The 57,671-nt window shown below is 73.3% G+C and carries 47 protein-coding genes and 1 tRNA gene (1 of these 48 cut by a window edge); 24 read left to right on the forward strand and 24 right to left on the reverse strand.

Going from position 1 to position 57,671, the window contains the following annotated elements:
• Nucleotides 1–115: 115 nt before the first annotated feature.
• The 5 genes from ACIQZO_RS12135 to ACIQZO_RS12155 form a co-directional block, all read right to left on the reverse strand.
• Entirely contained in the window at nucleotides 116–1,411 is a 1,296-nt protein-coding gene (locus ACIQZO_RS12135; RefSeq protein ID WP_403623970.1) for a hypothetical protein, read from the reverse strand.
• Between the two features lie 258 nt (nucleotides 1,412–1,669).
• Nucleotides 1,670–2,893 (reverse strand): S8 family peptidase, encoded by a 1,224-nt coding sequence (locus tag ACIQZO_RS12140; RefSeq protein ID WP_403623973.1) that lies wholly within the window; start codon nucleotides 2,891–2,893, stop codon nucleotides 1,670–1,672.
• 115 nt (nucleotides 2,894–3,008) lie between these two features.
• The gene (locus ACIQZO_RS12145) at nucleotides 3,009–3,899 is read right to left on the reverse strand and encodes a hypothetical protein (RefSeq protein ID WP_403623976.1); all 891 of its coding nucleotides are present in this window, start codon (nucleotides 3,897–3,899) and stop codon (nucleotides 3,009–3,011) included.
• 84 nt (nucleotides 3,900–3,983) lie between these two features.
• The gene (locus tag ACIQZO_RS12150) at nucleotides 3,984–4,328 is read right to left on the reverse strand and encodes a protein kinase (RefSeq protein ID WP_403623979.1); all 345 of its coding nucleotides are present in this window, start codon (nucleotides 4,326–4,328) and stop codon (nucleotides 3,984–3,986) included.
• Between the two features lie 86 nt (nucleotides 4,329–4,414).
• The gene (locus ACIQZO_RS12155) at nucleotides 4,415–4,864 is read right to left on the reverse strand and encodes a GNAT family N-acetyltransferase (protein WP_403624275.1); all 450 of its coding nucleotides are present in this window, start codon (nucleotides 4,862–4,864) and stop codon (nucleotides 4,415–4,417) included.
• Between the two features lie 98 nt (nucleotides 4,865–4,962).
• Here ACIQZO_RS12155 and ACIQZO_RS12160 point away from each other — a divergent pair, with 98 nt between their 5' ends.
• Nucleotides 4,963–5,733, forward strand: coding sequence for an alpha/beta fold hydrolase (locus ACIQZO_RS12160; RefSeq protein WP_403623981.1), 771 nt, complete (start codon nucleotides 4,963–4,965; stop codon nucleotides 5,731–5,733).
• 111 nt (nucleotides 5,734–5,844) lie between these two features.
• Here the strand turns inward: ACIQZO_RS12160 and ACIQZO_RS12165 are convergent, their stop codons facing one another.
• On the reverse strand, nucleotides 5,845–6,363 hold the full coding sequence (locus ACIQZO_RS12165) for a hypothetical protein (RefSeq protein ID WP_403623984.1): 519 nt from the start codon (nucleotides 6,361–6,363) through the stop codon (nucleotides 5,845–5,847).
• 192 nt (nucleotides 6,364–6,555) lie between these two features.
• Between ACIQZO_RS12165 and ACIQZO_RS12170 the strand changes: the two genes are divergently transcribed.
• The 11 genes from ACIQZO_RS12170 to ACIQZO_RS12220 all read left to right on the forward strand — a co-directional run bounded on the left by ACIQZO_RS12170 (nucleotide 6,556) and on the right by ACIQZO_RS12220 (nucleotide 21,278).
• Nucleotides 6,556–7,023, forward strand: a complete 468-nt coding sequence (locus tag ACIQZO_RS12170; protein WP_403623987.1) for a phospholipase — start codon at nucleotides 6,556–6,558, stop codon at nucleotides 7,021–7,023.
• A gap of 194 nt (nucleotides 7,024–7,217) precedes the next feature.
• Nucleotides 7,218–7,736 carry a hypothetical protein gene (locus ACIQZO_RS12175; RefSeq protein WP_403623990.1) on the forward strand — a complete coding sequence of 173 codons (519 nt, stop codon included), beginning with the start codon at nucleotides 7,218–7,220 and terminating at the stop codon, nucleotides 7,734–7,736.
• Nucleotides 7,733–8,770, forward strand: a complete 1,038-nt coding sequence (gene pstC, locus ACIQZO_RS12180) for a phosphate ABC transporter permease subunit PstC (protein ID WP_403623993.1) — start codon at nucleotides 7,733–7,735, stop codon at nucleotides 8,768–8,770. The genes ACIQZO_RS12175 and pstC overlap by 4 nt, the downstream gene beginning before the upstream one ends.
• The gene (gene pstA, locus ACIQZO_RS12185; protein WP_403623996.1) at nucleotides 8,767–10,113 is read left to right on the forward strand and encodes a phosphate ABC transporter permease PstA; all 1,347 of its coding nucleotides are present in this window, start codon (nucleotides 8,767–8,769) and stop codon (nucleotides 10,111–10,113) included. Before pstC ends, pstA begins: the two co-directional genes overlap by 4 nt.
• A 70-nt stretch (nucleotides 10,114–10,183) precedes the next feature.
• Nucleotides 10,184–11,908 (forward strand): phosphate ABC transporter substrate-binding protein PstS, encoded by a 1,725-nt coding sequence (gene pstS / locus ACIQZO_RS12190; RefSeq protein WP_403623999.1) that lies wholly within the window; start codon nucleotides 10,184–10,186, stop codon nucleotides 11,906–11,908.
• Entirely contained in the window at nucleotides 11,908–14,580 is a 2,673-nt protein-coding gene (locus ACIQZO_RS12195) for a hypothetical protein (protein ID WP_403624002.1), read from the forward strand. The genes pstS and ACIQZO_RS12195 overlap by 1 nt, the downstream gene beginning before the upstream one ends.
• Before the next feature lie 100 nt (nucleotides 14,581–14,680).
• Nucleotides 14,681–15,676 carry a hypothetical protein gene (locus tag ACIQZO_RS12200; RefSeq protein WP_403624005.1) on the forward strand — a complete coding sequence of 332 codons (996 nt, stop codon included), beginning with the start codon at nucleotides 14,681–14,683 and terminating at the stop codon, nucleotides 15,674–15,676.
• Between the two features lie 74 nt (nucleotides 15,677–15,750).
• The gene (locus ACIQZO_RS12205; RefSeq protein WP_403624008.1) at nucleotides 15,751–17,325 is read left to right on the forward strand and encodes an Ig-like domain repeat protein; all 1,575 of its coding nucleotides are present in this window, start codon (nucleotides 15,751–15,753) and stop codon (nucleotides 17,323–17,325) included.
• 118 nt (nucleotides 17,326–17,443) lie between these two features.
• On the forward strand, nucleotides 17,444–19,465 hold the full coding sequence (locus ACIQZO_RS12210; protein WP_403624011.1) for a WxL protein peptidoglycan domain-containing protein: 2,022 nt from the start codon (nucleotides 17,444–17,446) through the stop codon (nucleotides 19,463–19,465).
• Nucleotides 19,466–19,536: 71 nt separating this feature from the next.
• On the forward strand, nucleotides 19,537–20,448 hold the full coding sequence (locus ACIQZO_RS12215) for a sortase (RefSeq protein WP_403624014.1): 912 nt from the start codon (nucleotides 19,537–19,539) through the stop codon (nucleotides 20,446–20,448).
• An 11-nt stretch (nucleotides 20,449–20,459) separates the two neighbouring features.
• A complete protein-coding gene (locus tag ACIQZO_RS12220; RefSeq protein WP_403624017.1) occupies nucleotides 20,460–21,278 on the forward strand; it encodes a phosphate ABC transporter ATP-binding protein in 819 nt (272 codons plus the stop codon).
• Between the two features lie 13 nt (nucleotides 21,279–21,291).
• Here ACIQZO_RS12220 and ACIQZO_RS12225 read toward each other — a convergent pair whose 3' ends face one another.
• From ACIQZO_RS12225 to ACIQZO_RS12235, 3 genes are all read right to left on the reverse strand, one after another.
• Nucleotides 21,292–22,479 (reverse strand): sulfite oxidase, encoded by a 1,188-nt coding sequence (locus ACIQZO_RS12225; RefSeq protein ID WP_403624020.1) that lies wholly within the window; start codon nucleotides 22,477–22,479, stop codon nucleotides 21,292–21,294.
• A gap of 78 nt (nucleotides 22,480–22,557) precedes the next feature.
• Nucleotides 22,558–23,835, reverse strand: coding sequence for a phosphoribosyltransferase family protein (locus ACIQZO_RS12230; protein ID WP_403624023.1), 1,278 nt, complete (start codon nucleotides 23,833–23,835; stop codon nucleotides 22,558–22,560).
• Nucleotides 23,836–24,404: 569 nt separating this feature from the next.
• Nucleotides 24,405–24,480: transfer RNA gene (locus tag ACIQZO_RS12235), tRNA-Arg, on the reverse strand.
• 331 nt (nucleotides 24,481–24,811) lie between these two features.
• Between ACIQZO_RS12235 and ACIQZO_RS12240 the strand changes: the two genes are divergently transcribed.
• The 8 genes from ACIQZO_RS12240 (at nucleotide 24,812) to ACIQZO_RS12275 (ending at nucleotide 35,274) form a co-directional block, all read left to right on the forward strand.
• Complete coding sequence (locus ACIQZO_RS12240) at nucleotides 24,812–26,428, forward strand: dynamin family protein (protein ID WP_403624026.1); 1,617 nt, start codon at nucleotides 24,812–24,814, stop codon at nucleotides 26,426–26,428.
• 4 nt (nucleotides 26,429–26,432) lie between these two features.
• Nucleotides 26,433–28,271, forward strand: coding sequence for a GTPase (locus ACIQZO_RS12245; RefSeq protein ID WP_403624028.1), 1,839 nt, complete (start codon nucleotides 26,433–26,435; stop codon nucleotides 28,269–28,271).
• Nucleotides 28,272–28,394: 123 nt separating this feature from the next.
• Nucleotides 28,395–28,802, forward strand: a complete 408-nt coding sequence (locus ACIQZO_RS12250) for a single-stranded DNA-binding protein (RefSeq protein WP_403624031.1) — start codon at nucleotides 28,395–28,397, stop codon at nucleotides 28,800–28,802.
• 332 nt (nucleotides 28,803–29,134) lie between these two features.
• Nucleotides 29,135–30,187 carry a thioester domain-containing protein gene (locus tag ACIQZO_RS12255; protein WP_403624034.1) on the forward strand — a complete coding sequence of 351 codons (1,053 nt, stop codon included), beginning with the start codon at nucleotides 29,135–29,137 and terminating at the stop codon, nucleotides 30,185–30,187.
• Nucleotides 30,188–30,349: 162 nt separating this feature from the next.
• The gene (locus ACIQZO_RS12260; RefSeq protein WP_403624036.1) at nucleotides 30,350–31,825 is read left to right on the forward strand and encodes a bifunctional phosphatase PAP2/diacylglycerol kinase family protein; all 1,476 of its coding nucleotides are present in this window, start codon (nucleotides 30,350–30,352) and stop codon (nucleotides 31,823–31,825) included.
• Nucleotides 31,826–32,395: 570 nt separating this feature from the next.
• Entirely contained in the window at nucleotides 32,396–34,060 is a 1,665-nt protein-coding gene (gene ettA, locus ACIQZO_RS12265) for an energy-dependent translational throttle protein EttA (RefSeq protein WP_403624038.1), read from the forward strand.
• A gap of 18 nt (nucleotides 34,061–34,078) precedes the next feature.
• Nucleotides 34,079–34,540: an acyl-CoA thioesterase gene (locus ACIQZO_RS12270; RefSeq protein ID WP_403624041.1), complete on the forward strand. Its 462-nt coding sequence runs from the start codon at nucleotides 34,079–34,081 to the stop codon at nucleotides 34,538–34,540.
• A complete protein-coding gene (locus ACIQZO_RS12275) occupies nucleotides 34,537–35,274 on the forward strand; it encodes a hypothetical protein (RefSeq protein ID WP_403624044.1) in 738 nt (245 codons plus the stop codon). Before ACIQZO_RS12270 ends, ACIQZO_RS12275 begins: the two co-directional genes overlap by 4 nt.
• A gap of 39 nt (nucleotides 35,275–35,313) precedes the next feature.
• Here the strand turns inward: ACIQZO_RS12275 and ACIQZO_RS12280 are convergent, their stop codons facing one another.
• The gene (locus ACIQZO_RS12280) at nucleotides 35,314–35,718 is read right to left on the reverse strand and encodes a globin (protein WP_403624047.1); all 405 of its coding nucleotides are present in this window, start codon (nucleotides 35,716–35,718) and stop codon (nucleotides 35,314–35,316) included.
• A gap of 95 nt (nucleotides 35,719–35,813) precedes the next feature.
• Between ACIQZO_RS12280 and ACIQZO_RS12285 the strand changes: the two genes are divergently transcribed.
• The 4 genes from ACIQZO_RS12285 to ACIQZO_RS12300 all read left to right on the forward strand — a co-directional run bounded on the left by ACIQZO_RS12285 (nucleotide 35,814) and on the right by ACIQZO_RS12300 (nucleotide 39,804).
• A complete protein-coding gene (locus ACIQZO_RS12285; RefSeq protein WP_403624050.1) occupies nucleotides 35,814–36,830 on the forward strand; it encodes a methyltransferase domain-containing protein in 1,017 nt (338 codons plus the stop codon).
• 143 nt (nucleotides 36,831–36,973) lie between these two features.
• Nucleotides 36,974–37,597, forward strand: a complete 624-nt coding sequence (locus ACIQZO_RS12290; protein WP_403624053.1) for an AAA family ATPase — start codon at nucleotides 36,974–36,976, stop codon at nucleotides 37,595–37,597.
• Nucleotides 37,594–38,253 (forward strand): guanylate kinase, encoded by a 660-nt coding sequence (locus ACIQZO_RS12295; RefSeq protein ID WP_403624056.1) that lies wholly within the window; start codon nucleotides 37,594–37,596, stop codon nucleotides 38,251–38,253. The genes ACIQZO_RS12290 and ACIQZO_RS12295 overlap by 4 nt, the downstream gene beginning before the upstream one ends.
• Nucleotides 38,254–38,310: 57 nt before the next feature.
• Nucleotides 38,311–39,804 carry a hypothetical protein gene (locus tag ACIQZO_RS12300; RefSeq protein WP_403624059.1) on the forward strand — a complete coding sequence of 498 codons (1,494 nt, stop codon included), beginning with the start codon at nucleotides 38,311–38,313 and terminating at the stop codon, nucleotides 39,802–39,804.
• 28 nt (nucleotides 39,805–39,832) lie between these two features.
• Here ACIQZO_RS12300 and ACIQZO_RS12305 read toward each other — a convergent pair whose 3' ends face one another.
• From ACIQZO_RS12305 to ACIQZO_RS12370, 14 genes are all read right to left on the reverse strand, one after another.
• Nucleotides 39,833–40,684: a DUF1932 domain-containing protein gene (locus ACIQZO_RS12305; RefSeq protein ID WP_403624062.1), complete on the reverse strand. Its 852-nt coding sequence runs from the start codon at nucleotides 40,682–40,684 to the stop codon at nucleotides 39,833–39,835.
• Between the two features lie 13 nt (nucleotides 40,685–40,697).
• Nucleotides 40,698–41,348, reverse strand: coding sequence for an HAD family hydrolase (locus ACIQZO_RS12310; RefSeq protein WP_403624065.1), 651 nt, complete (start codon nucleotides 41,346–41,348; stop codon nucleotides 40,698–40,700).
• Between the two features lie 97 nt (nucleotides 41,349–41,445).
• Nucleotides 41,446–42,468: an FHA domain-containing protein gene (locus ACIQZO_RS12315; protein ID WP_403624278.1), complete on the reverse strand. Its 1,023-nt coding sequence runs from the start codon at nucleotides 42,466–42,468 to the stop codon at nucleotides 41,446–41,448.
• A 47-nt stretch (nucleotides 42,469–42,515) separates the two neighbouring features.
• The gene (locus tag ACIQZO_RS12320; protein WP_403624068.1) at nucleotides 42,516–43,841 is read right to left on the reverse strand and encodes a VWA domain-containing protein; all 1,326 of its coding nucleotides are present in this window, start codon (nucleotides 43,839–43,841) and stop codon (nucleotides 42,516–42,518) included.
• 60 nt (nucleotides 43,842–43,901) lie between these two features.
• Nucleotides 43,902–45,416 carry a protein phosphatase 2C domain-containing protein gene (locus ACIQZO_RS12325; RefSeq protein WP_403624071.1) on the reverse strand — a complete coding sequence of 505 codons (1,515 nt, stop codon included), beginning with the start codon at nucleotides 45,414–45,416 and terminating at the stop codon, nucleotides 43,902–43,904.
• 3 nt (nucleotides 45,417–45,419) lie between these two features.
• Complete coding sequence (locus ACIQZO_RS12330) at nucleotides 45,420–48,251, reverse strand: tetratricopeptide repeat protein (protein ID WP_403624074.1); 2,832 nt, start codon at nucleotides 48,249–48,251, stop codon at nucleotides 45,420–45,422.
• A complete protein-coding gene (locus ACIQZO_RS12335) occupies nucleotides 48,248–49,537 on the reverse strand; it encodes a hypothetical protein (protein ID WP_403624077.1) in 1,290 nt (429 codons plus the stop codon). Before ACIQZO_RS12335 ends, ACIQZO_RS12330 begins: the two co-directional genes overlap by 4 nt.
• Before the next feature lie 110 nt (nucleotides 49,538–49,647).
• Nucleotides 49,648–50,598, reverse strand: a complete 951-nt coding sequence (locus ACIQZO_RS12340) for a glutamate ABC transporter substrate-binding protein (protein ID WP_403624281.1) — start codon at nucleotides 50,596–50,598, stop codon at nucleotides 49,648–49,650.
• A 134-nt stretch (nucleotides 50,599–50,732) separates the two neighbouring features.
• A complete protein-coding gene (locus ACIQZO_RS12345; RefSeq protein ID WP_403624080.1) occupies nucleotides 50,733–52,142 on the reverse strand; it encodes a hypothetical protein in 1,410 nt (469 codons plus the stop codon).
• Nucleotides 52,143–52,349: 207 nt separating this feature from the next.
• Nucleotides 52,350–53,348 (reverse strand): N-acetylglucosamine kinase, encoded by a 999-nt coding sequence (locus ACIQZO_RS12350; RefSeq protein WP_403624083.1) that lies wholly within the window; start codon nucleotides 53,346–53,348, stop codon nucleotides 52,350–52,352.
• On the reverse strand, nucleotides 53,339–54,604 hold the full coding sequence (locus ACIQZO_RS12355; RefSeq protein WP_403624086.1) for a 6-phospho-beta-glucosidase: 1,266 nt from the start codon (nucleotides 54,602–54,604) through the stop codon (nucleotides 53,339–53,341). The genes ACIQZO_RS12350 and ACIQZO_RS12355 overlap by 10 nt, the downstream gene beginning before the upstream one ends.
• A 5-nt stretch (nucleotides 54,605–54,609) precedes the next feature.
• Nucleotides 54,610–55,527 carry a carbohydrate ABC transporter permease gene (locus tag ACIQZO_RS12360; protein ID WP_403624089.1) on the reverse strand — a complete coding sequence of 306 codons (918 nt, stop codon included), beginning with the start codon at nucleotides 55,525–55,527 and terminating at the stop codon, nucleotides 54,610–54,612.
• A complete protein-coding gene (locus ACIQZO_RS12365) occupies nucleotides 55,524–56,468 on the reverse strand; it encodes a carbohydrate ABC transporter permease (protein WP_403624092.1) in 945 nt (314 codons plus the stop codon). Before ACIQZO_RS12365 ends, ACIQZO_RS12360 begins: the two co-directional genes overlap by 4 nt.
• 4 nt (nucleotides 56,469–56,472) lie before the next feature.
• Nucleotides 56,473–57,671: the 3' portion of an ABC transporter substrate-binding protein gene (locus ACIQZO_RS12370; RefSeq protein WP_403624095.1), read on the reverse strand. 151 nt of this gene lie beyond the right edge of the window; the window shows 1,199 of its 1,350 coding nt (coding positions 152–1,350); the start codon falls outside the window, past its right edge; it ends in the stop codon at nucleotides 56,473–56,475.

The following is a 57,671-nucleotide window of genomic DNA, read 5'->3' on the forward strand; positions in this document are numbered from 1 at the left end:
GGGCGCGGGGGGGGGCGCGGGGGGGGGGGGGGGGGCCCCGCGGGGCGCGGGGGGGGGGGGGGGGGGGGGCCGGCCCCCCCCCCCCCCACCACCCTGGGTCGAGCGGCCGTACGGGTCAGGCGATCGAGAAGGTCACGACCGTCTGGTAGGTGTCCGCGAACATGAAGGGCGGGAGCTGGATCATTCCGGCGCCGCCGACGGCGAACTCACCACCGGTCAGCTCCTCCCCGCCGGCGGCCTGGGAGGCCACCTTCATGGGGACGTCGGAGATCGCGCCCGGGGTGCCCGCGGTGCAGGTGCTCGGGCTGTCCGGGTTGGTCACGGTGCAGGACGGCTGGATGCCGATCTGCGCCTTCGCCATCGAGTGGCCGGTGGTCTGGTTCAGGAACGGCGTACGCGTCGCCGTCACGTCCCAGCCGAGCGAGCCGCCGCGGAAGTCCTGGACGGTCGCGGCGTTGAAGACGCCGACCACCGACTGGGCCTTGCCGTTGATGGTGACCGCGCCGAAGCTGACGGCCGGCTGGCCGTCCTTCGGGCCGAGGGCCAGCGGCCCGGGCAGGACCTCGACGTCGACCGGGTTCTTCACACCGGCCTGCTCCTCCAGGAAGACGAAGGACTTGTACGGGGTGATCGAACCGTCGATCCGGATCGCGTCGGCCTTCTTGGTGACCGTGAGGTTGCAGGTGGCGGCGCCGCTCGCGTCCGCCGTGCCCGCACCGGTGTCACCGGTCGCCGTGCCCGCGAGCAGGGCGGAGCAGGTGACTGGGCCGGCCGGGAAGTTGGCGCCGGTCACGGCGACGGCGGTGCCCGCCGGGCCGCTGTTGGGCGTCAGCTTCGTGGTGACCGGGTCCTTGGGCAGGGCCTCGACCGCGACCGAGCCGAGCGAGGCGCTCGGGCGCGGGGCCGGGGTACAGGTGGTGGTGAAGACCGAACCGGAGAGGTCCGCGTCGGTCACCGCGAGGTCGAGGGCGACCTGGACGGTCGTGCCCTCGGTGCCGTCCGGGATCTTGATGGTTCCGGAGAACGCCTTGGGGTCGAGCGGCTGCCCGGCCACGACGGAGACGGTCTCCGGCGGGCTGGTGACCACCTGGGTGGTGGTCCCCACCTTGAGAGTGATCTTGGAGGTGTTCACCGTGGTGACGGAGAACGAGGGGATCAGGGGGCTCGCGCCCGGGTCGATCGTGATCGGCACGACGTCGCCGGCCTTGGCTCCGTCGGGCAGGGTGACCGTGTAGTTCTGGTTGCCCGAGCCGTCCGGCTGCGGCGCCGGGGCGTCGCAGTTCTCGAAAACGGCTGTGGTCTTGGTCGCGGCCTGCGCGGAACCCGTCAGGGCCACCACGCCGCCCGTCAGGGCCAGAGACAGGGCTCCCGCCCCGGCCAGCACTCTTCGTCGATAGGTTCTCGTACTCACTGGGTCGCGACTCCTTCGTCATGACGAACCCCTCCCCCCACCCGCTGTGTGGGGGAGGCCGAGCCGGTGCGGTGGCCGATATTGACGCGTCGCCGTGATGAGAAGTCAATGACTTGCTTTCGCCCGAAGCGCACAGAAATTGATGGGCCATCAGAGAGAGTCTGATGGCCCATCGGATACCGACTGGTCGGGGTGGGTGCCGGGGTGGGTGCCGGGGTGGATGTCCGGTGGATGCCGGGGTGGATACGGAAGGGACGTCTAGCGTCCGGTGGGGGTGTGGAGCAGCAGGTTCGGGGTGCCGGCCGGGAGACCGGAGATCCGGTCGGGCACGGCGCTGCGCAGCAGTTCCGCGGACACCTGAGCCGGGGTGCGCGCGATACCGCGCGCGAGGATGAGGGCGGCGACCCCGGCCACGTGCGGGGCGGCCATCGAGGTGCCGGAGGCGCGGGCCGTGGCGGTGGCGGTGCCCTTCCACGCCGAGGTGATGCCCACGCCGGGCGCCGAGAGGTCCACGCAGCGGCCGTGGTCGGAGAACGGCGCCCGCCGGTCCGCGGCGTCGGTCGCGCCGACCGTGAGGGCCTGGGGGACGGCGGCCGGGGATCCGGAGCAGGCGTTCGCGCCGTCGTTCCCGGCGGCCACGGTGACGGTGATCCCCCTGGCCACGGCCCGGGCCACCGCCGCGTCGAGCGCGTAGCTGCGGGTGCCGCCGATGCTCATGTTGGCCACGGCCGGGGTGGCGGGGGCCTTGGCGGCGTCCTTCACCACCCAGTCGAGACCTTTGATCAGGGCCGACAGGGCGGCGGAGCCACGGCAGTCGGCCACCTTCACGCCCACGAGCGAGACGCCCTTGGCGACCCCGTACGTCTGTCCGCCCACGGTCGCCGCGACGTGCGTGCCATGGCCGTTGCAGTCGCGGGAACTGCCGAGGAACACCGCGTTGTAGCCGTTGCGGGCGCGGCCGCCGAACTCCACGTGCCCGGTGTTGATACCGGTGTCCACGACGTAGACGGTGACGCCCGCGGCCCTGGTGGGGTACGTGTACGAGCCGTCGAGGGGGAGTTCGCGCTGGTCGATCCGGTCCAGGGACCACGGCGCGGGCGCCTGCGGCAGGGACTGGTGGGTGCCGGGCGTGCCGGGGGTGTCGGCGGCGCCCGTGGTGCCGGTAGTGCCGGGGGTGTCGCTGGTGTGGAACTCCGCGTCCGGCTCCACGGAGGCCACCCGGGGGTCGGCGGCCAGGGCGGCGGCCCGGGCGGCCGTGGTGCGGACGGCGAAGCCGTTCAGGGCGGCCCCGTAGACGGCCCCGACCTCGTCCCCGGCGTCCGCCGCCTCGGCGGCCACGGCGCGGGTCGGGGCGCGGGAGGTGGTGTCCTTGAGGACGACGACGTAAGGGGCGGCGGCACCGGAGCCGGGAGCCGGCGGGGAGCTTGTGACGGAAGCGGCGAGGAGGGCGGCGGCGGGGAGGAGCGCGGCGAATGCGGTCATGCGGCCGATGCTCTGCGAGCGGCGGCCCGGGCGCGCGGAGGGTGCGCCGAGTGGGCGCACGACACGCCGCCGCGCGGGCGTATCCGGGCCCGGGCCCGCGCGGTGCCCCGTTCCGTCAGGCGGCCCGCCAGACCGTCATGTCGGCCGACACCAGGGCCGGGAGGTCCGACAGCGTCCGGGTCGACTTGAGCGTGATCACGAACAGCGTGATGTCCCCCGACGGGTGCTTGACGCAGAACTCGCTGCCGGCCGCCGCCAGGTCCAGGGGCCGGCTCTTCTTGTTGGTGTTCTCGAGGGCCTTCCGGCACGAGTCGAGGGAGCCGTTCGGTCCGCCCGACAGCACGGTGATCACGCTGGTGCTGCTCTCCAGCGAGCAGTCGTACTCTCCGCACTTCAGACGGATGTCCCCCGCACGGTCGGCATGCTGGATCGGCTCCTTGATGCCGATCGAGTTGTCCTCGTCCAGGCACAGCTGGGGGTAGGGCATCGCCTTCGGCGGGCCGCTCGGGCTCGGGCTGGGGCTCGGGCTCTGCGTGGACGGGGTGGCCGCCGGGGCCGGTCCCCCGCTCGCCGAGCGGGCCGACCCCGCCGGTGTCCCCTCGGCCGCCGGGAACTGCGCGCGGTCGCGCAGCCCGGCCGCCGCGTTGTCGATGACCGACCATGCCGTGCCCAGTACGAGTGCGACGGCCACCACCGATGCGGCGGAGATCAGCACGTTGCGGCGCCGACGCCTGCGCAGCTGCTCCGGTCCTTCCGGCGTCGTCGTCTGCGGGGGCTGCCACACCTGGCGCATCGCGTGCGGAGGAACCGTCCCCCACACGGGCGCCGGGACGGGAGCGGGCGCCGCCGCGGGTGCGGGCGCGGGCGCCAGTACGGGCGTGGGCGCCGGGGTGGGGTCCGGGACCGGCTCCGGGACCGACAGCTCCGGCCCCGTCACCTCGCGCCAGAGGGCCGGGCCGCCGGCCGCGTCGACGTCCTCGCCCACCAGCTGCCGGCACGCCGCCAAGATCTCCGCGGGAGGTGGCCCGCTGCTGCGGATCGGCGACCAGGCACCGGGCGATCAGCGGTCGCAGCTCCTGCGGCAGTCGGGTCAGGTCGGGCTCGGAGTGCACGATCCGGTACAGCACCAGCGCGGAAGGACCCGTGCCGTACAGCGGCTCGCCCAGTGCGGCGAACGCCGCCGTCCGCCCCAGCGCGAAGACGTCGGCGGCTGCTGTGACCTCACCCGCCGACGCCTGCTCGGGGGCCATGTACTGGGGGTGCCGATGGTCGCGCCGGCGGTGGTGTGCGCCGTGATGTCGGACGCCGGCGAGATGCCGAAGTCGATGACCCGGGGACCGTCGGCGGCGAGGAGCACGTTCGACGGCTTCATGTCCCGGTGCACGATGCCGACGGCGTGGATGGCCTGCAGGGCCTCGGCCACATCTCCGATCAACCAATGAGTTGATCCGCGCTCACCCTAAGTGCCGGTCAGGGCGGAGAGGTTGCCGGGGAGGGCCTGCGGGGAGGGGCCGGACCCGGCTACGGGGCGAGGGGCCAGCCGCGCATCGAGAAGACGCCCTCGTCGCGGGCGCCGGCGGAGGTGTAGGTGGCGAGAGCGGCCTCGTTGTCGGTGTCGACCCCCACCCACATGCCGTAGCAGCCGCGCGCCTTCGCCTCCTCGGCGAGGGCCAGGGTCAGATCGCGGCCGATGCCGCGGCGGCGGTACCCCTCGTCCACGGAGAGCTCGTACAGGCACATTTCCGTGCCCTTGTCGGGGTGGCTCATCTCGATGCCGGAGACCATTGCGGCGGGCACGCCGTCGACGTAGGCGATGAGCATCACGTGACCCGGGGCGGCGAGGAACCGCTCGGACCACTCCTCGCGGGCGGGCCCGTCGAAGAGGGATTCGGCGGCCGTGAGCTCGGCGGGGGTGCTGGCCCGGCGAATGTCCATGGCGGTCACGATAGTGGGCGCATGACGGATGGTCAGCCGATATCCGGCACGGCGTGGCGGCCGTGACTGCCCCGGCCGGCGCACCCCTTAGCCTGTTCCGGCTGTCGGGAATCCAAGGCACGTGGGGGAGCATCGTGAGGAACGCCGTGGTCACGCCGGAGGGCGACCGGATCCGCTGGGTCGAGCTGGCGGGGGAGGAACCGGCCCGGGTCTATGTGCACGGGCTGGGGGCGACCTCGCCCGCCTACTTCGCGGCGAGCGCCACGCATCCGCTGCTGGCGGGGCGGCGTTCGCTGCTGGTCGACCTGCTGGGTCACGGGCACAGTGACCGTCCCGAGGGGTTCTCCTACACCCTCGAAGCGCACGCCGACGCGCTGGCCGCCGCCCTCACCGAAGCCGGTGCGGAGGGCGCCGAGCTGATCGCCCACAGCATGGGCGGCGCCGTCGCCATCGTGCTCGCCCACCGGCACCCCCGTCTGGTGTCCCGGCTGGTGCTCATCGACGCCAACCTGGACCCGCAGCAGCCCGTTCCCGTCATGCCGGGGAGCAGCGGGATCGCCTCCTGCACCGAGGAGGAGTTCCTGGCCGGGGGCTGGGCCGAGGTGCGGGACCGGGTCGGGGCGCACTGGTGGGCCACGATGCGGCTCGCCGGCCGAACCGCCCTGTACCGCACCGCCGTCCACCTGGTCGCGGGCACCACGCCCACCATGCGCGAGCTGCTGCTGGATTCGAAGATCCCGTGCACCTACCTGCTGCCGGAAGCGGACGGCCCGCTCCCGGGCGCCGCAGCCCTGGAGGCCTCCGGTGTGGCCGTGGTGTCCGTCCCCGTGTGCGGGCACAACATCATGCTCGACAACCCTGAAGGCTTCGCCAGCGCCGCCGCCGCGGCGCTGGCCCGCGACTGAACACTCCTTGCCCGTCGCCGTCACACCCGTAGCCGTAGCCGTAGCCGTAGCCGTAGCCGCAGTCGCAGTCGCAGCCGTAGGCCCGCCGAGTGCCCTGCGCCCGCCGGGCGGTCAGCCGTGGGCGCGGGGGGCGGGGGCGCCGTCCCGGGGCCCGGCGCCCGGGGGCGGGGTGCCGTCCGTCCAGGCGTAGACCCGCTTGCCGCGCACCATGACCTGGTACTGGTGGGCGCCGCGGCACTCGGAGCGCACGCCGTCCCGCAGATTGCCGCCCGGCCACCACTTGGCGTGCAGGTCCGGGTTGCCCACGGGCTTCGGCGTGCCCGCGCCGCACTGGGGGGCGTCCAGCGGCGTCGCGCCGAGGGTGAACCGGATCAGCCGGGCCTCGCCGGTCGTGCGCACCCGTATGCGGACGTCGGTGGCGTCCTTGGGTATCCAGGACGGCAGGGCGAACGGTGCCTTCTCGCGTTTGGGAGCATCGGCGGCGCTCGCGAAGCGCTTGCCCTTCTCCTTGTACACCTTGTTGTCGATCGTGTCGGTCACGGGGTTCGGCGGGAGGTTGGGCAGTGCGAAGGCGGCGGTGGCGAGTACTCCCACGGTGGCTGCGGCGATGACGAGCGGGCGGCGGTTCATGTTCTCCAGTCTCGACGGGCGGACCCCCGTCGCGCGTCCCTCCTCAGGACGAAACGAGAGTGCGCCGCAAGTCCCATACGGACTCATACCTGGGAGGGTGTCGGGTCCGGTCGGATCGACGCGCAGTAACCGGAGGGTGCCCGGGGCAGTTGGCCGGAGGTGACCCCCTCCGCCCAGGCACCGAGGAACCCCATGCGCCGTCGCCTCCTCCTCCCCGCTCTCGCCACCGCCGCCACCGCGCTGCTCGCCGTCGCCCCGGTAGCCCGGGCGGGCGCCGCACCGCAGGTCCCGGCCGACAAGCCGCAGGTGCTGAGCCGCTGGACGCAGACCAGTGCCGCCAGTTACCACGCATGGGCACAGGCGCGCGAGCACCGGGCGCCCTGGGCCGCGTACGCCTTCGACTGGTCGACGGACCAGTGCACCTCGTCCCCCGACAACCCCCTCGGCTTCCCCTTCGCGGACGCCTGCGCGCGCCATGACTTCGGCTACCGCAACCACCGTGCGGCAGGACTGTTTCCGGCCGCCAAACAACGGTTGGACCTGGCGTTCCACGCGGACCTGAAGCGGGTCTGCGCCCAGTACTCGGGCCCCCGCCGGAACTCGTGCGACGGCACCGCCCAGATGTACTACCAAGCCGTCCGCCTCCTCGGAATCTCCTAGGGATCACAGGGCCCACACATGCCCCCTCCTCTCGTTCACATGTTCTCCGTTTCTGCTTCACCAATCCGTGTGCCGCACAGCCCTACGCCCCGTGGATTGTCATGCCCGCGGCCATGGGTGGGTGGCCGATTTCAGGCCACGCACGGCTTGTGGGGAAGGGGGGCGGACCGGTGTCTCGGCCACGTTTTCTGTTCGTGTCGTGGGTGGACGTCGTACGACGTCAGGCACCCGGACGCGCCGCGGACCAAGGGGGTGCCGGCGGCTGCCCCGAGGCGGTGACCTGGCGTCTCATCGGCGCCAACAACCACGAACTCGGCCGCAGTCCGCACGCGCACAGCAGCCTCACGGCCTGCTGCTCCTCCGTGGAGCGGCTGCGCGCGGAGGCCGCCAGGGTCAGCACGCTCGTGGTGATGTCCCCCGGCACCGGCACCGGCACCGGTAGCGGGTCGGCGGCGACCGCTGGGGCCACCGCCGGGGGCGGGGCCGGCGCCTGGACCTGGCAGCTCACCCTCGACGAGCAATGCGTGGCCGTCGCCGTCCGCACCTTCCGCCGCCAGCGCGAATGCCGCCACAGCCTCCAGCTCTTCCTGTCCGCCGTCACCGAGGCGCAGGTCGCCTCCGGCGTCACCTACACCCGGCGGCTGCGCGGCCTGCGCCTGCCCGGCGCCGGCGACGCCCCCGGGCTCGCCGTCCGCGGGGGAGGCCTGCTGTGACCACCGCGACCACCGCGACCACGACCGTCGTCGATGCGCCCGAGCCCGCCGACCGGGGCGACACACCCCGCCCCCTCCTCAAGGGCGGCGACCCGGCCGACCGGATCTTCCGCGGCTGGGCCCGCGGCGCCGGCGCCACCGTCCTCCTGATCATGACCCTGGTCGGGGTCTTTCTCGGCGGACGCGCCCTCGAGGCCCTGACCGACGCCGGCCCGGCCTTCCTCACCACCTCCGCGTGGGAGCCGGACTCCCACCACTTCGGCATCGCGACCGTCCTCACCGGCACCGTCCTCATCGGGGCCGTCGCGATCGTCTTCGCCGTGCCGCTCGCCGCGGGTACGGCCCTCTACATCACCGAGTACGCACCGCGCCGCCTCAAGCAGACCCTGATCAGCCTGGTCGACCTGATGGCCGCGGTGCCCAGCGTGGTCTACGGCCTGTGGGGGCTGTTCCTGTTCCAGCCGAGCGTCGTGGGCCTGTCCCGCTGGCTCACCACCTACTTCGGATGGTTCCCGCTCTTCGCCGTCGACGGGGACAGTCCCCGCGACCCGCTCAGCCCGAACACCTTCTACACCTCCTCCACCTTCATCGCCGGCATGGTCGTCGCGCTGATGGTCACGCCGATCGCCTGCTCGGTGATGCGCGAGGCCTTCGCCCAGGCCCCGCCCGGCGAACGCGAGGGCGCCTTCGCCCTCGGCGCCACCCAGTGGGGTGTCATCCGCTCCGTCGTCCTGCCCTTCGGCAGGGGCGGGATCATCGGCGGCACCATGCTCGGCCTCGGCCGCGCACTGGGGGAGACCATCGCCGTCTACCTGATCATCTCCCCGGTCTTCGAGGTGCAGTGGCACCTCCTGCAGAACGGCGCCAACTCCGTGTCCGCCCTCATCGCCCTGCGCTACGGATCCGCCGGCGAGTTCGGGATGTCCGCCCTGATGGCAGCCGGCCTCGCCCTCTTCCTCATGACCCTCGTCGTCAACTTCATCGCGTCCTCGGTCGTCGCCCGCAGCCGCTCCGGAGCGGGGGCCGAAGCATGACCGTCACCACGCACCCGAGCGCCGCGGCCACCGCCGACCCGCCCCGCACCGTCTGCCCCGAGGCCGTCCCCGACGGCCCCGGCACGCCCGCCGAAGAGCGCCGCAACACCTCCTCCCTGCACGCCCGCGACATCCTCGCCCTGCTCGGGGCCGCGGCCGCCGCACTCGGGCTGACCTCGCTCCTCTTCGGGCGCGTGCTGCCCTTCAACGCACCGCTCGGATTCACCGTCGTCCTCTACTTCGCCTTCATGGCGCTGTACGCGGTCCTCGTCTCCCTCGACGAGAACGGCTCGGCCGTCCGCGCCCGCCTCGCCCAGGCCTTCGTCCACAGCGTCGCCGCCCTGCTGCTGGCGGCCCTCCTGCTCGTCGTCGGCTACGCCATCGTGCGCGGCCGGGAGGCACTGGCCCACCTCAACTTCTTCACCGAGGACATGTCCGGTACCGGCCCGCTGGACCCGCTCACCCAGGGCGGGGCCCTGCACGCCATCGTCGGCACCCTGGAGCAGATCGGCATCGCCCTCGCGATCACCGTGCCGCTGGGGCTGGCCTGCGCCGTCTTCCTCAACGAAGTACCCGGCCGCTACGCCCGGTTCGTCCGCACCATCGTCGAAGCGATGACCGCGCTGCCGTCGATCGTCGCGGGCCTGTTCATCTACGCCACCTGGATCCTGCTCCTCGGTCACGACAAGTCCGGCCTCGCCGCCGCCCTCGCGCTCTCCGTGATGATGCTGCCGATCGTCATCCGGGCCTCCGACGTGGTGATCCGGCTGGTCCCGGGCTCGCTCAAGGAGGCTTCCTACGCGCTCGGCGCCGGCCAGTGGCGCACCGTGTGGACGGTGGTGCTGCCCACCGCCCGCTCCGGCCTGACCACCGCCGTGATCCTGGGCACCGCCCGCGGTATCGGCGAGACCTCCCCGGTGCTGCTCACCTCGGGCATCGCGGCCGGACTGAACGCCAACCCCGTCGAGGGGCCGCAGATGTCGCTGCCGCTCGCCACCTTCAGCCTCGTCGGCTACCCGGACAAGACGATGATCGCCCGCGGGTTCGGCTGCGCGGCCCTGCTGATGGGTCTGGTGCTGCTGCTGTTCGTGCTCGCCCGCGTCATCGGCGGCCGGGCCCCCGGACAGCTCAGCCGCGGCCAGCAGCACCGCCGTGTCCTCGCCTCGGTGCGCGACGCGGAGCGCATGGCGGCCAGGGCCGAGCAGCGCGAGCAGGACCTGACCGAGGAGCCGGCGGGGCCGCGGGAGGTGGGCCCCGGCGGGGCGGGAGGGCCGGCTCCGGGGGGTTTCGCTCCCCTCGCGCAGCCGGGGGAGAAGCGACCCGGGCCTCCGCCCCGGTCGTGAGGGAGCCGCGCTCCGCGCGTCCCGCCGCACCACGCTTCGTACGATCCGTCACCGATCAGGAGAGTTCCCGATGCCCGGACGACCCCCGGCCCACCACGGACGTGCCCCCTCGGGCGTCCTCGTCCGCGTGCTCGCCCTGCTCCTCGCCGCGGTCGCCGTCGCCCTTCCCGGCGCCGCGCCCGCCGTCGCCGAGAGCTACGTACCGGTGTCCGGCGCCGGTTCCACCTGGAGCCAGAACGCCCTCGACCAGTGGCGCGCCAACGTCAAGCAGTACGGCATGACGGTCAACTACAGCGGTACCGGATCGTCCGACGGCCGCAACCAGTTCCGCAACGGAACCGTCGACTTCGCCGTCTCCGAGATCCCCTACGGCATCAAGGACTCCGGGGTCGTGGACCCGGCGCCCTCGCGGAAGTTCGGCTACATGCCGATCGTCGCGGGCGGCACCGCCTTCATGTACAACCTCAAGATCGGCAACCGCCGGGTCACCAACCTCCGCCTTTCCGGCGAGGTCGTCGCCAAGATCTTCACCGGTGCCATCACCACCTGGAACGACCCCGCCATCAAGGCCGACAACCCGGCCCTCGCCGCCTCGCTGCCCGCCCGCCGGATCGTCCCCGTGGTCCGCTCCGACGGCTCGGGCACCACGGCCCAGCTCACCAACTGGCTGGCCCAGCGCCACGGCGGCCTGTGGGACGCCCACTGCGCCAAGGCCGGCCGCTCCACCCCCTGCGGGCAGACCTCCAACTTCCCGGTCGTCTCCGGCCGCGGCTTCGTCGGCCAGTCCGGTTCCAACGGCGTCTCCGGCTACGTCGCCCAGGACGGCAACGTCGGCACCATCACCTACGTCGAGTACTCCTACGCGGTCGCCACCACCGGCTTCCCGGTCGCCAAGATCCTCAACGGGTCCGGCTACTACACCGAGCCCACCGCGCAGAACGTCGCCGTCTCGCTCACCAAGGCCAGGATCGGGGCCGACCTCACCCAGGACCTGTCCCAGGTCTACGACGAGAGCAGCGACCGCCGCAACTACCCGCTCTCCAGCTACAGCTACATGATCATCCCGACCGCGCAGGAAGCGAACTTCAACCCGCAGAAGGGCAAGGCGCTCGGCGCCTTCGCCTACTACTTCCTCTGCGAGGGCCAGCGCTCGGTGGACCGGCTCGGCTATTCGCCGCTCCCGATCAACCTCGTGCAGGCCGGGCTGGAACAGGTCCGCCGCATCCCCGGCGTCACCGCCACCGCCATCGACATCAAGAACTGCAAGAACCCGACCTTCTCCGCCGACGGCACCAACACCCTCGCCACCACAGCGCCCCAGCCCGCCGAGTGCGACAAGAAGGGCGCCACCCAGTGCGAGGTCGGCACCGGCGGCAACAAGACCCCCACCCAGACGGGCAGCGCCTCGGGCGGCTCCGGCGGAGCCGCCGCGTCCGGCGGTAGCGGCGGCGGTACGGGCGCGGGCGCGTCCGGGGGCGCTGCGGCCACCGCAGGCTCCGGTACGGGCGGGGGCGGCGCCGATGGCGGGGCCGCAGCCACCGGGGGCTCCGGTGCCGGGTCCGCCGAGGGCGGCGCCGACGCCGGAGCGGGAGCCGTCGACCCTGAGACGGGCCGGCCCCTCGCAGCCGGGTCGGGTGACCTGTTCGGCATCCCCGTCACCACCGCCACCGGCATCGGCGCTCTGCTCCAGACCGCGCTGATGGTGCTGGGCGCGCTGATCCTGCTGACCCTCACCGTGGGGCCCCCGCTGCTCACCCGGCAGCTGGCCCGGCGACGCACGGGAGGCGGTTCCTGATGCCCGGACCCCGCATACCCCACTCGCCCCGCATACCCCGCACGCCCCGCACACCCCGTACGCCCCGACTCCGCATACCCCCGCGGCTCCGCCTCGCGCTGGGCGCGCTCTGCCTGGTCCTGCTCCCCGTCGTGGCCGCCGCCGGCACCCTCGGCCCCGGCGCGCAGGACGCGCACGCCGCCATCGGCCCGGCCGCCGACGGATCCGAGGCGACGGTCACCGGCTCCGGCGAATTCGCCACCCTCAAGGTGACCGTCAGTCAGACCCGCAACCTCGTCGACCAGGTGGTGAAGGTGTCCTGGGCCGGCGGCGCGCCGACCGTCTCGGACACCGCCTACTCCGCCAACTACCTCCAGATCATGCAGTGCTGGGGTGACGCCGCGACCGGTCCCACCACCGACCAGTGCCAATTCGGCGGCTCCTCGGCGCTGGGCGCGGGCGCCGGCAACCAGGCCGCCGGCGCCTACACCAACAGCCGCCAGCTCAACTACGGCGACCGCCTGAGGGACGCGGAGAACCAGCCACTGCCGCCGCCCACCCCGAGCGGGATCTCCTTCGCCCCCTTCCGCACGGCGGGCGGCGACCCGGTCAGCCCGGGCAACTGGAACGAGTTCTTCGACGTCAACAGCACCAACGAGGTCCCCTACGCCCGCACCAACGCCCGCGGCACCGGAGAGGTCTGGTTCGAGACCCAGACCGCAATCGAGGCCCCGGGCCTCGGCTGCGGCGCCGCCGTCCGCGATCCGCAGGGCGCCACCGCCGGCCGCGGCTGCTGGCTGGTGGTCGTCCCGCGCGGCACCGCCGAGGTCGACGGAACCCCGTACACCGGCCAGTCCGGCGGACAGCTCCAGTCCTCCCCGCTCAGCCCGGCGAACTGGAAGCACCGCCTCGTCGTCCCGCTCGGCTTCGAACCGCTCGGCAGCTTCTGCCCGATCGGCGCCGAGGAGCGCGGCACGCTCGGCAGCGAAATGGCCGCCGAGGCCGTCACCCGCTGGCAGCCCGCCCTGTGCCAGACCGGCGGGAAGGCCATCTACGGCTACGCCCAGGTCCCGGACGAGACGGCCCGCGTCAAACTCCTCTCCGGCGCCCCGGGCCTGGTCTTCCTCGGCCGGCCGGCCGCCGCGTCCGCCCCCGGGTCCGAAACCCGCACACCCGTCTACGCGCCCGTCGCCCTCTCCGGCATCACCATCGGCTACTTCATCGAGAGCCAGGCCGGTTTCGGCGCCCCCGACGAGGTCAAGGCCCGCAACGGCACCCGCCTCGGATCGCTGCGGCTGACCCCGCGGCTCGTCGCGAAGCTGCTGACCGAGTCGTACAAGGACGGCAACTCGCGCTTCGCCGAGAGCACCGCGAAGAACCCGGAGAACCTGGGCCGCGACCCGGAGTTCATCCGGCACAACCCCGACTACACCGGCCTCGACTTCGGCGGGAGGCTCGGCGACGCCCTCGTGCCGCAGCCACTCGCCGACACCACCCGCCAGCTGTGGGAGTGGGTGGCGCAGGACGCCGCTGCCCGGGAGTTCCTGACCGGGGTGCCCGACAACGCGGGCACGTACGGGGAGCGCGCGTACGCGGGCATGGCCGTGAACCCGCACTACAAGGACCTGGCGCTGCCGGTCGACAGCTTCCCCAAGAGCGACCCGTACTGCCAGCCCTTCGACGACCGGCCCTCCTTCCCGCTCTGCATCCAGGACAAGCACCCCTACGCGAGCGATATGCACGCGGCCGCCCGCGCCGCGAGCCGCGGCGACACCCTCGCCCGTACCTCCTGGGACGCGACCGCCACGCCGCCCGCCTACAAGAAGGACCCGCCGCAGCCGGCCGGAGCCCGGGCCGTGCTCGCCGTCACCGACACTGCCACCGCCGGCCGGTACGGTCTCGTACGCGCCGATCTCCTCAACGCGGCGGGCCGGTTCGTGGCGCCGGAGCCGGCCGGCCTGATCGCCGCCGCGGGCGCCCGCAAGCCGGGCGCGACCGGCGCGAGCGGCATCAGTTCCCCCGACCCCGCGGCCAAGGACCCGGCGGCGTACCCGCTCACCGTCCTCACCTACGCGGCGACCGTGCCCGCCGACCTCACGGTGGCGGAGGGCAAGGACTACGGCAGCCTCCTCGCCTACGCCGCCGACCGTGGCCAGACCCCGGGCGTGGCCGCCGGAACGCTGCCGCACGGCTACGCCCCGCTGCCCGAGGCGCTGCGGGCCCAGACCCGCGAGGCCGCGCGCACGGTCGCGGCGCAGGCGGGCAAGAAGCCGGCTCCGGGCGGGTCGGCGGGTGCCGAAGCGGGCGGAGCCACTGCTTCCGGCGGTACGTCGGCCACCGCGGGCACGTCCGCCGGCGGCGCGGCAGCCACCTCGGGCTCCGGCGGGTCCACCGCTTCCGGCGGCTCCGCCCCCGCCCCGGCAGCCGCCGCGGGCGGCGCGGCTCCGGCGGCCGCGGCCCCGGCCGCACCCGGCGCACCCGCCGCCACCGCGGGCCAGGCACCCGCCGCGCGGGCCACCGTCGACACCCCGCGCTGGGTGGTCGGCGCCATCCGGCACGTGCTGCTGATCTGCCTGATCGTGGGCGCGCTCGCGGCCTTCGCCGGCCCGCTGCTGCCCCGCTTCCTGCCCCGTCTCCTGCCCCACCTGCGAGCCCTGCGCGCGGGCGCCGCCCACCGCGACGAAGGGAGGTGATGCCCGGCCACAACCGTCTGATTCGTCCGCGCCAACGGAACTTCACCCAACGCGTGCCGGGCACCACCCGGGGCGCAGCCCAGCTGAGGGGTATACCCGCGTGAACAAGAAGAAGACCGCCTTCGCCGCCGCGACGGCCGCACTGGCGCTCGGCGCCACCGGCGGCAGCATCGCCTTCGCCGACCCGGCCGGCCCGCCGCCGTACCGCCAGCTGTCCGGCGTCGGCTCCGACACCACCCAGGACGTCATGAACGGCCTGGCCGCGGCCATCACCGTGAACGGCCAGAAGGTCATCGGCTCGTACGACGCCACCGGTTCCGCGAACGTCACCACCAAGGACCCGGCCGCCAACCCGAACTGCACCATCGCCCGCCCCAACGGCAGCGGCGCCGGCCGCTCCGCGCTGCTGACCTCCCTCCAGGCGAACAACGGCTGTCTGGACTTCGCCCGCTCCTCCGCCCTCAACCTGGCGGCCGCGGCCCCGGGCCTGACGTACGTCCCGTTCGCGGTGGACGGCGTCAGCTACGCGATCACCCCCGGTTCGGCGATCCCGCGCAAGCTGTCGCTGACCGACCTGAAGGCGATCTACCACTGCGACCCGAACTACGTGGGCGCGGGCCCCCACTACGACATGACCGTCTACCTGCCGCAGGCCGGTTCGGGCACCCGCAGCTTCTGGGAGTCCCAGATGGGCATCACCGACGCCGACGTCGTCGCGGGTGTCTACCCCTGCATCAAGGACAAGAAGGGCAGCGCCCCGGTCCAGGAGCACGACGGCCGCGTCCTCGACGACAAGTCGATCGTTCCGTTCTCCCTCGCGCAGTACCAGTCGCAGTCCTCGCAGACCATCGCCGACCTGCGCGGCCGCGCGATCCTCGGCACCGTCGACGGTCTGGCGCCCACCGTGCTCAACAGCGGCTTCGGTGTGAAGCGCGACGTCTACAACGTCATTCCGACCAGCAAGGTCGCCACCGCGCCGTGGAGCACGGTCTTCGTCGGGGCGAACTCCGAAATCTGCAAGCAGACCTCGGTGATCAACACCTACGGCTTCGCCGCGAACCCGAGCTGCGGCGACACCACCAAGCAGACCCCCTGACCGCTGCTCCTGATCCCCGATCGCTGATCCCTGATCCCTGATCGAGCCTTGATCTTCCGATTCTGGAGACCGCTGTGCTGAAGAACAGAGTTTCACGGGCCCTGGCCCTGGGTGTCGCCACGGTGACCGCCGCCTTCGCGGCGGGTCTCGCGGGTGCGGGCGCCGCGTACGCCGCCCCGATCGGCACCGTCGAGATCAACCCGGCGACCGGCGCCGACACGTCCGGCGTCGCCTTCACCACCTCCGGCGCCTGCCCCGCGGGCGCCACCAACGTGCTGGTGAAGGTGGAAGGTTCCGGCTTCCCCGCCGGCGGGCTGAACGTGGTCGGCAACTCCCCGATCACCACCTACCCGACCGCACCCAACGGCGGCATGGTCATCCCGCTGACCTCCACCATGCGGGACTACGCCAGTCAGGCGGGCTTCACGACCCTCCAGGGCAAGTACGACTTCACGGTCATCTGCCGGACCGCCTTCAACGGCACCAGCCTCGGTGACTACACCGGCGCGGTCTGGTTCACCTCGAACACCACCTACCAGAACACCGACCCGGCGGTGAAGACCGACACCACCACCGCGCTCGCGGTCACCCCGGCCGGTCCGGCCCAGGCCGGCACCCCGGTCACCCTCACCGCCACGGTCGCCCCGGCCGGCGCCGGCGGCACCGTCCAGTTCAAGGACGGCACGAACAACCTCGGCACCGCCGCCACCGTCGTGGGCGGCGCCGCCGCCCTCACCACCAGCAACCTCACCGCCGGCACGCACGACCTGACGGCCGTCTTCACCCCGGCGAGCGCCTCGTACACCGGGTCGGCCTCCGCCCACGTCTCCTACGTGGTCACGGCCGTCCCGGCGGCGCCCACCACGACCGCCCTCGCGGTCTCCCCGGCCTCCACCGCGCCGCAGTTCAGCCCCGTGACCCTGACCGGTACGGTCACGCCCGCGGGCGCGGCGGGCGCGGTGAAGTTCACCGACACCGTCGGCGGCAGCACCGCCACGCTGGGCACCGTCCCCGTCGCGAACGGCACCGCCGTGCTGACCACCAGCAGCCTGCCGGTCGGCGACCACGCCTTCACCGCCGTCTTCGTGCCGGCCGACGCGGGTGCCTTCACCGGCTCCGACTCCGGAGCGATCCCTTACGTGGTCGGCGCGTTCACCGGAGTCACCGCCTCCGAGACCATCACCACGACCGTCAACGCCGGCGCGCTGGTGATCAGCGTCGCCAACCCGCAGGTCACGCTGCCCTCGCCGGTCCTGAACGCTGACGGCGACCTGCTGACCACCGCCGGGTCCATCAATCCGGTCACCCTCACCGACACGCGCGCCGGCAACCCGGGCTGGACCGTCAGCGGCCAGGTCACCGACTTCTCCGACGGCGCCACGCACGCCATCAACGGCCAGAACCTCGGCTGGTCCCCGAAGCTCGTCGACAAGGCCCCCGCGCAGACCGTCACGGCCGGCTCCGTCGTCGCCGCGGCGCACGGCTCGGCCGCCGGTGACGCGGGCGCCGCGGGCCTGAAGTCCGCCCGCACCCTCGCGAACGGCGCCGGTCTCGGCACCGCGCACGTCACCGCCGACCTGGCGCTGAACGTCCCGACCTCCACGGTCGCCGGCACCTACAGCGCCACCCTCACCCTCACCGCCATCTGATCCAGGCGTGAGCCCCGGGGCGGAACGGGCCCTTCCCAGCACGATGCCCGTTCCGCCCCGCCCCTGACGCCTCGATCTCACCGATCGTCTCCCTACGCCCGGATCGGACGCCCGCGCCATGACCTCCACCGCCCCTTCCCGGCGCCGTCCGGGCCCGTCCGCCGCCGCGGCCACCACCACGGTCACCGGCACCGGCGCCGCCACCGTCGCCGCCGTGCTGATGGCCCTGCTGCTCGCGCTGTTCGCCGTACCGGCGGCGCACGCGGCCCCGGCGCCCGCGGAGGACCGGAAGTCCACCTTCGGGGTGCAGCCGGCCGGCCCCACGGAACCCGACGCCCGCCCGCACTTCTCGTACGGGGTCACCGGCGGCGCGGGCCTGCGGGACCAGATCGCCGTCTGGAACTACGGTGACGAGCCGCTGACCGTCGCCGTCTACGCGAGCGACGCCGTCAACACCGTCGACGGCGGCTTCGACCTGCTCCCGGCCGGCCAGGCCCCGAAGGACGCGGGCAGCTGGATCAAGCTGGAGAAGGACACGGTCACCGTCCCGCCGAAGGCGAACGTCATCGTGCCCTTCACCCTCGCCGTACCCCGGGACGCCAGCCCCGGTGACCACACCGCCGGCATCGTCGCCACCCTCGCCGGTGGCGGCCAGGACGCCCAGGGCAACAAGGTCCGCCTCGACCAGCGCGTCGGCACCCGCGTCTACCTCCGCCTCGCCGGGGAGCTGACCCCGCGCCTGGCCGTGGAGAACGTGAAGGCCTCGTACGCGGGCACCTTCAACCCCTTCGGCAGCGGCTCGGCAACCGTCACGTACACCCTGCGCAACACGGGCAACGTCCGTCTCGGCGCCCGCCAGGCCGTCCGTATCAACGGCATGCTCGGCGGCTCCGTCACCGCGGGCGGCCTCAAGGACCTCGGTGACCTGCTGCCCGGCAGCGCACTGACCATCACGGCGAAGGCCGACGGCGTGGTGCCCGCACTGCGCTCCTCCGCCGTCGTCTCCGTCCAGGCGGTCGCCACCCGCGAAGGCGTGGACCCCAAACTTCCGTCCCTGACCCGTTCGGTGTCGTTGTGGACGGTCCCGTGGACGCTGCTCGCCCTGGTTCTCGCGATCACCGCGTGCGGGCTGTGGCTGTGGCGCCGCCGGCGCCCGGCCCGGGCGGCGGCCACCGCGTCGGCGCGCCGACGCACCACACCCGAGATCGCCAAGAAGGAGCCCATCGTGCAGTTCACACGTCCCTCCCGGCGCGACGCGGCCGGAGCCGCCGTGCTCGCCTCCGCCGTCGTGACCCTGGCCGCAGTGGCCCTGCCCGGCGCGGCGGCCCAGGCCGTCTCGTCCGGCACGGCGGTGATCAACCCGGCCACGGGCACGGACACCACCAGCGTCGACCTCGCCACCTCGGCGGCCTGCCCGGCGCCCGCCACCAATGTCCTGGTGAAGGTGACCGGCAAGGGCTTCCCGGCCGAGGGCAAGAACGTGGTGGGCAACTCCCCGATCTCCACGTACGGGCAGGCGCCGTCCGGCGGCATCGTCATTCCGCTGACGATGACCATGCGCGACTACGCCAACGAGGCGGGCTTCACCAGCCTCGAGGGCCGCTACGACCTGACGGTGGTGTGCCGCAAGGCCTTCGGCAACGAGACGTACGGGGACTTCACCGGGCCGATGTGGTTCACATCGAACACGGAGTACCGGACGACGGATCCGGGCGGCGGCCAGCCGACCCCGACGCCCACCCCGACCCCGACGCCCACCCCGACCCCGACGCCCACCCCGACGCCCACGCCCACGCCCACGCCCACGCAGACGTCGACCCCGAGTCCGACCCCGACCTCTACCCCGGACCCCTCCGGGACCCCGACGCCGACCAGCACGGCCACCACCGGCGGCACCGGACTGGGCCTGTCCACCAACGTCACCACCGGCGGCGCGGGTAGCACCGCGGGCACCACCGGGGGCAGCGGCGCGAACGGGGGCTCCGGCTCGGGTGGTGGTCTGGCCGACACGGGTACGGACGTCACCACCCTCGCCCTGATCGCCGCGGGGCTGGTGCTGACCGGCGGCTTCGCCCTCTGGTGGGCCCGCCGCCGCGGCCTGCTGAGCTTCTTGGGCGCCTCCGGCACCCCGGGCAACTGACGCGGCCGAAGCGGCCGAAGCGGCCGAATCAGCTGAAGCAGCCTTAGCAACCGAACGACGGAGAAGGACAGATGACCGCCACCGCCACCGAGCCGGTGGACGCGCGCCCCGACCCCGCCGGAGCCGTTCGCGCTCCGGCGCGGCCGGGGTCCGCCCCGGCCGCCGGCCCCGGCCTGTGGGCCGCCGGAGCCGCCCTGGCCATCCTGGGCGCGCTCCTCCTCGGCTTCGTCGCCGAGGTCGGCCCGCTCGGCCACCTCCGCCACGAGCGGGACCGCCGCGTGGGCTACGCCCAGCTGCGCGACCAACTCGCCAACGCCACGGCCCCGGTGGGCCCGACGAAGGTCGGCGAGCCCGTGGCACTGCTGGCCATCCCGCAGATCGGCGTACGGGAGGTGGTCCGCGAGGCGACCACCGCCGAGGTGCTGGCATCGGGCCCCGGGCACCGCCGCGACACCGTGCTCCCCGGCCAGCCCGGAACGAGCATCCTGATGGGCCGCCAGGCGGGCTACGGAGGCCCGTTCGGCCACATCGGCGACCTGGAGCGGGGCGAGACCTTCACCGTCACCACCGGTCAGGGCGAGCACGGGTACCGGGTCCTGGGCGTGCGCCGGGCCGGGGACCCCCAGCCCGTCCGGCCGACGGGGGAGGCCGGCCTGCTGACCCTGATGACCGCCGACGGAACCCCGTACATGCCGGGCGGTGTGCTCCAGGTCGACGCCGAACTCGTCACGCCCGCGCAGCAGTTCGGCGGTCGGGCTTCCGGCCGGCTGCCCGCCGACGAGGCTCCGATGGCCGGGCAGTCCTCGGCCTGGATGCCGCTGATCCTGTGGGGTCAGGCCCTACTGCTCTCGGCGGCCGCCCTGGCCTGGGCCCGCGTCCGCTGGGGCCGCGCCCACGCCTGGCTGGTGGGCTTTCCCGTACTGGCCGCACTCGGCCTCGCCGTGTCCGACCAGGCCGCCCTGCTCCTGCCCAACCTCCTGTGATCGAGGCCCTTATGACCGAGACGCTCACCCTGCCCCAGGCCACCTCCACGGGTGCCTCCTCCTCCCTGGACGCCCGCGGGATCTCCGCCTGGTTCGGCGGACGCAAGGTCCTCAGCCGGGTCTCGCTCGAGATGCCCGGCGGCCAGGTGACGGCCCTGATCGGGCCGTCGGGCTGCGGGAAGTCGACCTTCCTGCGCATCCTCAACCGCATGCACGAGCTGATCCCGGGCGCCGAACTGGCCGGGGAGGTCCTCCTCGACGGTGAGGACATCTACGCCCGGGGCCGCCGGCTGACGGACGCCCGCCGACGTATCGGCATGGTCTTCCAGAAGCCGAACCCCTTCCCCGCGATGTCGGTCTACGACAACGTCACGGCGGGCCTGAAACTCACGGGCGTGCGCACCTCGGGGGCCGTGAAGGACGACCTGGTGGAGGAGTGCCTCAGCAAGGCGGGCCTGTGGAAGGAGGTCCGCGACCGCCTGCGCCAGCCGGGCGGCGCCCTCTCCGGAGGCCAGCAGCAGCGCCTGTGCATCGCCCGCTCGCTGGCGGTCCGCCCCCGGATCCTGCTCATGGACGAACCCTGCTCCGCCCTGGACCCCACCTCGACCCGCCGCATCGAGGAGACCATCCGGGACCTGGCCGACGAGGTCACCATCGTGATCGTCACCCACAACATGCAGCAGGCGGCCCGCGTCTCCGACCAGTGCGCCTTCTTCCTCGCCGAGCAGGGCACCCCGGGCCGGATCGTCGAGCACGGCCCCACCGCGGCGATGTTCGCCACCCCCTCCGACCAACGCACCGCGGACTACGTCGAGGGCCGCTTCGGCTGACGGCGGGGTCGGCTCAGCAGCACAGGACCGGGACGTGCTGGACGAGGTTGTTGCCGAAGCCGCCCCGGTTCCACGGCTGTTCGAGCGGCTGCGTACGGCCTGCGGCGTCGGTGGCGCGGACGGTCAGCGTGTGGCGGCCGGGTGCGGCCGACCAGACACAGGACCAGGCCTGCCAGGCCCACCGGTGCGGCTGTGGCGGCGCGACCTCGGCCGGGGCCCAGGAGCGGCCCCCGTCGGCGCTCACCTCCACCCGGACGACGGCCCCGCGGCCGGACCAGGCCCGGCCCTCCAGCGGTACGGGGCCGGGGTGCACGACGCGGGTGCGCGTCATGAAGTCGGGGAAGCCCGGCGGTACCATCAGGGCGCGCGGCGCGATCCGGGTGACCGGCTCGCCGGGGTCGTCCGGAGCGTCGTCGGCCCCGCGGTAGCGGTAGGCCACGGCCTGCTGGAAACCGGTGAACGGCGCGTCGACGAGGGTGATCTCGCGCAGCCACTTCACGTGCGCCATGCCGTACCAGCCGGGGACGACCAGCCGCAGCGGATACCCGTGCTGCGGCGGCAGGGGCGCGCCGTTCATCGCGTAGGCGATCAACACGTCCGGATCGTCGCCGGTGGCGGCCGCCACCGGCAGGCTGCGCCGGTAGTCCTGCTCGACGCCGCGTTCGATCCCGTGGTCGGCGCCGGTGAACACGGCCTCGACGGCGTCCTGCCGTACCCCGGCCTCGGCGAGCACCAGACGCAGCGGAACGCCCGTCCAGTCGGCGGTGCCCACCGCCTCGACCAGCCACGGCTGGCTGACCGGCCGGGGGGTGAGGCGGGCCCGGCCGTTGCCCGCGCACTCCATCGTGACGCGGTGGGTGACGGCGGGGAGGGCGCGCAGGGCGGCGAGGTCCAGTGCCAGCGGGGTACGGACCCGGCCGCCGACGGAGAGGGACCACCGGGCGGCATCGGCCGCGGGGATGTCGTAGTGGACCAGGACGTAGTGGAGTCCGGGTGGGGTGACCTCGTAGCGCAGGGCTTCCAGCGGGAGTCCGTGGTTGCGGGCCGCGAGGGCCAGCTCCTCGGGGCTGATGTCCTCGCCGGGTGCGGCGATGCGGCCCGGGGCGCTGACCTCCCGCGCCTGATCGCGGATCTGCTCGCGCGGCTGCTCGCGCTGCTGATCCCGTACCTGCGCAGAGGCCCGCTCCGTCGCCGGCTCCATCTCCTCATGGTCGCGCGTGCCGCCGCTGTCGCGCCACCGCTGGCCCTCGGGGCGCGGGGGCAGGGGGGCAAGGGCGGGTCATGGCGTCAGGTGGCGGGCGAACCAGGCGCGCGCCAGGCCGGCCACCTCGTCCAGGGCGCCCGGCTCCTCGAAGAGGTGGGTGGCCCCCGGAACGACCTCCAGCCGGTTCTCGCAGCGCAGCTCCCGCCGGGCCCGGCGATTGAGGTCGAGCACCGTCGTGTCCAGGCCGCCGACGATCAGCAGCGTGGGGGCCCGTACGGCGGCGAGCCGCGGGCCGGCCAGGTCGGGCCGGCCGCCGCGGGACACCACGGCGCCGATGTCCGGGTCCGAGGCCGCGGCCCACAGCGCCGCCGCGGCTCCGGTGCTCGCCCCGAACCAGCCGACCGGAAGGGATGCACGGCCGCGCAGCCAGGCGGTGGCGTCCGCGAGCCGCCCGGCCAGCGTCTCGATGTCGAAGACATGCGCCCGGTCGGCCTCCTCGGCGGGCGTGAGCAGGTCGAGGAGCAGGGTGGCGAGACCCGCCCGGTTGAGGTCCGCCGCCACCGACCGGTTGCGCGGGCTGCGGCGGCTGCTGCCGGAGCCGTGGGCGAACACCACGACCGCCCCGGCGCCCTCGGGCAGGGCGAGGTCCCCGGGCAGGGTGAGGTCGCCGGCGTCCACCTCGACGGCCACGGACCGCACGGGCGGGCGGGTGACGGGATCGGCCGCCGCCCGCGCCAGCAGGAAGACGACCTCCTCGTCGGGGGTCTGGGAGAAGTCCTGGTACCACTCGCCGACGGCCCGGAAGGCGTGCGGTGTGGAGAGGCACACCACCTCGTCGGCCACGGAGCCCAACCGGGCGACGGCGTCCGGCGGTGCCACCGGAACGGCCAGCACCACGCGCGCCGCGCCCTGCGCCCGGACGACCTCGCAGGCGGCCGCCGCCGTGGCGCCGGTCGCGATCCCGTCGTCCACGACGATCACGGTCCGCCCGTCCAGGGGCACCCGCGGCCGGTCCCCGCGGAACCGCAGGGCCTGCCGGGCGAGCTCCTGCTCCTCGGCCCGCTCGACCTCGGCGAGGTCCTCCGGGCGGAGCCGGCCGCCGCGGACGATGTCCTCGCTGATGACGCGTACGCCGCCCTCGCCGATGGCGCCGAAGGCCAGCTCGCGGTGGTGGGGGACACCGAGCTTGCGGACGATGACCACGTCGAGCGGGGCGCCGAGCGCGCGGGCCACCCGGTAGGCGACCGGGACTCCGCCCCGGGGCAGGCCCAGTACGACGGGATCCTCACCCGTCAGGTGCCGCAGCGCCTCGGCGAGCCGCTCGCCGGCATCCGCGCGATGGGTGAACAGCACGACGGTTCACCCCCAACCCAGGGGAGACGGAAACCACGTACCCACCTCCTTCGACGCAACCGCATCCCCGGCCTTCCCGCAAGTCGGTACGGGACGAGGGCGCGGCCGGGGCTCAGGGCGCGGGCGGCGGTCAGGGCGCGGCCGGCGGTCAGGGCGCGGCCGGTGCCCGGCCGAAGAGCCGGCCCGCGAGGGCGACGCCCATCGAGCGCAGGCGGCCCGCGGCCAGTTCGAGGACCAGCGGCATCCCGTCAGCGCCTACGGCGTGGGCCTGCCCCAGGAGACCGCCACGGCCCTGAGCCGGACCGGGGTGGACATGTTTCTGGCCTACTACAAGTACCGCCCGGCGCGGGACACTCGCTGACGTCCCGCCCCCCAAGTGGTTCGGAACGGCCTGATGTTGCGGTCGGCGGCTCGTGCGCGCAGCCGGAATCGGCCGGATGGGGGACGGTGGTCGCCGGATGCGGTCCGCAGCGGGCCCAGCCCTTACCGTGTCGCTACGAGGCGCTGTCCAAGCTGCTCCGACCTGCACGAAAGCCCTCCGCGGAGGGAGGGCTTCGGTGGTGCGGAAGTGGTGCCCCCGGCAGGACTCGAACCTGCGGCCAAGTGCTTAGAAGGCACCTGCTCTATCCACTGAGCTACGGGGGCCGGTGGTGGCCTTGGTGGGCCTGGAGCCCCTGGTGGGGGTGGGGCTGAGGTCCGTGCCGGGTCAAGGATAGGGCTCCGGTTGCCTTGTCCCGGTTGCTTCACTCGCGGGCCACGATGTGGAGGTTCGGTGAAGCGGTCCCGATAATCGCAGGCAGGTGCGATTCTCGCATCGCTTTTGCGCCGCGTCGCCCCTGGTGTTGTGCACTCGTTATGCCTGCGCCCCACTCGTCCGTCGTGCCCAGAATGTCCCACTGGAGTCGCGGTCGGCGCGCAGAGGACGTATAAGCTTCAAAAATGGTCCCAAATTGGGCATTCTTCGCATGTGGTGACCTTGGATGTTCGGCCTCAGCTGCTCGATGCCCTGTCCGCCCTGCGCGACCGGGTCGCGTCCGTGCGTCTGCCGCTGCCCCTGCCCGGCGCTCCGCGCGCCCGCCAGACCAGAGCCGAGCTGCTCGCGCAGCTCGACGACTACCTCGTACCCCGGCTGAAGGCGCCCGAGGCGCCGATGCTCGCCGTCGTCGGCGGGTCCACCGGGGCCGGTAAGTCGACCCTCGTCAACTCCCTCGTCGGCCGACAGGTCAGCGAAGCCGGGGTGCTGCGCCCGACCACTCGCACACCGGTGCTCGTCTGCCATCCGGACGACCACCACTGGTTCGCCGGAATGCGTGTACTGCCCGACCTGATGCGGGTCTGGGTGCCGCACGAGGAAGAAGAGGTGCCCCCCGCCGCCAAGTCCCGGGTCCGCGATCGCGGACCGGCCAACACCCATGCGACCCGCGAGATGCGGATCGAGACTGTTTCCAGCCTGCCGCGCGGCCTGGCCATCCTCGACGCGCCCGACATCGACTCCCTCGTCGTCGAGAACCGCACCCTCGCCGCCGAACTCATCTGCGCCGCCGACGTCTGGGTGATGGTCACCACCGCCTCGCGGTACGCCGACGCGGTGCCCTGGCACCTGCTGCGCACCGCCAAGCAGTACAAAGCCACCCTCATCACCGTCCTCGACCGGGTCCCGCACCAGGTGCTCGCCGAGGTCTCGCGGCAGTACGGGGCCCTGCTCACCAAGGCCGGACTGGGCGACGTACCGCGGTTCACCGTTCCCGAACTGCCCGAGTCCGCCGGTGGGGGCGGGCTCCTGCCGGCCAGCGCCGTCGCCCCGCTGTTCGCCTGGCTCGCCCACCACGCCCAGGACCCGGCCGCCCGGCAGCACGCCGTCGGGCGCACCGCGCTCGGTGCGCTGGACTCCCTCGGGCGCCGGATGCCGGAGCTCGCCTCCGCCGTCGCCGCCCAGCACGCCGCCGCGGTACGGCTGACCTCGGCCGTCGAGGACGCGTACAAGCGGGAGGGCAAGCGGGTCCGCAACCGCCTCGACCACGGCGCCGTACTGGCCGGGGACGCACTGACCCGGTGGCGCGGCTACCCGCTCGACACGAGCGCCGACGAACTGCTGGACTCGCTCGCCGAATCCCTCGCCGCGCTCCTGCAGTGCGCCGTCGCCGCCGCCGACGAGCGGATCGCGGCGGCCTGGCGGCGCGAACCGGCCGCCGGTGCGGTCGCGCTGCCCGCACCCGACCGGGAGGCGGGCGAACGCATCGGCGTGGCCGTCCGCCGGTGGCGGCGGGTCCTGGAGGAACTCGCCGAGGAGGAGGTGGGCAAGCTCGACAAGCAGCCCGCCCCCGACCCCGACGGCGTCGCCGCCCTGCTCGTCGCCGCCCTCCTCGGCGGCAAACGGGCCCGGCCCGCAGGGGAGAAGCTCGCCGAACGGATCGGCGCGCAGGCCGCCCTGCGGCTGCGCGACCGGGGCGGGGAAATGGTCGGCGACCACCTCGACCAGGTGCTGCGCGCCGAACGCGACCGCCGGCTCGCCCCGCTGGAGGCGCTCGAAGTGACCCCGGAACCACAGGCCGAGCTGATTGCCGCGCTGTCCGTACTGCAGAAGGAGAGGTGACGCCGTGACCGCCCTGACCGACCGCACCGACGACCGCTGGGACGACGGACTCATCGCGCGCTCACGCCCCAGAGCCGCCGACGGGAGCGAGGAGGAGGGCGGCGACGAGGGCGACGACGCGCTCGTACGGGCCGTCTCCGGCGCCGGCAGCGACGGCGGCAAGTCGACCGCGCCGCCGCTCAGCCCCGAGGGTCAGGCCCTGCGGCTGCGCCTCGACGCGCTGCGCCAGCTGGTCGGACTGTCCCGGACCCGGCTCGACGGCAAGACCCTCGCCGAGGCCGGGCGGGTCCTGGACGAGGCGGCGGCGCGCCGCGGGCTGTCACCCCAGCACACGGTCGTCGCGATCGCCGGGGCCACCGGAAGTGGCAAGTCCACTCTCTTCAATTCACTCGCCGGTGTGCAGATCTCCGAGATGGGCCTGCGCCGCCCCACCACCGCCGCCCCCATCGCGTGCAGCTGGTCGGACGGCGCCGCCGGACTGCTCGACCGGCTGGAGATCCCGGGAAGGCTGCGGCGCCGGCCCCGCGAGACCTCCGAGGCGGAGGCGCTGCGCGGCATGGTCCTCGTCGACCTGCCGGACCTGGACTCGGCGGTCGGCGCGCACCGGGACCACGTGGACCGCGTACTGGCGCTGGTCGACGCCGTGGTGTGGGTGGTGGACCCGGAGAAGTACGCGGACGCCGTCCTGCACGAGCGGTACCTGCGGCCGCTCGCCGGGCACGCGGAGGTGACCTTCGTCGTCCTGAACCAGGTGGACCGGCTGCCCGGTGAGGCCGCCGACCTCGTACTGGACGACCTGCGCAGGCTCCTCGACGACGACGGCATCGCGCTCGGCGAGCACGGCGAGCCCGGCGCCACCGTCCTCGGACTGTCGGCGCTCACCGGGGAGGGCGTCGGGGAACTGCGCGAGCTCCTCGGACAGTTCACCCAGGAGAAGGGCGCGGCCACCCGGCGGATCTCCGCCGACGTCGACCGCGCGGCCGTGCGCCTGCGCCCGCTGTACGTGGCGGACGGGCATGCCGGGCCGGAGATCGGGGAAGCGGCGCGCGCCGAGTTCGAGGACCGGCTCGCCGAGGCGGTCGGGGCGTACGCGGTCGGCCTCGCCGCCGAGCGCGCGTGGCGGCGCAATGCCGGGAAGGCGTGCGGGACCCCGTGGCTTCGGCTGTGGCGCTGGTACGAGAGCCGTCGCGCGCCGCGCACCCTGGCGGGTCTGGCCGCCCTGGCGGCGATCGGCGGCCGCGGCGGGTCGGCGGTCGCCGAGGCCCCGGTCGAGGAGGAGGTGACCGCACGTCAGCGGGTGGAGCAGGCTGTCCGGGCCGTCGCCGACGAGGCGGTTTCCGGGCTGCCCGACCCGTGGGCGCAGGCGGTTCGGGAGACCGCGGTGCGCGGCTCCGAGCGGCTCCCGGAGGCGCTGGACGAGATCGCGGTGACCCTCGGGGCGGCGGTCGCGGTGCCGACCGCCAGACCGCCGCGCCCCACGTGGTGGCCGGCGGCCGTGCTGGCCCAGGCGGCCATGACCCTGCTGCAGATCTTCGGCGGGCTGTGGCTGGTCGGGCAGATCGTCGGGGTCCTGGAACCGAGGCTGCTGCCGCCAGTGCTGCTGATGGTGGCGGGCATCATCGGCGGGCCGCTCGTGGAGTGGTCCTGCTCGATCGCGGCCCGGGGCCCGGCGCGGCGCTACGGGCAGGACGCGGAGCGCAGACTGCGGCAGGCGGCGGCCGGATGCGGGCGGGCGAAGGTCCTGGAGCCGGTCGCGGCGGAGCTGCTGCGCTACCGCGAGGTGCGGGAGCAGTACGCCACCGTGGCCGCAGGGGGGAGCAAGTTGTCCACAACCAGCGAGTAATCCACAGGCCCGAGCGGGTGTCGGTGGACTGCCCCAGCATGGTTCACAGCTCGTACGGACGGTCCGGACGAGGGCTCGTACGGATGACCGTGCGGGCGGGAACCACGGGGGAGGGCAGCCGGGATGTACGACACCCAGGTGACGCTGGTGGGCTGTGTGGCGACGCAGATCGACTACAAGGAGACGGTGAACGGCCCGGCGGCGCGGTTCCGCTTCGCGGTCACACCGAGGTACTTCGACCGCCGCAAGGACACCTGGATCGATGGGAGCACCAGCTTCTACACGGTGTGGGCGCGGCGGACGCTCGCGGTGAACCTCGCCGGTTCCGTATCGGTCGGTGAGCCGCTGGTGGTGCACGGGCGGCTGAGGGTGCGGGAGGACCCGCCCGACGGGGAGGGCGCCCGGTGGTTCTCCGCGGACATCGACGCGACGGCCATCGGACACGACCTGAATCGCGGGACCGCAGCCTTCCGGCGCGTGGTGCGGACGGACACGCCGCTGATGGTCACTCAGAAGGCGGCGGTGGTCTGAGTGTTCGAGGCCGATAGGATTCCCCGGTACTCACGGGCACCTGGGTCTTTGGCCCGAAGGGGAAGACTGTGTCGATTGCCGTTCCCGCATCCTCCGCTCCTGATTCCGCTCCTGCGGACGCGCCCGCTGCTGCGCCTGCGCCAGCGCGTGCGCCGGCTCACGCGCCTGCGGCGGTTCCTTCCTGTCTCGAACCTCCCGCGGCGGTACGGGGCTCCGCGCGCCGGCCGCTGGCGGCGGCCCTGCTGGCCGCGGCCCTCACCGCGGCGCCCGGAGCGTGGGCGGCCGCCGATTCCGGCCCGGTCGCGCCCAGGTCACCGGAGGGCGCGAGCGCCGTGCTGGACGGGCTGAAGACGTACGGGCAGGCGGTTCTGCGCTCCGGGGACGGGTCGGTCCGGCAGATCCCGGCCGGGCTCTACGAGATGCGGGTCGACGGCGGCGGGATGCTCCAGACCTACGGGGTCGGCGTGACGGGCAACGCCCAGCCGCAGGCCCGGTACACCGAGAGCGGCTGGGGCGGCAGTCCGCTGGCCGGGAACCGGGAGGCGGGCCGGATCCGCTGGGTCCTGGAACACTCCTACCCGCAGCTGAACGACCTGGCCGGGCTCGCCAAGGCGGCCGGGGCCGGGGCGCTCACCGCGCAGAGCGCGGCGGCCGGCACCCAGGTGGCGATCTGGCGACTGGCGGACGGGGTGAACGTCGAGGCCACCGACCCGGCCGCGGAGAAGCTGGCCGACTATCTCCAGCGGGCGGCGGGGCAGCTCCCGGAACCGCCGGCCTCACTCGGGCTGGACCCGGGTGACGTGTCCGGGGCCGTGGGCACCCGGCTCGGGCCGGTGACCGTGCGCACCGGGGCGCGGAGCGTCTCGGTGATCCCGGACGCGGCGGCCGTCGCGATGGGGGTGCGCGTGGTGGACGCCGAGGGGCAACCACTGACCACCGCCGTCAACGGCAGCCGGCTGTACTTCGAGGTGCCCGCGGGCACCCCCGACGGGACGGCCTCGGTCACCGTCCAGGGCGCGACCAAGGTGCCGGTCGGGCGGGTCTTCACCGGCGAGCTGCCGACGCAGGCGCAGATCGTGGCCGGCTCCAGCGAGTCCGCGGCCGCGGCCACCGCCACGGCCGTCTGGCCGCAGCCCCCGGCGACGGCGGTGGGCACGGTCTCGGGCACGACCGAGGGCGCCGGTTCCGGCTCGGCGGTCGAGGTGATGGGCGCGTCGTCCGCGGCGGTGCCGACGACCTCCCCGGACGAGGAGCGGCTGGCGACCAGCGGCAGTTCGGCGGCCACCCCGGTCATCGCCTCCCTGGCGGTGGGCCTCGTCGTCCTGGGCGGTCTGGTGGTGCTGCTCCTGCGCAAGCGTCCGATGGACGAGGAGGACGAGGCATAGGAGCGGGGCGTAGGGCGCTCCGGTGGGGCGGGGCCGGGGCGCAGGACGCGTGCGAACCCGCGCGAAGCCGTGAGAACCCGTGCGTACCCGGTGGCCCGCTCCGGCTGGGCCGAGTGGCCGTGGGCCCCGATTCGGATCCGCCGCCCGGGGTAGTGGCACAGGATGGCTGATCAACCACTGACCTGGTCCGGCACCCTCGCGCGATGGGACCGCCGGCTGTTCGACGCGGTGGCCCAGCGGCACTGGCCCGGGGCCGACCGGGCGCTGCCGCGGCTCGGCCGGGCCGCGAACCACGGTGTGCTGTGGGGCGGCGCCGCCGCCGCGATCGCCGTCTTCGGATCGAACGGCGCCCGCAAGGCCGCTGTGCGCGGGGTGGCCTCGCTGGCGCTGGCCTCCGCGACGATCAACACCGTCGGCAAGTGGTCCGTGCGCCGGCCGAGGCCGCTGCTGGAGGGCGTGCCCGTGACCCGGCAGCTGGCCACGCAGCCGCAGACCACCTCCTTCCCGTCCGGGCACTCGGCATCGGCCTTCGCCTTCGCCACCGGCGTGGCGCTGGCGTCCCCGGGCTGGGGCGCGGCACTCGCCCCGGTCGCCGCGGCCGTGGCGTTCTCCCGCGTGTACACCGGGGTGCACTATCCCTCCGACGTGCTCGCGGGCGCCTCGCTGGGGGTGGCCGCCGGGTTCGTCGTACGCCGCCTCGCGCGGGACGCGCAGGAGGCCCGGGTCGTGCCGGGCGACGAGCGGCCGGCCGCCGGAGCCCCGGCGCTGCCCGACGGGGCCGGGCTCACCGTGGTGGTCAACACCGGATCGGGCACGGCCGCGGCCGCGGGTCTCGACATGGTGCGCACCCGCCTCCCCGAGGCGGAGGTGATCGAGTGCGAGGGGCCGGAGCTGCCCGCCACCCTCGCGAAGGCGGCCTCGCGAGCCACCGTGCTCGGGGTCTGTGGCGGCGACGGCACGGTCAACGCCGCCGCCACCGCCGCACTGCGGGCCGGGGTGCCCCTGGCCGTGTTCCCCGGCGGCACCCTCAACCACTTCGCGATGGATCTCGGCCTCGCCGGAGCCGAGGCGACCTGTCGCGCCGTGGCCGACGGGCAGGCCGTCCGCGTCGGCGTGGGCCGCTTCTCCCCGGGCCCCGGCGGGGAGCCCGGCTACTTCCTGAACAACTTCAGCATCGGCGCGTATCCGGAGCTGCTCGGCCACCGGCTGCGCTGGGCCCCGCGCATCGGCGGCGGCCCGGCCGCACTGCTGGCGGCCTGGCGGGTGCTGCGCGCGCAGCGGCCCGTGCGGCTGCGGCTGGCCGGGCGGCCGCGGAGCGTATGGCTGCTCTTCGCGGGCAACGGCACTTACCACGGCACCGGCCCGACCCCCCGCCGCCGCGACAACCTCGGCGAGGGCCTGCTGGACCTCCGCCTCGTCCACGGCGGCGGCCGGCCCGGCCCCAGGCTCCTGGCCGCCGCCTTCACGGGGCCGCTGAGCCGCTCCCCGGTCCATGTGGCCACCCGCCTGCGCAGCCTGCGCATCGGGGACATCCCGCCGGGCACCCCGCTCGCCTACGACGGCGAGTACGCCGAGGCCCCGACCGCCCTCGTCCTCGACGAGCTCCCCGGCGCCCTGACCGTCTACCGCCCCCGCTGACCGGCCGGCCGCCGGCGGCCGGAACCCGGATCTCCGTACGGGGCGCCCGACGCTTCCCCGGTCAGGAGCCCCTGACCGGGGAAGCGTCCTCGACGCCGAGATCGGCCCGCATGGCGCCGAGCATCCGCTCCCAACTGTTCCCAGAGCCGACCGAAGTCCGTTCGGATCTCCCCCGCGACACCCACGACGGCCACGGCCAACGCGATCAATGTGCTTCCCACTGAAACCCCCGCGGATTCCCTGTCCGTTTGTCTGCCGGTTCGTCTGCTCGTACGCCTGCTCGGTGGTCGACCCGGGTGTCATTCCGCTCGTCCTCCAGGGCATCCTGCCGCGGCCCGCTCCGGAGCCGGTACGGATAGGGAGGCGGCCGACGGCGCAAACAGCCCGAGCGCAGGGCCCGCCGGTGCCCGCCGGTGCCCGCCGGTGGCGACCGTCGGTGACCGGACCGTGAGCCCGCCCTCCGGTCGCGCCCCAGGTCAGGGGCCCCTGACCTACCCATTCGCCCCGGGGTATGGACGACTGGCAAGATGGGGTGTATCTGCCCACCATCGATCTGCCGGACGGTTTCTCTTGGCTGAGTTCATCTACACCATGCGCAAGACGCGCAAGGCGCACGGCGACAAGGTGATTCTTGATGACGTCACCCTGAACTTCCTGCCCGGCGCGAAGATCGGTGTGGTCGGCCCCAACGGCGCCGGTAAGTCCACCGTCCTCAAGATCATGGCGGGGCTGGAGCAGCCGTCCAACGGCGAGGCGTACCTGTCTCCCGGCTTCACCGTCGGCATCCTCATGCAGGAGCCCAAGCTCGACGAGTCGAAGACGGTCCTGGAGAACGTCCAGGACGGCGCGGCCGACATCATGGCCAAGCTGAAGCGCTTCAACGAGGTCGCCGAGGAAATGGCGACCGACTACACCGACGCGCTCCTGGACGAGATGGGCAAGCTCCAGGAAGTCCTGGACCACGCCAACGCCTGGGACCTCGACGCCCAGCTGGAGCAGGCCATGGACGCCCTGGGCTGCCCGCCCGGCGACTGGCCGGTCACCACCCTCTCCGGTGGCGAGAAGCGCCGCGTGGCGCTCTGCAAGCTGCTGATCGAGGCCCCGGACCTGCTCCTCCTCGACGAGCCCACCAACCACCTCGACGCCGAGTCGGTGAACTGGCTGGAGCAGCACCTTTCTCAGTACAAGGGTGCCGTCGTGGCCGTGACCCACGACCGGTACTTCCTGAACAACGTCGCCGAGTGGATCCTTGAGCTCGACCGCGGTCGCGCCCACCCGTACGAGGGCAACTACTCCACCTACCTGGAGAAGAAGGCCACGCGTCTCAAGGTCGAGGGCCGTAAGGACGAGAAGCGCCAGAAGCGCCTCAAGGAAGAGCTGGAGTGGGTCCGCTCCAACGCCAAGGGCCGCCAGACCAAGTCCAAGGCCCGTCTCGCTCGCTACGAGGAGATGGCCGCCGAGGCGGACAAGATGCGGAAGCTGGACTTCGAGGAGATCCAGATCCCGCCGGGCCCGCGTCTGGGCTCGATCGTGGTCGAGGTCAACAACCTCTCCAAGGCGTTCGGTGACAAGGTCCTGGTCGACGACCTGTCCTTCACGCTGCCGCGCAACGGCATCGTCGGCATCATCGGCCCGAACGGCGCCGGCAAGACCACGCTCTTCAAGATGCTCCTGGGCCTGGAGGAGCCGGACTCCGGCTCCGTCAAGGTCGGCGAGACCGTCAAGATCTCGTACGTCGACCAGAGCCGCGCCAACATCGACCCCAAGAAGTCCCTCTGGGCGGTCGTGTCGGACGAGCTGGACTACATCAACGTGGGCCAGGTCGAGATGCCGTCCCGCGCCTACGTCAGCGCCTTCGGCTTCAAGGGTCCGGACCAGCAGAAGGCCGCCGGCATCCTGTCCGGTGGTGAGCGCAACCGTCTGAACCTGGCGCTGACGCTCAAGGAGGGCGGCAACCTGCTGCTCCTCGACGAGCCCACCAACGACCTCGACGTCGAGACCCTGTCCTCGCTGGAGAACGCGCTCCTGGAGTTCCCGGGTGCGGCCGTGGTCATCTCCCACGACCGCTGGTTCCTGGACCGAGTCGCCACGCACATCCTGGCGTACGAGGGCGAGTCCAAGTGGTACTGGTTCGAGGGCAACTTCGAGTCGTACGAGAAGAACAAGATCGAGCGGCTCGGTGCGGACGCCACCCGTCCGCACCGCGCCACCTACAAGAAGCTCACCCGAGGCTGAGGGCTGAGGTCACAGACCATGGCCAGACACCACTACCGGTGCCCCCTGCGCTGGGCAGACATGGACGCCTTCGGGCACGTCAACAACGTCGTCTTCCTCCGCTATCTGGAGGAGGCGCGGATCGACTTCATGTTCCGCCTCGCGCCGGGGGAGGGCAGTGAGTCCTTCACGGGCGGTTCCGTCGTGGCCCGCCACGAGATCGACTACAAGCTGCCCCTCGTGCACCGCCACGAGCCGGTCCTCATCGAATCCTGGGTGACCCGGATAGGTGCCGCGTCCCTGACCATTCGCTACGAGGTCAAGGACGAGGCGACCGAGGACGCGCCCGAGACGGTCTACGTGCGCGCCGAGACCGTGGTCGTGCCCTACAACCTCGCCGCCGGGCGGCCCCGCCGCATCACGGCCGAGGAGAAGCGCTTCCTCCAGGAGTACCTCGACGAGCCCGCGCCGGCGTCCTCGACCGGACCCCTCGCGGCATGAACGACCGGTTGCACTTCGCCGATTCCGGGGAGGCGGCGGACCTCGCCGCCTTCCTGGGCCGACTGGTGCACTACGACCGCGCCGCCGCCGTCCGCCTCCAGGCGGGGGGCGGCGCGCTCGCCGTCTTCGGGCGGCCGCCGTCCTTCGACATCCTCGCCATCCGTACGGTGCGGCTCGCCGCGCCCGTCGCGATGCCGCTGGACCTGACGGTGTCCGCCGGGGAGCTGCTGGAGGCCGTGGACGAGTCCGCGGCCGAGGCCGGCGTGCCCGGGGCGGTCACCGGACCCCCCTGGGCCGGGGTGCTCCCGCCCCGCGGCGGCTGGCGGCAGGTTCCGGGGCTGCCCGGCCCCGAGGCGATGGGAGCGGCCGTGGCCGCCGCCGTCGCCGAGTTCCGGGCCCGCGACGAGGCCCTGCCCATGCAGCACCGGACCCGCTCCGAGCGCGACCGCATCGGCCGCGAGATCTGGTCCCGCACGCTCGGCGACACCGAACTCCCGCTGCGCGCCGTGCACGCCGCGCAGTCCCTGGGCTTCCTGCGGCCGCTACGGACGGCCGTGCCCGCTCCTGCCCCTGCATCCGGCGGCCCCGCGTCCGGCGGCCCCGGCGCGGCCGCCCCCGTGGCACTGCTCGCCGCCGGGACCTGGCTGCGGCTGCGCACCCCGTACGGTTCCGTCGCCATGCGCCGCCCCGGTGTCACCGGCGGCCTGGGCGCCCTCCAGGTCCGGCCGGTCTGACCCCCGTAAAGCCCGCCGGTCTGCTGGTCCGCCGGCCCGCTAGCCCGCCGTGTTGATCATCGAGGCGGCGGCGTAGGTCAGGTACTTCCACAGCTGCGCCTCGTGCTCCGGCGCCAGGCCCATCTCGTCCAGTGCCACCCGCATGTGGCTCAGCCAGGCGTCGTGGGCCGCCGCGTCCACCTGGAACGGCGCGTGCCGCATCCGCAGCCGCGGGTGCCCGCGGTGCTGGCTGTAGGTGCTCGGTCCGCCCCAGTACTGCATCAGGAACAGCGCGAACCGCTCCTCGGCGGGGCCGAGGTCCTCCTCCGGGTACATCGGGCGCAGCAGCGGGTCCTCCGCGACCCCCTCGTAGAAGCGCCGGACGAGGCGGCGGAAGGTCTCCTCGCCGCCCACCTGCTCGTAGAAGGTCTGCTCCTGAAGTGCGCCCCGCGGAATCTCATTCACCCGACCATCGTCTCAGACGCCCGGAACCAGGACCCCGGTCCCAGGACCCCCCCCTCGCAGTCGCACGCGACGCCCGGGCGCAGGACAGTGGAGGCATGGCCGCACACACCGCACGCATCGAGGCACGGGACCTGCGGGACACCGCACACGCCGCCCAGGTGCGCGAGCTGACCACCGCCGGGGTGCTGGAGGACCCGCGCTGGCGGGCGGCGTTCGCCGCCGTGCCCCGGCACGTGTTCGTCCCGTACTTCTGGACCGGCCGCGGCGCCGGCCACGAGCGGCTGTGGGCCGAGGACCCCGACCCCGAACGCCGGGCCCGCTGGCTGCGCGGGGTCTACGTCGACACCCCGCTGGCGACCCGGCTGCGCGACGGCCGGCTGGTCTCCTCCAGCAGCCAGCCCTCCCTCATGGCGAAGATGCTGGCAGCCCTGGACGTGCGCGACGGCGACGACGTACTGGAGATCGGCGCGGGCACCGGCTACAACGCGGCCCTGCTGTGCCACCGGCTCGGCGAGGAGCACGTCACCACCGTGGACCTGGACGAGGAGATCACCGAGTCCGCGCGGGCGCACCTGGCCGAACTCGGCCACCACCCCGCGGTGATCACCGGCGACGGTGCCCGCGGCTGCCCCGCCCGGGCCCCCTTCGACCGGATCATGGTGACCTGCACGCTGCCGCTGATCCCGCACCCCTGGCTCGCCCAGTGCCGCCCGGGCGCCCGGATCCTCGCGCCGCTGTCGACCGGCCTGATCGCGCTGACCGTCCGGGACGCCGACTTCGCGGAGGGCAACTTCCTGCACACCCCCGCGTACTTCGTCCCGCTGCGCGGCGCCACGGCCGTACCGCCGCCCGACCCGGCCGGCGTGGGGTACGGCCTCCCGTACGAGCTGGTGGAGAACGAGCGCTTCCAGTTCATGCTCGTACTGACCGCGGGCGTACTGCACCCCCGCGAGGCCCTGGACCTGTGGCGCCGCGAGGACCGCCCGTCCCGGGAACGCTTCGGCGTCTCGGTCGGCCCGGAGGGCCAGTGGACCTGGCTGGACGACCCCCAGGGGCCCTACGTATGGCCCCTGGGAGGGTCGCCGGGGGGCCGGGAGGGCCGTGTCGGCTGACGTGCGAACCGGCCGCCGCGGGTCCGGTGCCGGAGCCCGTCGGTCGTGTCTGTCCACGGATCTCGAACTCCGGCGCGATGTTGATCAGTTGGCGCTAGAGTGCCGAGGGTGGAAGGCTCACGTCACGTCTCGGGGGAGCATCGTTGAGTATCGGTTCGGGGACCTACGAGCATGAGCTCGCGCTCGTCCTTGTCGCCGGGTATGCCGGATCCGGCAAATCCGAGGCGGGCAAGATGATGTCGCAGGCGACCGGTTGGCCGCTGTTGGACAAGGACACACTGACGAGACCGCTCACGGAATCACTGCTGTCCCATCTCAACGGGGACCCCGATGACCGGCAGAGCAGCGTCTACGCCGAGAACGTGCGTCCGTTGGAGTACGAGTCCCTGATGAAGGCCTGCTGGGAGAACCTCGAGTGCGGGGTGCCGGTGGTCGCTGTGGCGCCCTTCCTTGCCGAGGTCGTCGACGAGCAGTGGGCGGCCCGGACGCGCCGTCACTGCTCGCGCCTGGGCGCCGGGCTCGAAGTGGTGTGGGTGGACAGTGACGCGTCGTCGATGCGCGAGAGGCTCACCTCGCGCAATGCGGCACGGGACACGTGGAAGCTCGCGAACTGGCGGCAGTACCTCGGCTCGATCTCCCTCGAGCGGCGCCCGGTCGGGGAATTCCATTGCGTGGACAACCGCATCACCGCGATGACACCGCTCGCCGAACAAGTGGAATCGGTGGCCATGGTCCTGTCCGGCCGATACGGCGGGGGACACGCGTGAACGAGGACGCGAATGCGAAGGCGCAGCGTGACGGGAGCCGGGGAGGAGTCGTCCTCTTCGGCCCCCCGACGGCGGGCAAGGACACTGTCAGCGCCGCGCTGACCGGCCTGGACGCTCGATACGGTCAGCTGCCCAAGATCAAGGTGGGTTCCGGGCGCACCATCGGCTACCGCATGGCGGACAGCGAGGAGCTGGACGCGCTGCGTGTGGCCGGTCGCCTCGTGCTGGAGACCCGGAGGTACGGCAACACGTACGCGATCGACCGCGACGACCTGGACGCCATGACCGGGGCCGGTCGCATCCCGCTGGTGCACATCGGCAGCATCGAGCACCTGCGGACCTTTACCGCCGCCGTCCGGGAACCCTGGCTGCGTGTGCTCCTGTGGGTGCCCCGCGACGTGTGCGGGGAGCGGTCCCGAGGAAGAGGCGACCGGGACACCGGGGACCGGCTCGCCGCCTGGGACGAGGCGCTGGCCGATCTGGACGCGGTGCCCGACGGTGAGGAGCCGTTCGATCTCCTGCTGCACACCGACCGTACCGACCCGGCCGGAGCCGCCGAGCTCATCGCGCGGACCCACGCACGTCACCACGGGGGACACCACCGGGCCGCGAGCCTGGCCGCCTTCCTCAAGGAGGCCGCCACCGCCGAAGGGTGAGATCGCGGGTACGACGTCGCGCGCTGGCCCGTGCATCACGGTGGGGAGGGGACACACATGGCGACGATCAGCACGCTCGACGCGCTGGCACGTGCGGCGGACCTGGAAGCGTCGGCAGGCCGGGAACGGGACCTGACGATCAGACAGAGGGATATCGACGAACCCCTGGTGCTGGATTCGCTCACCGCCGGCAGGCTGGCCCTGCACCGGGTGAACGTAGCCGGAGCCGTCAGCCTGCGCTCGTGCGTCATCGAGGAGCTGGTCGTCGACCACTGCACCGCGGACGCCCTGCAGGTCAGCAACTCCCGGATCGGTCGGCTCGTCGTCCGCAACACCCCTCGCAACACCGAGGTCGATGTGAGCGAGACGGCCCTGGAGGCCCTGGACGTCCACTCCTGCGGGCCGACGCGCTTCGAGGGCGTGCGCGTGTCCGACTCGGTGCAGATCTCGGCGATGCGGGGTCCGGTCCAGCTCAAACGACTGCGGGCTGCCACGTTGGCCCTGCGCAGCCAGGCCGCCGTGGGGCGGCAGCGCCGACCTCGGGTGTCCATGGAGAACCTGCACGTCACTGAGACCATCACCCTCGACGACCTGTGGTTGGCGTCTCTCACCCTCGAGGAGGTCGATGTCGCCGCCCTGCTCCTGCGGCGGGTGCGCGTGGACGAGCCCTTCCGCGGTACGGGGGTGCGTTGCCGGGACAGTCTGCGCATCAACGGCATGGTGGTGCCCGGTGAGGCCAGTGCACTGCTCGACAGCGAGGTCCGCGGCCCGGTGGTGGTCCGCGGCCTGCGCCACGCGGAGACGGTGCCCGCGCAGCGCCGGCAGACGGCGCCGGACACCGAACCCGCCGCCGCGGCCGCGGAGCTGGTCTTCCGGTCGTCGACCCTCTCCAGCCTGGCCGCCAGCGCCGACGAGGTGTCCCCGGTGGTCGTGGTGCTCGCGGATACCTCGGTCCGGGCGCTCGCCGTTCCCGTCGGTCCGGCCCGATACCGGCTCGCCGGAACGAGCAGCGTCCAGGAGGTGGACCTCGGCGACGTGGTCTTCCGGAACGGCGAGCACGTCACCGGCTTCCTGGACCGGGTGTTCACCCGGGTGACTCCCGGGGCCCTGGAGGCTGTGCGATCCACACTGACCGGGCGCCGGCGTATGTCGGAGGGCGATCAGCTGTACTACTTCACCCGGCAGCGGGAGGCGGCGGAGCGGCCCCTGCTGCGGCGTCTCGCGGTCCGGGCTCTGCTCGGGGGCGTCCTCGGGTGGGGGGTGAGAGCGCGAAACCCGGCGCGGACTCTGGGCGCCGCCATGCTGTTCACGGCCGTCGCCCTGCACCTCTCCGGAGCCGCCCGGGGCCCGCGGGACGGAGGCCTCCTCGACCTGGTGGCCGCGGGGAGGGCGCTCGTCCTCGCCTGTGCCCTGTGGCTGAACGTCGGTGTGGGTGCTCCGTCCGAGCTGAAGACTCACGCCTGGACGGCGCTCGCCGTGGGCTGCACCGGTGGTGGCCTTCTCTTCACGACCCTGACCGTGGGCATCGTGATCCGGAAGCTGGTGCGCTGAGGCGCCCGCCCCGGGAGGGGATCCGGCGTCAGTCGTGGCCCGGATCGCCGCGCAGCAGCGCCAGAGCCTCCTCCACGGTGAGGGTGGCATCGCGGGCGGTGTCCCAGCGGTCGAGCGTCGAGACGGCGGCGAGCATCAGCTCCTCGGGAAGGCCCGCATCACTGAGCAGCGCGGCCGCGTCGGCGAGCTCGGGTCCCCAACGCCAGGCGCGGGCTGCGCTCTTGGGGATGTAGTCCGTCTCGGTCAGGTAGGAACCCGCCCGCCCGGCCGCGATGGAAAGGAGCTCATCACCGACACCGTGCGCCTGCGCGGCGCCGTAGGCGAGGGCCGCCAGGACGCGTGACGCCTTCTGGTAGCTGGAGTAGGAGAGCTTGAGGGCGGACGCCGCTCCCACCTCGGTGCCCAGGTCGTGCGTACGGATGTCGGTACCGGCGAAGAGCCGTTCGACCTCGCTCGTACGACCGTGCTCGCCGGAGAGATAGAGCGTCGGGTGCTTGCCGGCGACGGGCGGGGAGCCGACCACGGCGGCGTCGACCGTCTCCACGCGCGGCAGCAGGGCGGCGATGCGTTTCACCCGGCCCGGGGAGATCGCGTTCGCCTCCACGTACGCGCGCCCCGCGAAGCCGTGAGCGGCGACCCGGGCGGCGAGCTCCTCGGCTGCGGCCGGAGGGCAGAGGGACAGGACCACGTCAGCGCGTTCCATGAGACGGGAGAAGGGTGCGGGCTCTAGGCCGGCCCGCTCGGCCCGCTCGCGCGTGGCATCACTGCGGCCGTCGGGGCACCATAGGACGGTGAGCCCCCGCGCGCGCAGTTGCGCGCCGAAGGCGGCCCCCATGCTGCCCGGGTGCAGCAGTGCGACCGTCGTGGCTGGTTCCGTCATCGGTGCGTCCCCTTCAGGTGGTGTCTTGCAGGAGCAGGTGGATGGCGGAGAGCGCGGTCGGGGCCGTCCGGTCGGGGGCGGGCAGATCTCCCGGCCAGCGGTCGGGGGCGCCGATCCACAGGGTGGCCAGTCCGGCGGACCGGCCACCCGCGATGTCCTTGACGGGGTCGTTTCCCACCATCCAGCCTCCGGCTCCCGGGGGCGCGCCGCAGCGCTCGGCAGCGGTGGCGAACAGCCGGGGGTCGGGTTTGCGGAGCCCCAGATCGGAGGAGACGCACACCGCGTGGACCCGGTGCACGATGCCGGTGGCATCCAGTTTGGCCCGCTGGATGTCGGCGGAGCCGTTCGTCGCGATGCCGATCCGCCAGCCGCGTCTCCTCAGATCGTCCAGGCCGTCCAGTAATCCGGCCGGGCAGAAGGCGAACTCCGCCATGTCCGCCAGGTACTGCCGCCACAACTCCTCGGCCGGGGCGGCCAGGCCGAGGAGCTCGCGGACCACAGAGAAGTCGGCGGCGCAGGCACGGTCGCCCAGCCGGACGAGGAGGGCCTCCCGCTCGTCCACCGCGAGGCCGTGGTGGGAGGCGAAGCGCGTCAGAGTCGCTTCGAGCGCGTGACGGCGGTCGATGAGCGTGTCGTCGAGGTCGAAAAGGGCGAGGCGCTGCACCCGCGCAGAGTAGTACGCGCATCCGGGCCGCCTGCCGGGCGGGGACCGCCGGGCCCCGGTGAAGGGAGCCCGGCGGTCGTGGATCCGCAGGAGCAGATCAGCCGCGGCGGATGGTGATCGTGGTCCAGGCGCCCACGTGGACGCGGTCGCCGTCGGTGAGGGGGACCGGGACGTAGGGCTGGATCGGGTCCTCGCCGCCGTTGATCGTGGTGCCGTTGGTGGAGTTCTGGTCCACCACCGCCCAGCTGAGGTCCGGCTGCTGGACGAGTACCGCGTGCTGGTGGGAGACGCCCGGGTCCTCCGGGGGCACCGACAGGTCGATGTCCGGGGACTCGCCCGTGGAGGCGCGGCGGCGGCCGATGGTGATCTGGCCGCCGGACAGCGGAAGATGCTGCTCCGGGGAGTAGGCGGGCAGGTTGAGCCCGGCGGCCTCGGGGCCGCTGCGCTGCATCATCGCCATGAAGTACGAGCGGTCCGGGCTGATCGTCGCGGTCCAGGCACCGCCGCCCTGGGGCGGGAAGGGCTGGTGCTGCTGCTGGTACTGCTGCTGTTGCGGCGGCGGTCCCTGCTGCTGGTACTCCTGCTGGTACTCCCGCTGCTGCTGCGGCGGGGGCTGCTGCTGGTACTGGGGCTGCGGGGCCTGGTACTCCCTCTGCGGCTCGTGCGCGGGCGGCGGCAGCAGCCAGTCGTCCTCGCGCTGGAGCGGCTCGGCCGGCCGGTTGACCCGCGACGGCCGCGAGCCCTGGTACTCGTAGTGGTCCTGGGAGTAGCTCCCGGGAGCGGGTACGGGCGGGGGAGGCGTACCGCGACCGCCGACACCGCTGCCGCCGCCCGCACCCGTCGCCTGGGGACCCGGGTCCGGGGCCGGCGGCGCGTACGAAGTCGAGGTGCGGGTCAGGAAGTTGTAGCGGCACTCCTCGCAGAACGGGGCCATGGCCTCGCGCGGGGTCCGGCACTGCGGGCAGAGCTCGGCCTGGGCGGTGGGTTCACCGGCGGTCGGGGGGAAGCCGTAGCCGTAGGAGGGCACCGGGGGCGGGCCCTCCGAGGCAGCCATGCGGTGGCCGCAGACCTCGCACCAGTCGTCGGACGCGGACTGGTGCCCGTTCGGGCAGGTCGGCATGGCGGCGCTTCCCCCTTCTACTCCCTGCGTCATCACGTCAGGTCTTCTCAGGTCTTCTTCACTCGGACGGTCTGCGTCGAACGCGTGTCGAGAGTCATCTCGTCGGCATCGGCAACCTTCGCTTTCAGCCGCACAGTACCCGCCACCGCGTCCACCACATCCACCACCTTCGACAGGAGTCGTGCTGTGTCGGCGTTCCCGGAGGAACTCGCCAGTTGTACCGCACGTCCCAGCTTGGCCGTGGCACCACCGACATCGCCCATTTTGCGGGCTTCCAGGCCCTGCTGGATAGCCTCCGCCAGCTCCGCCTGCCCCGTGTAGTGGGCGACCTGCGCGTTGATGGCGGTGGAGGCCGCCAGATCGTTCGTCCAGACCGCGCGGACCAGGCCCTGGGCCAGGACCGTCGCCGGTTCGCCCGCCGCTCCCGGCAGGACCAGGGTGGTGCGGGCAGCGAGCATCTCCTGGCCCACGGTGGCCGTGGGGACGCGGACGCACACGTGGTACTCGCGGGACTCGTCGCCCCACGACCCGGTCGGGTAGTCGCCGGCGCGCGGGCCCGCCTCGGTGCGGCGCCCGCTCAGGTCCTGGAGGACCGGTGCCACCTGCTTGACGTACTGGATCTCCACGCCGACCGGGGTCCACAGGCGCAGTGCGACGTCCGCGACCTCCTTGCCCATGACGTTCTCCATCATGCGCGTGAAGTCCTCGGCCAGGTGGGCCGGGTCGGCCACGATGTCGGCGGAGCCGAGCAGCGCGTGCGCGATCCCGGTGACCTCCTTGACGTCCCAGTCGGTGCCCACCCCGCGGGCGTCGCAGGTGAAGCGGCCCGCGCAGGCGTCGAGGGTGGCGCGGAGCACGGCCGGCTCCTCGTGCTCGTTGCGGCCGTCGGTGAGCAGGATGCCGTGCCGGATGGCGGCGGTGGAGCCGCGCAGCAGGCCGTCGGCGAGCCGCAGCCAGGTACCGATGGCGGTGCCGCCGCCGGAGCTCAGCCCGCGCAGGGCCTCCTTCGCCTGGTTGCGGGTCGTCGCGTCCGCCACGGCCAGGCGGCCCTGGCCGGGGTAGACCTCCTTGGCCACATGCGTACCGGCGACCACGGCGAAGGCGGTGCCGTCGCGCAGGGTGTCGATGGCCGCCGCCGTGGCCTCACGCGCGCCACGCATCTTTTCCGGCGGGTACTCCATGGATCCGGAACAGTCGACCATGAGCACCACGGCCGCCGTGCCGTCGGCGACCGCCGTGCGGGTGGCGCTGGCACCGCCGGTGGCGGTGACCGTGACGATGGCGTGGACGTCCCGTCCCCCCTCGGGGAGGAACTCGTTCTGGTACACCTCCACGCTGAAGCGCGGGGCGCTCGGCTTGGCGAAATTCGCCATCGGTTGGACTCCTAGGGTGCTCGGGCAGGCGGGTCAGACCTGCGGGCGCGCTTCCACTTCCTATTCCGGTCCTGCCGCCGGGGCCGGCTCCGCATCCGGTCCCGGTTCCTGCTCGGGGTGCGTGGCGAACGGCACGATCGCCACGGTGACGTTGTCGTGGCCGCCGCCGTCGAGGGCGTGGCCCACCAGTACCTGGGCGCTGTGCAGCGGGCGGGTCGCGGCGTCCGCGGGCAGCAGCTGGGCCATCTCCCGCGCGGATTCCGCGTAGTTCCACAGTCCGTCGGTGCAGACCACCACCACCCCGGGGTGGTCCGGCTTGAACGTCGCGGTGTGCGGGTCGAGGTCGTACGCGTCGGCCCCCAGCCAGCCGGTGATCGCGTGCGCGCGGACGTCCGCGTAGGCCTCGGCCTCGCCCATCAGCCCGGCGGCGACCATCTGGGCGGCCCAGGAGTCGTCCTCGGTCAGGCGGCGGGGCAGGGCGGCGCGGTCGTCGGGGACCCAGTAGGCGCGGCTGTCGCCCACCCAGCCGATGGTCAGCAGGCCGCCGCTGACGACGGCGCCGACCAGGGTGCAGGCGGGGGCGTTCTGCGCGCCATGGGTCTCGGGAGCCAGGGCGTTCACCGCGGCGGCGGCGGCCAGGATCGCCTCGTGCATGGCCTCCTGGGGGTGCGCGCCGCGGGGGAGCGCCTCGAGCAGCGCCTCGTTGGCGGCGGCGGCCGCGGAGGCCGAGGCCTCGTCGGGGCGGCTGGCGGAGGAGACGCCGTCGCAGACGATGGCCACGGTGGCGGCGGAGCCGTCGGGCAGGGCGGTGGCCGCCACGGCGAACGAGTCCTCGTTGCGGTGGTGGCGCAGCCCCCGGTCGCTGACGGCGGCCACGCTCCCGAGTTCTTCCTCGAGGTGGTCGCGCTCGCGGGGCTGGGCGTGCCCGCAGTGCTCGCAGTACCCGTCGGTGTCGACGTGGCCGGCCCGGCAGGCAACGCAGGTCTTCCCGCCCTCCGGCGCCGCGGGAGGCGACTGCGGGGTGCCGTACGGGTTCTCGCCCGCGGCGTGCCCGTTCCCGTCCGGCGGGGTGTCGCCGCCGGGCATGTCGTACCGGGCCTGCGGCGCCTGGGCGTCGGCGGCGGCGTACGGGTGCTCCGAGGGGCCCCACGGGGTGCCGTCCGGCGGCGTGCCGTTGCCGTACGGGTTCCCGTGGCCGGAGGCCGCGTACGTGGCTCCGGCCGGGCTCTGCCGGGGCTCCGGTTCCGGCTCCGGTTCCGCCGGGGTCACGGCCCAGGCGGCCGGGTCATCCACCAGCGTCGGCGCGGCCGAGGCGGCGCTGCCCCACCCGGGGGCGGGCTCGGCGGCGGCGTGCGCCACACCGGGGGCCGGGGTCCCGTAACCGCCCGCACCGCCCGCACCGCCCGCACCGGCCGACGGGACCGGGGGCGCCGGTGGGATGGGGATGGTCGGGTTGTCCACGGCGGCGGCCGCGAGCGGTGCGCTCACGGCATGGCCGCAGACGCCGCAGAAACGGTCACCCTCCTCCAGGGGTTCCGTGCAGCTGGGGCAGCCCGACAGCCGATGCATCGACATCACTCACACCCACGTCCGGGGACGGAAACGGTTTGCCCGCTCCACCAGTTCGATCCTCTCCTCGCCACGCCGCGCCAGCCGTGCGAGAACGCGGTACGAGCGCTCCAGTCCGAAGCGCAGGCCCCGCTCGTCCAGTTGACTGCCGAGCAGCGAGGTCCGACCGGGGTCGGAACCCCGGCTACCCGACAGTACCCAGTCCAGGGCCGAGCCCAGAACTTCCGTGGCGAGCCGCTCCTGCCGCTCCGGGTCCAGTCCGAACCGCCGCAGGGCCTCCACCTGGTCGGCGGCGGCCGACAGGTCGGCCAGCAGGGGCTCCTGCGGGGACCGGTCGCGCAGACGTGCGCGTACGGCCGCCACCCGCGCGGCGGTGTAGTGGATGGAGGCCCCCGGCACCGACTCCAGCGTGCGCACGGCCGCGTCCCGGTCCCCGGCGGCCAGTTGGACGCGCGCCAGCCCGAAGGCCGCGCTGACGAATCCGGGGTCGGTGATCCACACGAGGCGGTAGTACTCGGCGGCGTTGTCCAGCTGGCCGAGCACCTCCGCGCACAGCCCGAGGGCCAGCTTCGGCGCGGGCTCGCCCGGGAAGGCATCGTAGATCGCGTCGAAGGACAGCGCCGCTGTCTCGTCGTCACCGGTGGCCAGCGAGGCGATGCCGCGGGCCCACACCACCCGCCAGTCGTCCGGATGCCGCGTCTCCAGATCCGCCAGGGTGCGTCCGGCCTCGGGCAGTTCGCCCAGCTCCAGACGGGCCCGCAGTTCCCGCAGCCGCAGCTCGGCCGAATCGGCCGGCGCAGCGCTCAGCGCGCCCAGCAGGTCGCCCGGCGCGGAGGCGAGCAGACCGGTCAGGAACCCGGCGTTCGGGTCGCCCGCGTCCACCAGCGGTACGGGCAGGGCCAGTGCGGTGTCGCGCGCCGACGCTCCCGCGAGGGGAGGCGGCGACACGGGGGCGAGCGCCGCGCCCGCACCCGCCGCGAGCGGAGCGGGCGGGGTCCCCGGCGCCGCGGGCGTCCGCCGCGGCCCCGGGACCGGAGCGCCCGTCACGTGCGTGGCGGTGCTGGAGAGAGCGGGCAGCGGCGCCCCGGCCGGGGCGCCCGCCGGCAGCGCCGTCCCGGGCCTCCACGGGGCGCCCGCCGGAGCGGGGCTCGTGGCAGGCGGCTGCGCCACCCACGGCGCAGCCGCAGCCGATGTCGATGCAGGACCCGCGGCCCCGCCGCCGGTTCCGTGCGCCCCCGCGTGCGCCCCCGCCGGGCCCGGCTCGCGGCCCAGTATCCCGAACAGCCCGCCGCGCCGGGGCGCGATCGGCCGGCAGCCCAGCCGGGACACGACGGTGTCGTCCGCGTCGGCGAACAGCCGGGTGTCCGGAACCCGCAGTTCCGGACCGAAGAGGGTCGACAACTGCGGCCGCGGCCGGCCCGTCTGGAGCGCGACCACCTCCCGCAGCACGCCCGTCAGCTGGTCCGCCATCTCCTGAGCGGACGCGAACCGCCGCCCCGGGTCCGGGTCGGTCGCCCGGACCAGGAGCCGGTAGAAGGACTCGTAGCGCCGGAACACCTCGATGTGCTCCGGATCCGGCAGCGAATCCACGAACACATTGGTGTAGCCCTGGAAGTCGAAGGTCAGCACGGCCAGCGTCCGCGCCACCGTGTACAGGTCGGAGGCGACCGAGGGACCCACCTCCGCGACCTCCGGGGCCTGGTAGCCCACCGTGCCGTAGATGGCCGACTCCTCGTCGTCCATCCGCCGGACCGCGCCCATGTCGATCAGCTTCAGCTGGTCCTGCTGCTGGATCGCGTTGTCGACCTTGAAGTCGCAGTACAGAAGGTTTCTGCTGTGCAGGTGGCCGAGCGCCTCCAGCGCCTCGATGCCGTACGCGCACGCCTGCTCCACCGGCAGCGGGTCCCGCCTCCCGTCCGGCCGGCGCCGATCGTTCGCGATCTCCTTCAGCGATTTGCCGCCCACGTACTCCATGACGATGTACCCGTCCAGCGAACCGGTCCGCTGGTCCAGGTGCTCCACGAAGTTGTAGATCCGCACGATGTTGGAGTGCTCGATCTCCGCGAGGAAGCGCCGCTCGGAGATCGCGGCCTCCATCGCGTCCTGGTCCCCGGTGTCCAGCAGGCCCTTGAGCACCACCCACCGGTCCGCGACCGCCCGGTCCACCGCCAGGTACACCCAGCCGAGACCGCCGTGCGCGAGGCAGCCCAGCACCTCGTACTGACCGCGCACCACATCACCGGAGCGCAGCTTGGGCACGAAGGAGTACGGGTGCCCGCACTTGGTGCAGAACCCTTCCGTCCGGCCCGGACGCTCGCCCCGGGAGCGGCCCACCGGGGCCCCGCAGTCCGAGCGCGAGCAGAACCGCTTGCGCTCCGGCACCTCGGGGTTCTCCAGGACCGCCGTCGAAGGATTCGGACGCGGCACTTCCGGTACGTTGACCAGCCCGGCTCCCAGCCGGCTGCGGCCCGAGGCCGCCGAGCCCGAACTGCGCACCGACACCGACCGGGTGGACGTCGTCCCCGACACCGAGCGCGACAGCCGCCCGGAGACCGAGCGGTGCGAGGAGGAGGACCGGGAGGAGGACCTCGCCGAGGCCGAGGAGCGAGCCGAGCCGTGGGAGCCCTGCGAGCCCATCGACCCGCGGGACCCGCCGGATCCCAGCGAGCCCCGGGCCGCGCTCGTCATCCCCGTCGGCGGCGACACCAGCTCGTCCGCGCCCGCCGCGATCGAGCCGATCGGAGCCAGCCCGCAGGTGTCGCAGTAGACCTCGCCGCCGCCCATGTCCTCATACGCCCCCGGGCACCCGGGGCGAACGCACGCGGTTCCGATCAGGCTCATGCGTCCTCCTCCCCCGGCCCGTCGGGCCGCTGTTCCTTCTGTCGCGGTTGCTCGGGCCGGTCCTGCGGGGCCGTCAGTGACTCCGCCGTGGCCTGCTGGTAGCGCAGGACGGCCTGTTCGGCGGCCCGCAGGTCGCAGGGCGCGCTCCACAGCATCCGCCGGGCGGTGTCGTACCGCTCGATGAGCAGGGGGTCCTCCGCCAGTCCGTGGCGGGCGACCTTCGCCTTGTACGCGTCGAGCCGCCCGCGCAGCTCGGCCCGTACGGCCAGCGGCGCCGTCACCGCGGTCAACGATTCACGGGCCCGCCGCAGTTCCTCCTCGGCGCGCTCCTCCAGCGATTCCAGCAGCGGCGAGAGCCGGTGCCAGCGCGCCTGGCGCCGGTGCTCGGCGGCCGCCGCGAGCTGCTCCTGGAGCGCCGTGGGCGGGCCGCTCACCGCGGGCACCTCGGACGCGGCGATCTTCGCCAGCACCTCGCCGCGCGCGGTCCGGGCCTCCGACAGGGTCCGGTCGGCCCGTGAGAGCACGTCCCGCAGGGCGATCAGCCGCTGCTCGGCGTCCTGCCGTACGTCCAGCACCGCCTCGACCTCGCGGCGTACGTCCTCCAGCGCGAGCGCGGCCCGGTCGTAGCGCCCGGTGTCCGGACGGCCGCCGCCGGGCGCCGAGCTGCCCGTGGCCGGCAGCCAGAAGGCCAGCGGGTCCGCGATCACCTGCGCGCGCAGCTCCGCCAGCTCGGCGGTGATGGCCTCCAGGTCGTCGCCGGAAGGGTGTTCACCCGGGCGCACCCCCACCGAGTGGGCCAGCGAGCGGGTGCGGTGGAGCTCGGCGGCGAGCAGGTCGATCCGGGCGGGCAGCGCCAACCACACGGCGTCGGCGGCGACCACCACGTCCAGCGAGCGCGCGTACAGGCTGTTCATCCGGGCCACCAGCTCGGCGAGCGAGAGCCGCTCCGCCAGCGCGACGCCCTCGGCGGCGGCCCCGGCGATCAGCACTCCGGGCCCGCGCAGCCGCTCGGTCAGCTCGATCAGGTCCTCGCGGTTCGGCCAGCGCCGCCGCTCCCGTACCTCCCGGGCGGCGGTCAGGGCCCCGCTGTACGCGTCGAAGTACGTCCACAGCCGGGTGATGTCCGCGTCGGCGGCCGTCCAGCGGTCCTTGGTGGTCCCGCTCAGCGCGGCGCCCTCCAGCAGCCGGCGCCCGGCGTGGTCCTGGAGGGCGAGCAGCGAGGTCTCGACGGCCTCGTGCTCGGCGCCGAGCCTGGCCAGGGCGCGGTCGACGCCGTCCCGGTCCATCACTGCCGACCCCGCCTCCACCGACTGTGCCTCCGCTTCCGCTGCCGCCTCCGTGTCCGTCCCCGTATCCTGCCCCGCGCCCGGTCCCGTGCCCGAAACCGTCACGGGCCTCAGCCGTCCCGGTACTTGGGCGCGGGGGGCGCGCTCACGCCGGGCAGCACGGGCTGCAGGTGCTTGAGGTACGCCTTCATCCACGGGCTCTCACCGCCGCCCGCGCGGTAGTTCTCCAGCACCTTGTTGACGCGGCGCACCAGGTCCGAGGCGTCCTTGTTCATCGCCACCCCGTAGAACTCGCGGGTGAAGGGCGAGCCCACCAGCCGCACCGAGGGATCCTGGGCGGCCTGGCCGGCGGCGAGGGCGTTGTCCGTGATGATGCCGTCGACCTCGCCCAGCTGGAGCCGGACCAGGCAGTCCAGCTGATTGGCGACGGTGACCGGCACCGAGCCGTACGACTGGGCCTTCAGGGCCGCCTCCGCCGTGGAGCCGGCCGCGAAGCAGATCCGCCGGTCCTTCAGCGAGGTGTCGTACCCGGTGATCGGCGAGCCCTTGGGCGCCAGCACCTGCTGCCCGGCCTCGAAGTAGGCCGTCGAGAAGGCGACGTCCTCCAGCCGCTTGCAGTTGATGGTCATGGTCCGCACGACGACGTCGACGCGGCCCTCCTGGAGGGCGGGGACGCGCTGACTCGTGGGGATGGCCCGGTAGATGACCGCGTTCTCGTCGCCCAGGATGTCCTTGGCGATGGCCTTGACCAGGTCGATGTCGAAGCCGTCGAGGCGGCTGCCCTCGGCGGTCTGGTTGCGGTAGCCCCAGCGGAAGCTGTTCTGGTCCACGCCGGCAACGAGTTTGCCCGCCGCCTTGATCCGCGCGATCGTCGTCCCGTCCACCTCGGCGGGGCGCAGACTGGCCTCGGGGTCCTGGCAGGTGTCGGTGGGCACCCACGGCGCGGCCGGGGCCGCCGCCATCGCGGCGGGCCTGCGGACGGCGGGCCGGCCGGTGTCGGGCGTCGCGTGCGCCAGCGGCAGCAGGACGACGGCGGCGGTCGTCGCGCAGGCGACGGCCATCGCGCTCACCCCGCCCCAGCCGCGCAGCCGGCGCGCGGCGCGGCGGAACCCGGACACGGCGACCGGAGCCGCCTCCGGGCCTTCGGCGTTCTCGTGACCTTCGGCGGCCCGCCTCGCTCGTATCCGCATCGCGCTCACCTGTACTCCGAAAGCCTGCGCCCGATGCCGAGCAGAGCCGCCACCGCGCCGATGACCACCAGGGCCGCGGAGCCCGTCACCAGACCGCTCAGCGCGCCGAGGCCGTCCCCGGCCGCCCGGGTGAACTCCCGCTGCTCGTGCGCGACGGCCTGCTCCAGGGAGGCGTCGACCGTGTCGAAGGCGGCGCCGCTGCTCTCCTTGTGCTTGTCGTCCCCGACGACCTGGGGCAGTGCGGCCTCGTAGTCCCCCTTCAAGTCCGCCTCCCGGGCCGCCGTGTGCCGCTGCTTCCACTGCTTCACGCCGTCCACGGCCCGGCTGACCGGGGTCCGGCCGGCTTCGTCGTCGGCCAGCTGCAGCGCGGTCGCCAGCCCCGCGTCCAACTGCTTCATGTTGTTCGTGAAGTCCACGTCGTACTTGTCGGACTTCTTGTCCTCGGCCAGTACGGCGCCCCGCGCGATCAGGGTCAGGTTCTCACCGGCCCGCGCCTGGAGGGAGGCGATCCGCGCGTCGTTGAGCACCTTCATGGACTCCTGCCCGTCCACCCGGGCCTCGTTCATCGAGGACCGTGCCACCGTTTGTCCCACGGCCAGCCACAGCAGGACCACCACCGACGCGGCCGTCGCGGCCACCAGTCCGTGGTTGAGCACCCGGTTCGTGTGCCGGTAGTTGCGCCGCTGCGTCCACAGCAGAGCGGCCACCGCGAGGAGGCCCAGACCGATCGAGGCCAGCGGCCAGGACCGGGCGTCGTCGTGGTCCGTGTAGAGCCGCTTGGTCTCCGACTCGTACAGCCGCTGCGCGGCGGGCAGCAGCTGGGTGGTCATCTGCTCGTTGGCGTAGCGGAGGTAGGCGCCGCCCAGCGGCAGGCCCTGCCGGTTGGTGGCCCTGGCCTGCTCGATCAGGCCGGTGTAGCGCGGGAGCTGCTCGCTCAGCAGGCTGATCTGCTTGCGGGAGTCCTCGTTGCCGCCGGTGTTGGCGGCCGCGCTCACCAGGAGCCTGGAGGCGTTGGCGATGTCCTTCTCGTACCGCTGGCGGACCTCGCGCGGTTCCTGGGCGCCCAGCAGGAACCCGCTGGAGGAGGTGGTGTCGGCGTCCGCGAGGGAGCGGTAGATGCTCGCCGCGTCCGCGCTCAGGGGCTGGCTGCGGCCCACCACGTCGTCGGCGGCCGCGACCCGGTCGGAGATCTCCCAGACGCTCACCGTGCCGAACAGCATGATCAGGGCGGCCAGTACCGCGCCGATGATCCGCAGCCGGCCCGGCTCGGTCGTCGCCGCCTCACGCAGCCGCTCGACGCCCTCGGCCCAGGCGGTGCCGCGCCCGGGCGGTCCGTCGGGCGGTGGCGCCGACGGCCCGGCGGGCGGCACGGAAGCGCCGCCCCCGGGTGCGGGCGCGCGTGAAGTGATCGCCACCGTGACCTCCCCCTCGGTCCTGTCGTCCCCCAGCCGACGCTGGGAGGTACCCCCTGCGCAGCAGTATGGCCGTAGTGCCGGTCGGCCACAGCACCCGGTGCTGGATCCAGGGCGATCCGTCCCCGGGGGCGCCTTTCGTCGCCCCTTCACCGTCAATACGTCCGCACGGGCGCCACGGTTCCAGACCGGAGGGCTTCCGGGGCGGGTTCACCCGAAATGGGCACGGAGTTTTTCGTACGCCCCGGGCGGGGAGCCGAGCGCGTCCAGGCCCAGCAGCCCGGCGCCCAGCACCGGGGGCGCCGTGATCACGGAGATCCGGGCGCGCGGGGCCCGTTGGGCGAGGCCCCCCGCGATCCGGTCGTTGAGCTGCGGGTGTCCGGCCGCCAGCACACTGCCGCCCAGCACCACCGGCACCTCCTGTTCCAGCAGGCCCAGGCGACCCAGTGCCACCGAGGCCATGGCCACGACCTCGTCCGCCTGCCGGTGCACCAGGGACAGCGCCACCGGGTCCCCGGCCGCCGCCACCGCGAACAGCACCGGCGTCAGCTCGTGGCGCCGCCGGGACGGGACCCGGCCCAGGTGCATCGCCTCGATCAGCGAGGCCATCGAGCCGTGGCCGAGGTGTGCCGGCAGGGCCCGGGCCAGCTCCGTCGGGCCGCCGCGGCCGTCCTCGGCCCGGGCCGCGCACCACAGGGCCTCCTCGGCGAGTCCGCCCCCGCCGCCCCAGTCGCCGGAGATCCGGCCGATGGCGGGGAAGCGTGCGGTCCGCCCGTCCGGGGTCATCCCGACGCAGTTGATGCCCGCCCCGCACACCACCGCGACACCGCACGGGTCGGCGCCCGTCGGCAGCCCGGAACGCAGCAGTGCGAAGGTGTCGTTGTGCACCGCCGTCGCACGGCCCCAGTTGCGGCCCTCGATCTCGCGCGCCAGCTCCTCCTCCTCCACCGCGAAGTCGGCGTTGGCCAGGCATGCCGAGACCCGCTCGGCCCACGGCCCGGCCGTCCGGTCGGCGCGCAGTCCGGCGTCGGCCATCGCCTCGGCGAGCACGTCGACGGCCGCGGCCACCCCCGTGCGCGGCGGCTGGAAGCCACCGGCCTGGCCTGAGCACAGCACCGAGCCGTCCGGGGCGAGGAGCGCCACGTCCGTCTTGCTGTTGCCCGCGTCGATCGCGAGCACCGAGGGGAGAGCCAAGGGGGTCACGCCCATGCCAGGTGCTCCTTGTTGTGGGCGAGCAGCCGGTCGGTCAGCCCCTCGGCCAGGTCGAACTGCCCGACCAGCGGGTGCGCGAGGAGCGCCTTGAACACCCGCTCGCGCCCGCCGCGCAGCGCCGCGTCCAGCGCGAGGTCCTCGTACGCGCTCACGTGCGAGATCAGCCCGGCGAAGAGCGGGTCCAGCCGAGGCACCGCCAGCGGAGCGGGGCCGGAGCCGTCGACGCGGGCCTGCACCTCGATCACCGCGTCGTCCGGGAGGAAGGGCAGCGTCCCCTTGTTGTACGTGTTGACCACCTGCACGGTCGGCCCGCCGTCGCCCAGCAGGGAGGCGGCCAGGTCCACGGCGGCCTCGGAGTAGAAGGCGCCGCCCCGCTTCGCCAGCAGCGCCGGCTTCTCGTCGAGCGCGGGATCTCCGTACAGGGACAGCAGTTCGCGTTCCATCGCGGCGACCTCGGCGGCCCGCGAGGGCTTGGTCCCGAGCTCCCGGACGACCTCGTCGTGGGCGTAGAAGTAGCGCAGGTAGTACGAGGGCACGACGCCGAGCCGGTCCAGCACCGCCCGCGGCAGCCGCAGGTCCCCGGCGACGCTCTCGCCGTGCTCGGCGAGCAGGCCCGCCAGCAGGTCCTCGCCGTCCGGGCCGCCCCGGCGTACGCCCAGTTCCCAGGTGAGGTGGTTGAGACCCACGTGGTCCAGGTGGATGTCGGCCGGCGCCAGGTCCAGCAGGGCCGCGAATTTCCGCTGGAGGCCGATGGCGACGTTGCACAGCCCGACCGCCTTGTGCCCGGCCCGCAGGAGGGCCCGGGTGACGATCCCGACCGGGTTGGTGAAGTCGATGATCCAGGCGTCCGGATTGGTCCGCCTGACCCGTTCGGCGATGTCGAGGACCACCGGGACGGTGCGCAGCGCCTTGGCGAGCCCGCCCGCGCCCGTGGTCTCCTGTCCGACGCAGCCGCACTCCAGCGGCCAGGTCTCGTCCTGCAGCCGGGCGGCCTGCCCGCCGATGCGCAGCTGGAGCAGGACCGCGTCCGCCCCGGCGATGCCCGCGTCGAGGTCGGAGGTGGTGGTGATGCGGCCGGGATGCCCCTGCCGGGCGAAGATCCGCCGGGCCAGGCCGCCGATCAGCTCCAGCCGGTCGGCGGCCGGGTCGATCAGTACGAGCTCGCTGACGGGCAGGGTGTCGCGAAGCCGCGCGAAGCCGTCGATCAGTTCGGGGGTGTAGGTGGAACCGCCGCCCACCACTGCGAGTTTCATCGTCGTCAGCCTTTCACGCCGGTCAGGGTGACTCCCTCGACGAACGCCTTCTGAGCGAAGAAGAAGAGGACGATCACCGGGGCCATGACCAGTACGGTCGCGGCCATGGTCAGGTTCCAGTTGGTGTGGTGCGCCCCCTTGAAGGACTCCAGTCCGTAACTGAGGGTCCAGGCGGCGGGGTTGTCGGAGGCGTAGATCTGCGGGCCGAAGTAGTCGTTCCAGGCACAGAAGAACTGGAAGAGCGCGACGGCGGCTATCCCGGGCCGGGCCATCGGCAGGACCACGCGCAGCAGGGTCCGCACCTCGCCGCAGCCGTCGACGCGGGCTGCGTCCAGGTACTCGTCGGGGATGGTCAGCAGGAACTGGCGCAGCAGGAAGATGGAGAAGGCGTCGCCGAAGGCCATCGGGATGATCAGCGGCCACAAGGTGCCCGACAGGTCGAGCTGCTTGGCCCAGAAGAGGTACATGGGGATGACCACCACCTGCGGCGGCAGCATCATCATGGCGATCACGAGCAGCAGCGAGAGCCGCCGCCCGCGGAAGCGGAACTTGGCGAGCGCGTACGCGACGGGCACGGAGGAGACCACGGTCAACAGGGTGCCGACTCCTGCGTACAGGAGCGTGTTGCGCCACCAGGTCAGGAAGCCCGGGGTGTGCCAGACCTTCGCGTAGTTGCCCCATTCCCAGGTGTGGGGCCACAGGTCGCGGGTCAGCGCCTGCCGGTCGCCCATCAGGGAGGTGAGGAGGAGGAAGACGAAGGGGAGGACGAAGAAGAGGGCGGCGGCCACGCCGAGCGAGTGCACCCCGACCCAGTGCAGTACCGCCCGGGAGGATCTCCGGGGGTTGCCGCGGCCGGGCCCGCTGCCGTTGCCGGTCCTGCTGCCGGTCCCGCTGCGCGGGCGCGTGGGTGTGCGCGTACTCATTCACCTGCTCCGATCAGACCGCCACGGCGCCGCATCAGGAGCGCGGTGAAGGCCATGGAGAGGGCGAACAGGACGAGCGCGACGACACACGCGGTGCCGTAGTCGAAGCGCTGGAACCCGAGGTTGTAGACGAGTTGGGGCAGGGTCAGCGTGGACTTGTCGGGGTAGCCGGGCTCGAACTGCTGGCCCGAGCCGCCGATCACCCCGGCCGCGACCTTCCCCGCCACCAGCGGCTGCGCGTAGTACTGCATGGCCTGGATGACCCCGGTGACCACCGCGAACATGATGATCGGCGAGATGTTGGGCAGGGTGATGTGCCGGAACCGCGCCCAGGCGCCGGCCCCGTCCAGCTCGGCCGCCTCGTACTGCTCCTTCGGTACGTCGAGCAGCGCGGCCATGAAGATGACCATCAGGTCGCCCACCCCCCACAGTGCGAGGGCGGTCAGGGCCGGCTTGGACCAGTCCGCGTCGGTGAACCAGCCGGGGGTGGGCAGTCCCACCGCGTCCAGCACGGTGTTGACGGGCCCGGTGCCCGGGTTGAGCAGGAAGACGAAGGCCAGGGTCGCGGCGACCGGCGGGGCCAGGTAGGGCAGGTAGAACAGGGTGCGGAAGATCCCGGTCCCCGTCTTGATCTTCGTGATGAGCAGGCCGATGCCGAGACCGAAGGCGACCCGGCAGGTCACCATCACCAGGACCAGCCAGAGCGTGTTGCGCATCGCCGGCCAGAACAGCGGATAGTCCGTGAAGACGTAGCTCCAGTTGTCCAGGCCGTTGAAGGCGGGCTGCCGGAAGCCGTCGTAGCGCGTGAAGGAGAAGTACAGGGTGGACAGCAGCGGGTAGACGAAGAAGACCGAGAAGCCGATCAGCCAGGGGGACATGAAGGCCGCGGTCCGCAGGGCGGAGCGCCGCCGCTTCGACCGCAGGGGGCGGGTTGCGGGCATCGGGCTACTTCGCCTTCGCGATGTCCGTGTCGATCTGCTGGTCGGTCGTGGCGAGACCGGCCGGGATGTCGGCGACATCGCCCTTCTCGACGGCGTACGCGAAGTCGGTGAAGGTCAGCTGGTAGGTGCCGCCGTCGGCCTTGGCCGGGGTGGTGCCGGACTTCGGGTGCCGGGCGATGTCGAGGAAGGTCTTGAACTCCGGCGTCACCCGGAGGTCCGGGGACTCCAGCGCGGCGAGCGTGGAGGGCACGTTGTGGATGGCGTTGGCGAAGGCCACCACCGCCTCGGTGTCCGTGGTCATGTACTTGACCAGCTCCCAGGCGGCATTCTGCTTCGCGCTGCCCGCGGCGATGCCCATGATCGTGCCGGAGAGGTAGCCCTTGCCGTAGTCGGCGGCCTGCTCGTCGGGGACGGGCAGCGGCGCGGTGCCGATCTCGAAGGTGACGCCGGCCTCCTTGGCCATCGGGGCGCGCCACTCGCCGTCGATCTGCATGGCCACCTGGCCGGTGTGGAAGGGGTGTTCGGAACCCCATTCGTCACCGAAGGTGTTGCGGAACCGCTCCAGCTTCTCGTAGCCGCCGAGCTTCGCCACCAGGTCCTTCTGCGCGGTCAGCATCTTCGCGAAGGCAGGGTCCTTCGCCAGGTTGGAGGCGCCGTCGGCGCCGAAGTAGGTGGGGCTCCACTGGGCGGCGAGCCGCATGGGGGTGGTCTCGTAGCCGTGGAAGGTGGGCATGAGGCCGAGCTGCTCGTACGAGTCCCCCGACGCATCCGGCTTGGTCAGCTTCTGCGCGACCTCGACGAACTGGCTCCAGGTCTTGGGGGGTTCGTTGATGCCGGCGGCCGCGAACGCGGTTTTGTTGTAGACGAGGCCGTAGGCGTCGTTGAGCAGCGGCAGCGTGCACTGGTTGCCGTTGAACTCCGTGTACTCCAGCAGGGTCTTGGGGAAGACCTTCGTCTTGTCCACCCCGGATTTCTCGAGGAAGGGGTTCAGGTCGGCGAAGGCGCGGGAGTTGCAGAACTTGCCCACGCTGTCGGTGGTGAAGGAGGAGACCACGTCGGGGGCCTTGTCCCCGCCGGCCCGCAGCGCCTGGTTGATCTTGTCGTCGGTCATGTTGCCGGTGACCTTGACCTTGATGTTCGGGTGCGCCTTCTCGAAGCGGGCGATGTTGTCCTCGATCGCCTTGGCCTCGCTCGGCGCGGACC

This window comes from Streptomyces sp. NPDC097617, assembly GCF_044761485.1.
Taxonomy (GTDB): Bacteria; Actinomycetota; Actinomycetes; order Streptomycetales; family Streptomycetaceae; genus Streptomyces.

Bases quoted from the DNA above. Each gene is read 5' to 3' on its own strand.
- ACIQZO_RS12140 (WP_403623973.1), bottom strand. From the start codon at position 2,893: ATGACCGCATTCGCCGCGCTCCTCCCCGCCGCCGCCCTCCTCGCCGCT.
- ACIQZO_RS12170 (WP_403623987.1), top strand. From the start codon at position 6,556: ATGCGCCGTCGCCTCCTCCTCCCCGCTCTCGCCACCGCCGCCACCGCG.
- ACIQZO_RS12165 (WP_403623984.1), bottom strand. From the start codon at position 6,363: ATGAACCGCCGCCCGCTCGTCATCGCCGCAGCCACCGTGGGAGTACTC.
- ACIQZO_RS12305 (WP_403624062.1), bottom strand. From the start codon at position 40,684: ATGACGGAACCAGCCACGACGGTCGCACTGCTGCACCCGGGCAGCATG.
- ACIQZO_RS12275 (WP_403624044.1), top strand. From the start codon at position 34,537: ATGAACGACCGGTTGCACTTCGCCGATTCCGGGGAGGCGGCGGACCTC.
- ACIQZO_RS12250 (WP_403624031.1), top strand. From the start codon at position 28,395: ATGTACGACACCCAGGTGACGCTGGTGGGCTGTGTGGCGACGCAGATC.
- ACIQZO_RS12195 (WP_403624002.1), top strand. From the start codon at position 11,908: ATGCCCGGACCCCGCATACCCCACTCGCCCCGCATACCCCGCACGCCC.
- ACIQZO_RS12360 (WP_403624089.1), bottom strand. From the start codon at position 55,527: ATGAGTACGCGCACACCCACGCGCCCGCGCAGCGGGACCGGCAGCAGG.
- ACIQZO_RS12225 (WP_403624020.1), bottom strand. From the start codon at position 22,479: ATGGAGCCGGCGACGGAGCGGGCCTCTGCGCAGGTACGGGATCAGCAG.
- ACIQZO_RS12340 (WP_403624281.1), bottom strand. From the start codon at position 50,598: ATGGCCGTCGCCTGCGCGACGACCGCCGCCGTCGTCCTGCTGCCGCTG.
- ACIQZO_RS12215 (WP_403624014.1), top strand. From the start codon at position 19,537: ATGACCGCCACCGCCACCGAGCCGGTGGACGCGCGCCCCGACCCCGCC.
- ACIQZO_RS12210 (WP_403624011.1), top strand. From the start codon at position 17,444: ATGACCTCCACCGCCCCTTCCCGGCGCCGTCCGGGCCCGTCCGCCGCC.
- ACIQZO_RS12220 (WP_403624017.1), top strand. From the start codon at position 20,460: ATGACCGAGACGCTCACCCTGCCCCAGGCCACCTCCACGGGTGCCTCC.
- ACIQZO_RS12365 (WP_403624092.1), bottom strand. From the start codon at position 56,468: ATGCCCGCAACCCGCCCCCTGCGGTCGAAGCGGCGGCGCTCCGCCCTG.
- ACIQZO_RS12320 (WP_403624068.1), bottom strand. From the start codon at position 43,841: ATGGCGAATTTCGCCAAGCCGAGCGCCCCGCGCTTCAGCGTGGAGGTG.
- ACIQZO_RS12285 (WP_403624050.1), top strand. From the start codon at position 35,814: ATGGCCGCACACACCGCACGCATCGAGGCACGGGACCTGCGGGACACC.
- ACIQZO_RS12260 (WP_403624036.1), top strand. From the start codon at position 30,350: ATGGCTGATCAACCACTGACCTGGTCCGGCACCCTCGCGCGATGGGAC.
- ACIQZO_RS12350 (WP_403624083.1), bottom strand. From the start codon at position 53,348: ATGGGCGTGACCCCCTTGGCTCTCCCCTCGGTGCTCGCGATCGACGCG.
- pstS (WP_403623999.1), top strand. From the start codon at position 10,184: ATGCCCGGACGACCCCCGGCCCACCACGGACGTGCCCCCTCGGGCGTC.
- ACIQZO_RS12270 (WP_403624041.1), top strand. From the start codon at position 34,079: ATGGCCAGACACCACTACCGGTGCCCCCTGCGCTGGGCAGACATGGAC.
- ACIQZO_RS12355 (WP_403624086.1), bottom strand. From the start codon at position 54,604: ATGAAACTCGCAGTGGTGGGCGGCGGTTCCACCTACACCCCCGAACTG.
- ACIQZO_RS12330 (WP_403624074.1), bottom strand. From the start codon at position 48,251: ATGAGCCTGATCGGAACCGCGTGCGTTCGCCCCGGGTGCCCGGGGGCG.
- ACIQZO_RS12300 (WP_403624059.1), top strand. From the start codon at position 38,311: ATGGCGACGATCAGCACGCTCGACGCGCTGGCACGTGCGGCGGACCTG.
- ACIQZO_RS12325 (WP_403624071.1), bottom strand. From the start codon at position 45,416: ATGTCGATGCATCGGCTGTCGGGCTGCCCCAGCTGCACGGAACCCCTG.
- ACIQZO_RS12315 (WP_403624278.1), bottom strand. From the start codon at position 42,468: ATGCCGACCTGCCCGAACGGGCACCAGTCCGCGTCCGACGACTGGTGC.
- ACIQZO_RS12335 (WP_403624077.1), bottom strand. From the start codon at position 49,537: ATGGACCGGGACGGCGTCGACCGCGCCCTGGCCAGGCTCGGCGCCGAG.
- pstA (WP_403623996.1), top strand. From the start codon at position 8,767: ATGACCGTCACCACGCACCCGAGCGCCGCGGCCACCGCCGACCCGCCC.